The sequence below is a fragment of the Streptomyces sp. NPDC007808 genome (assembly GCF_042868655.1).
GTDB lineage: Bacteria > Actinomycetota > Actinomycetes > Streptomycetales > Streptomycetaceae > Streptomyces.
The window spans coordinates 1-57,671 of the sequence record NZ_JBIAEQ010000003.1; the positions used below are offsets into that span (position 1 = coordinate 1).

Sequence of the window (57,671 nt, forward strand, 5' to 3'; positions counted from 1 at the left end):
GCGATCACCGGGATCTGGGACTTGCGGGCGATGGTCGACAGGGCGTCGGCGTCGTCCTGCGTGGGGCAGGCGACGCGGACGATCTGGCAGCCGGAAGCCGTGAGCTCGGCGATCTGCTGGAGGGTGGCACCGATGTCCGACGTACGGGTCGTCGTCATCGACTGGACCGAGACCGGGGCGTCACCGCCCACCGCCACCGTGCCGACCTGGATCTGCCGGCTCTTCCGGCGCTCGGCGAGCTTGGTCGGAACGGACGGCATGCCGAGAGAAATCGCAGTCATCTGCTGTGCAACCCCAAGTCGTGGATCAAGGTCCGGTCCCGTCAGCAGCGGGCTCCAGGCTTCGAGATTACGGCACAGGGCCTGTCCTCAGCACATCCCGGGCCCCTAAACCCACTCGTTGGAAGGGGCCCGGGCCAGAAGGTCCCGGGCCGCCTCCCACTCCGTGCGACTAGGAGATTCTGACCGGGTTGACGACGTCCGCGACGAGGACGAGGAGCGTGAAGCAGATGAAGATCCCGGCCACCACGTAGGCCACCGGCATCAGCTTCGCCACGTCGAAGGGACCGGGGTCGGGGCGGCGCAGCACCTTCGCCGTGTTGCGGCGCAGCGACTCCCACAGGGCGCCCGCGATGTGGCCGCCGTCGAGCGGCAGCAGCGGGAGCATGTTGAACAGGAACAGGGAGAGGTTGAAGCCGGCCAGGAGGAAGACGAAGGTGGCCAGCTGTTGCGAGGCGGGGATGTCGAGGGTGGCGATCTCGCCGCTGACCCTCGCCGCGCCGACGATGCCCATCGGGGAGTCCGGCTCGCGCGGGCCGTCGCCGAAGGCCGCGTCCCACAGGGCGGGGATCTTGGAGGGCAGGGCGACGAGGGAGTCGACGGCCTCGCCGACCCGGTCGCCCATCCAGGTCACCGAGTCGCCGAAGTCCTGTTTGACGACGCCGGTGGCCGAGCTGAAGCCGAGGAATCCGGCCTTGACGTACTCGCCCTCGACGTAGGCTCCGCTCGCGTCCTTCTTCACGACCCGGTTGGTGGCGATCTTCGCCTCCAGGGTCACTTCCTGTCCCTTGCGGTCGACGACGATCGGCACCTGCTTGCCGGCGCTGTCGCGGATGAGGTCGGAGAGGGTGTTCCAGTCCTCGGTGCGCACACCGTCGAAGGCGACGATCTTGTCGCCGGCCTTCATGCCCGCCGCCTCGGCGGGGGACTTCGGGTCGGACGCCTTGCACTCGTCGCGGTTCTCGGTCTGGGCGATCACGCACGGGGAGACCGAGCTGACGGTGGTGGTCTGCTGCTGGATGCCGAAGCCCATCAGCACGGTGAGGAACAGGGCCACCGCGAGGACGAGGTTCATGAAGGGGCCCGCGAACATCACGATGACCCGCTTCCACGGCTTGCGCGTGTAGAAGAGGCGGGTCTCGTCGCCCGGCTTGAGCTCTTCGAAGGCGGCCGAGCGGGCGTCCTCGATCATGCCGCGCCACGGCGAGGTCGAGCGGGCCTCCAGCTTGCCGTCGGGGCCGGGCGGGAACATGCCGATCATGCGGATGTAACCGCCGAACGGGATCGCCTTGATGCCGTACTCGGTCTCGCCCTTGTTCCGCGACCAGATGGTCGGGCCGAAGCCGACCATGTACTGCGGCACGCGGATGCCGAACAGCTTGGCCGTGGACAGGTGACCCAGCTCGTGCCAGGCGATCGAGAAGAGCAGCCCGATCGCGAACAGCACTATGCCGAGGATGAACATCAGGGTCGTCATGCACGGGCCTCCGCCGTGTGTGCCGCCAGTTCCCGGGCCCGTCGGCGGGCCCAGGTCTCCGCTTCGAGGACGTCCGCGACGGTCAGCGAAGTTCCCGCACTCGGGGTGCCGTGCTCCTCCACCACCCGCGTCACGGTCTCCATGATCCCGTTGAACGGCAGCGCGCCGGCCAGGAAGGCCTCGACGCACTCCTCGTTGGCCGCATTGAACACCGCGGGTGCCGTGCCCGCGAGCTCTCCGACGTGGCGCGCCAGGTTGACCGACGGGAACGCGTCGTTGTCGAGCGGGAAGAACTCCCAGGTCGACGCCTTGCTCCAGTCGAAGGTGGGGCTTGCGTCGGGGACGCGCTCCGGCCAGCCGAGGCCGATGGCGATCGGCCCTCGCATGTCGGGGGGCGTCGCCTGGGCGATCGTGGATCCGTCCGTGAACTCAACCATCGAGTGGACATACGACTGGGGATGCACGACCACCTCAATGCGGTCGAAGGAAATGTCGTAGAGCAGGTGCGCCTCGATGACCTCCAGGCCCTTGTTGACCAGGGTCGCGGAGTTGATGGTGATGACCGGGCCCATGGCCCAGGTGGGGTGGGCGAGAGCGTCCTCGACCGTGACGTCGGCCAGCTCCTCCTTGGTGCGGCCGCGGAAGGGGCCGCCGGACGCCGTGACGACGAGCTTGCGCACGTCCGCGCGGTTGCCGGCGGCCAGGGCCTGGAACAGTGCGGCGTGCTCGGAGTCGACCGGGATGATCTGCCCGGGCTTGGCCAGGGCCTTGACCAGGGGGCCGCCGACGATGAGCGACTCCTTGTTGGCGAGCGCGAGGGTGCGGCCCGCCTCCAGGGCGGCGAGGGTGGGGGCGAGTCCGATGGAGCCGGTGATGCCGTTCAGGACGGTGTGGCAGTCGGAGGCCGCGACCTGGGTGGCCGCGTCGGGGCCGGCCAGGATCTCGGGGAGCGGCTCCCCCGTGCCGTACTGGGCCGTCAGGGCTTCCCGCAGTGCCGGCACGACGTCCTCGCGAGCGACCGCGACGGTCCGCGCCTTGAGCCGGTACGCCTGCTCTGCGAGGAGGGCGACCCGGCCGCCGTTGGCGGAGAGTGCGGTGACCCGGAAGCGGTCGGGGTTGCGCAGCACGAGATCGATGGCCTGGGTGCCGATCGAGCCGGTGGAGCCGAGGATCACCACGTCCTTGGGGCCGTCGCCCGCCACGGGGTCGTAGACGAGGTGCGGATCGGCGAGGGCGCGGAGGGCTGGACTGTCGCTCATCCCCCCATTGTGGCCGTAACGGCTGCCGGGGAGGACAGGGTGTCCCCTTCGGTGGGTTACCGGAGGGTGAGAGGTCACTGCGGGCAGTGACCTCTCCGCCGTCCTCTCACCGCTTCGTCACCGGACGGGGCGGTGCACGTTCTCCTTCTGCGAAGGCCCGGGCGTCGCGTCCGCGATCCATACGCCGCCGTCGTCCGAGGGGTCGACGATGCCCTGCTCCAGCCACTCGTAGGTGCCCGACATCACGCCCTTGACGACCGTGCGGTCGAGGTCGTCGGTGTTGGACCACAGGCGGCCGAAGAGTTCCTCGACGCGCAGCCGGGCCTGGCGGCAGAAGATGTCGGCGAGCTGGTAGGCCTCTCGTCCGTGCTCGCCCCGGCCGCGCAGGTGCTCGGCGCGGACGCAGGCCGCGCTCATCGCGAACAGCTCGGCGCCGATGTCGACGACGCGGCCCAGGAAGCCCTGCTTGGTCTCCATGCGGCCCTGCCAGCGGGACATGCCGTAGAAGGTGGAGCGGGCGAGCTTGCGGGAGGTGCGCTCGACGTAGCGCAGGTGCGCGGAAAGGTCCACCTCGCGCTTGAACTCGCCGTACGTGTAGGGCAGCTGCCCCTGTCCCGCGACCAGTTTCGGCAGCCATTTGGCGTAGAAGACGCCGGCGTTGGCGCCCGCCTTCGCCTTGTCCTGGAGGGACTTGTCGGGGTCGATGAGGTCGCCGGCGACGGACAGGTGGGCGTCGACGGCCTCGCGGGCGATAAGGAGGTGCATGATCTCCGTCGAGCCCTCGAAGATGCGGTTGATGCGCAGGTCGCGCAGGACCTGCTCGGCGGGGACGCCCCGCTCGCCGCGCGCCCGGAGCGAGTCGGCCGTCTCGAAGCCGCGGCCGCCGCGGATCTGGACGAGTTCGTCGGCGATCTTCCAGGCCATCTCGGAGGCGTAGAGCTTGGCCAGGGCGCCTTCGATGCGGATGTCGTTGCGGTCCTCGTCGGCCATCTGGGAGGCCAGGTCGGTGACGGCCTCCAGGGCGAAGGTGGTGGCGGCGATGAAGGAGATCTTCGAGCCGACGGCCTCGTGGTGGGCGATCGGCTTGCCCCACTGCTCGCGCGCCGCCGACCACTCGCGGGCGATCTTCAGGCACCACTTGCCGGCCGCGACACAGGACGCGGGCAGGGACAGCCGCCCGGTGTTGAGGGTGGTCAGGGCGATCTTCAGGCCGGCGCCCTCGGGGCCGATGCGGTTGGCGGCGGGGACGCGGACCTGGTGGAAGCGGGTGACGCCGTTCTCGATGCCGCGCAGCCCCATGAAGGCGTTGCGGTTCTCGACCGTGATGCCGGGCGAGTTGGTCTCCACGACGAAGGCGGTGATGCCGCCCTTGTGTCCCTCGGACTTCGGCACGCGCGCCATGACGACGAGGAGGTCGGCGACCACGCCGTTGGTCGTCCACAGTTTGACGCCGTCGAGGACGTAGTCGTCGCCGTCCGGTACGGCGGTGGTGGCCAGGCGGGCCGGGTCGGAGCCCACGTCGGGCTCGGTGAGCAGGAAGGCGCTGATGTCGGTGCGGGCGCAGCGCGGCAGGAACCGCTCCTTCTGCTCGGGGGTGCCGAACAACTTGAGCGGCTGCGGTACGCCGATCGACTGATGGGCGGAGAGCAGTACGCCGATCGCGGGGGACGCCGAGCCGGCCAGGGCGAGGGCCTTGTTGTAGTAGACCTGGCCGAGGCCGAGTCCGCCGTACTTGGTGTCGATCTTCATGCCGAAGGCGCCGAGCTCCTTCAGCCCGTCGATCACCTCGTCGGGGATCCTGGCCTCGCGTTCGATCAGGGCGCCGTCGACCTTCGTCTCGACGAAGTCGCGCAGTTTGGCGAGGAACTCCTCGCCGCGCTGGGCGGCCTCGTCGGTGGGCATCGGGTGGGGGTGGATGAGGTCGAGGCGGAAGCGGCCGAGGAACAGTTCCTTGGCGAAGCTGGGCTTGCGCCACTCCTGTAGTCGGGCCTCTTCCGCCACCTGGCGTGCCTCACGTTCGGTGACGGTCGGGCGTCCGGAAGAGGATGTGGGTGCTGCGGACATGAGGCTCACCTCGCCGCGAATCGGGATCTTGGGCCGTTTGGTTACCGACGGGTGCTACCCGATCGTATGTACCCGATTACGGGCGCGCCCACCACCCCGGGCGCGGCCGTTCAGCCGGAAGGTTGCCACGGGGTGGGCCGCAGCGGTAGGCATGAGCCCGGTCGGGCGGCCCTCGGGCGCGCCCGGCTTCGACACGACGGAGAAGTCGGAGTCGAAGCGCTTCGACAGCCTATGGACACCCACTCCCTGTGGAGCTACTGTCGAACCACCCCACAACCACCCTGACACACAGCGCACACTGTCGAAGCGCTTCACAAAGCTTGGAGAGCTGGATGGTCACCCTCGCCGAGGTCGCCCAGCACGCCGGAGTCTCGGCGAGCACGGTGAGCTATGTCCTCAGCGGCAAGCGGTCCATCTCCGCGACCACCCGGCACCGGGTCGAGCAGAGTATCCGCGAACTCGGCTACCACCCGAACGCGGGTGCCCGTGCCCTGGCCAGCAGCAGGTCGAACATCATCGCCCTGATGGTCCCCCTGCGCACCGACATGTACGTGCCGGTGATGATGGAGATCGCCATCGCGGTGGCCACCACCGCACGCACCCACGGGTACGACGTCCTGCTGCTGACCGGCGAGGAAGGTCCCGACGCCGTGCGCCGTGTCACCGGCAGCGGGCTCGCCGACGCGATGATCCTGATGGACGTCCAGCTGGACGACGAGCGGCTGCCGCTGCTGCGCGGCACCGACCAGCCGTCCGTGCTGATCGGTCTGCCCGCCGACACCTCCGGGCTGACCTGCGTGGACCTCGACTTCAAGGCGACGGGCACGCTGTGCGTGGAGCATCTGGCGATGCTCGGGCATCGCGACATCGCTGTCATAGGTGAGGCCCCGGCCGTCTACGAGCGGCACACCGGTTTCGCCGAGCGCACGCTGGACGGACTCCGGCGGCGCGCCCAGGAGTTGGGCATGCGGCTGCTGCACCGGCCCTGCGAGGGCGGGTACGACGCGATGGCCGTCACCCTGGCCCGGATCTTCGACGAGCGCCCGAGCACCACCGGGTTCGTCGTGCAGAACGAGTCGGCCGTCGAGCCGTTGCTCGCCCTGCTGCGCCAGCAGGGCCGCGCGGTGCCCGAGGACGTGTCGGTGGTCGCCATCTGCCCCGACCAGGTCGCCACGCAGGCCTCGGTGCGGCTGACGTCGGTGTCCATCCCCGCGCAGGAGATGGGCCGGCATGCCGTGGAGCTGCTGGTGGCCAAGCTCCACGGGCGTGGGAGCGACGAAGTCATGCTGATCGCACCCGAGTTGACGGTCCGGGCGAGCACGGGCCCGGCGCCGTCCGCCACCCGCTGACCTTGCCGCGGCTTCGCGTCACCCCCACGCGTTGACCGGTGTGACGCACCAGGGCGGTACGACCGCGACGGTCGACGCCCCACTCGACCGCGTCCCGCGCTTCCTGCGGAACGGGGCGCGGCTGCCTGTAGCCGAGCGGCCGCGTCGCGGGGGGGGGGGCGGACGGTGGAGGTCTTCCGGCCACCCCTCGCGCGGTTCGGCCAACTTGCGTACTGCGGACGTCAGTTCGGCGGGGTAGGTTCCCGTCGTGACCTCGTCCCGGTTCGCCCTCGCCCTCGCCGACCTGCTGCTGCGTCCGGGGTTCAGCTCCCGCCGCGACCCGGACCGGGTGTTCGACCGGATCGCCGTGGCGGCCGGGCAGGCGCCCGGTGACCGGCAGTTCGTCGAGGACTTCCGTGCCCTGCTGGGCTGGTGGGCCAGGGCCGACCGGCTCACCCCGGTCGGCTGGCGGTCGGCGCAGGTGCATGTGCGCCGGCATCTGGGCAACCGGGCCCGCGTCCGGCGGCTGATCGCCGAGCATCCGGAGATCGAGCGGGAGCCGATCGAGAAGCCGGTGTTCGTCGTGGGGCTGCCACGCACCGCGACCACCGTCACCCACGCCGTCCTGTCGCTGTCGGCCGAGCACCGCTGCCCGCTGCTGTGGGAACTGCTCACGCCGGACCTGGTACTGCCGCCCCGGCAACGGCGCAGGGCGGTCACGGCCGGGCGCCGGCTGGTCCAGGGCACCAACCTCTTCACGCCGCGCTTCCGCGACATCCACGCGCTGGTGGCCGAGGGCCCGGAGGAGTGCACGTTCGCGCTCCCGCACGCCCTGATGCCGTTCTCCCAGGCCCATCTTCCCGAGTACCGGGAATGGCACTGCCGGCGCGACTTCGTCGCCGACTACCGGTATCTGAAGCAGGTCTACCAGGTCCTCCAGTACGGCCGTCCGCGCCGCCGCTGGATGCTGAAGTCCCCGATGCACCTGGAGAACCTGGACGCCCTGCGCACGGTCTTTCCCGACGCCACGATCGTGTGGTGCCACCGCGATCCGGTCACCGCCGTGGCGTCCTTCTGCTCACTGATCGAGCACGGCATGGCCGTCAGCACCCGCCCGCTGGACCTGGCCGGCATCGGCACCACGTGGTTGGGCCTGCTGAGCCGTGCCATGACACGGGGACTCGCGGCACGGGCCGCCATCCCGCCGGAGCACCTGGTGGACGCCCCGTACTCCTGGCTCGGCTCCGATCCCGTCGCCGGAGCCCCCAAGCTCTACGCGGCCGTCGGCGCCCGCTGGACGGAGGCGGACGCGGCCCGGCTCCCCGCTGCCGTGGCCCGACCCCGGGGGACCCGCAAGCACACCTACGATCTGTCCCGCTACGGCCTCAGCCGCGCCGAGGTCGAGGCCGCCTTCGCGGACTACAACGCGCTGCGGGCCGAGGTCGACCGCCCTTGAGGAGGAGCGGAGCGACCTCGGCCCTGATGGGTGATCAGCCGCCGCTGATGGTCAGATTGTTGGTGTTGAAGTTGAGTCCGCCGGACGACGAGGTGATCTCGTAGCCGAACTGGACGTCACCGATGATCTCGTTGCCGGGCATCCAGCGCTTGGTGTAGGCGATCCACTGGAGGACCGGCTTGATGTCCACGGTGCCGGAGTTGGAGTCGGAGGTCCGCAGGAACGAGAACACCTGGTTGACCCCGTTGGTGCCCTTGTACACGTTCCAGTTGTGGCCGCCGAGGCTGACGTTGCCCTCGTAGTTGCCGAGCGGGCCGACGGCTCCGTTGTAGTTGACCCAGAGCATGATCTCGTACTGGTGGTCGTTGTCCCAGATGTCGTACGCCGTGTTGTACGCGCCGGACGACGGGACGCTGACGTTGTAGGTGCTGGTGAGCCAGCCGAGGGAGTCGATGGTCTTGTTGATCGTCTTCGTGGAGTTGGGGTAGGACTTGATGCCGCCGGTGTTGGGGTGGTTGGCCCACACGCCCCAGTTGGTCCCGGAGTTGGCCCAGGTGCACTGGCTGCCCGCGCCGGAGCCCCAGATGTTGTTGTAGAGCTTGTAGCCGTTCAGACTGGTGTTGCCCCACTGGTCGCAGGAGTTCCAGACGGCTGCCGAAGCGGGGGCGGAGGCGAGTCCGACGGTGGCACCGAGAGCCATCGCCGGCGCGAGCACCGCCATGGTGATCTTGCGCATCTTGCTTTTAACCATGGTGTCCCTTCCACGGGTGGGGGGAGTTGTGGGGGTTGCTACCACGCCCCCTTGCTGAGGACGTGGTCCTCTCCGGCGACGAGGTCGAGCGGCTCCGCGTCTCCGGAAGAAGTTCTGACTTCGATACGGACGGTGCGCGTCGGCTTGAGGACCGCGCGCGCCCCGTCGGGCGCCCAGGTCAGATCGATCTCGGCGCCGAACCGTGTGCGGACGCCCGTGAGCCGGCCCGCCGGGAGGGCGGGCGGCGGCGCGGGCAGCAGGACCAGTCGATGCGGGGTCGACTGGACGAGCGTCTCGATCAGCACGGCGGGCAGCGTGTGCGCGGCGTCGGCGTTGTAGACGGCGCGGTTGGGGTAGTGGGCGCTCATCAGGGAGGCGTGGAAGAAGTCGCCGTCCAGGACCTGGCCGAGGGCGTGGGCGACGCGGTCGCCGTCCCCTAGCCGGGCCGCGATCAGCGCATGGTGGAGGTGCCCGTGCGCGGAGTCGTTCTCGGCGCCGCGCAGTTGCAGCGCACGGTGGGCGGCCGTCGCGAGATCCGGGGTGTCGTACGGGGTGATCTCGTCGAGCGGCCAGACGCCGTAGAGGTGGCTGAGGTGACGGTGGTCGTAGGAGTCCGTCAGACCCGGCCAGGCCCATTCGGCCAGCGCACCGTCGTCGTTGATCCGGTGCGGCGGGATCCGGTCGGCGAGGGCGCGCCAGCGCTCGGCGTCCTGGCCCGGGTGGTAGTCGGCGGCGGTCAGCAGGGCGTGGCGGGCCGCGGAGAGGTCCATGGCCGCGTTGAGGGTGCCCCAGCTCGCGTTCGCCGGGCGGTTCTCGGGCGAGTAGGAGGGGACGACGACGAGGTGGCCGGCGTCGTCGGTGCGGCTGAGGAAGTCCTCATAGAACAGGGCGACTTCGGCGAGTGCGGCCGCGGTGCGCGGATCGCGGGTGCCGTGGGTCTCGTCGTGGTCGACGAGCGGCTTGAGCAGCCAGTCGGCGCCCGCCGTCCACAGGTGCAGGGGGTACTCGCGGCTGAAGTGGTACGCGTGCCCGGACTCACCGTCGGAGTGCGCGGGCGCGACCACGCCCCGGGTGCCGAAGAGAGCGCGGGCGTTCTCGCGCCAGTCGGGCAGTTGACGGTGGATCAGTGCGGCGTGGGCCTCGGTGACCTCGGGGAGCGCGGCGGCCGCGGCGCAGGCGGTCTGGAGGTTGAGGTTGGCGTCGTTGGTGAACGCCCCCGACCAGGCGGTGTCCCAGTCGCCGGTCCACAGGCCGGTCAGGCGGGGCGGGAACATGCCCGAGGCGGACAGCAGGTGGTAGCGGCCGGCGGCGAACAGGCGCTCCAGCAGAGCGGTGGAACCGGGCCGCTTCAGCAGCTCCGAGCCGGGCAGGGCGCGTTCGGCCGGGGCGGCGGCGAGGTCGAGGGTGACGCGCCGGTAGGCGGTGCGGTGCAGGGCGGTATGGCGTTCGAGGAGCTCTTCGTACCGCGTGGGCAGGTCGCGCAGGGCGCGGCCCTCGGCGATGACGTCGAGTTCGCCGGTGTGCCGCCGGACCCGGGTCAGGAGCAGCACGGACCGGGCTCCCTCGACGTGCGCGCGCGGCGGGGCGAGGGTGGTCGTGCCCGCGGTGACGGCGACCAGGGTGACTCCGGTGAAGGCGCGGTCGCTGTCGGGGTAGCGGGCCCGCAGACTCAGCAGGGCGCCCTCGGCGGTGACCACGGCTCCGTGGCCGACGGCCAGTGCCTCGGGGGCGCCGGGGAGACGGTGGTCCAGGCAGACGTCGAGGGTGAGGCCGGGGCCCATGAGGTGCTGGACGATCACGTCGTCGGCGCGCGACACGAAGACCCTGCTGGTCCAGCCGGCGCAGGTCGTGCGTACGACGCCCGTCGTGAAGTCGACGTCGCGGCGGTAGTCGCCGCGGTCGTCGTCCGGGGGCCGTACGAGGCTGACCTGGAACGCGGGGTGGAAGGGCTGGACCCGCTGGTGCGGACGGCCGTTGGTGAAGTGCTCCGCGGCACTCACGTCGCCCGCCAGGAGGCGGTCCTGCAGTGCCGGGAGCCGGGCGGCGAGCCACGGCGGCCGGCGGTGCTCGCCGTCGCCGCTCGGCCGTACCAGGGTGTGGTGCGTGACGATGACCCGCTCGGCGTTCGGATCACCGAACACCAGGGCGCCGTGGTGGCCGTTGCCGCTCAGGAAGCCGTCCTCCCAGCGGACGGCCGGGTGCGGCTCCCACGTGCCGTGGACGGGTCCGGTGAGCGCCGTCATGGCCGGAGGACCGCGGCGCCATGCCGTACGAGGGTGACCCGGTCGGTGACGACCGTCCCGGTCAGCAGGTCGCGGTGGGTGCCGGGCACCTCGACGGTCACCGGCTCGCGGCCGTGGTTGAGCACGAACAGCACCTCGCCCCGGCGTACCACCTCGACCTGCTGCGGGAGCCCGTCGAGCACCGGACGGACGCCCGCGCCGGCCGCGACTCGGGCCAGCAGGTCGCGCAGCGCGTCCGGCTCCGGGAGCGTGGAGACGTACCAGGCCCGGCCCTTGCGCAGGACGGCGGGCAGTCCGTCGAGTTCACCGCCCTCGTACGGGACGGTCTCGTCGGCGGTGCCGTCGGCTTCCAGTTCCTCGGACCACAGGGAGCCGCCGAAGCCCTCGCAGGCGACGGTCTCCCCCGCGTCCAGCGGCCACCACTCGTGCAGGGTGCGGATGCCGAACAGCTCGCGCAGCCGGGTGTCCATGCCGCCGGGGCGGACCCGGTCGTCCTCGTCGGCGACCGCGGTCTGGAACCCGCAGACGAGGGTGCCGCCCTGGCGGACGTAGCCGAGGAGGTTCTCGACGGCCGCGTCCCTGAGCAGGTAGAGCTGCGGGACGACCACGAGCCGGTACCCGGACAGGTCGTGTTCGGGGTGGGCGAAGTCGGTCGTGAGGTGGGCCTGCCACAGGGCGCGGTGCCAGGCCTTGAGGACGTCGGCGTGGTCGACCTCGTGGGAGAGGCGGCCGTCCTGGGCGCCAGCCCACCAGGCGTGCCAGTCGTGCAGGACGGCGATCTCGGCGGTGCTGTGCGTGCCGGCCACGGCCGGGGCGATCCGGGCGAGGTCCGCGCCGAGTTGCTTGACCTCCTGGTACGTACGGCCCTCCTCCCCCGCGTGACTGACCATGCCGGAGTGGAACTTCTCCGCGCCCTGCCGGGACTGCCGCCACTGGAAGTAGCAGACGGCGTCGGCGCCCCGGGCGACGGCCTGGAGGGACCAGAGCCGGTTGAGGCCGCGCGGCTTGGGGTGGTTGACGCCCCGCCAGTTCACCGGCCCGGCCGCCTGCTCCATGAGCAGCCACGGTCCGCGTGCCTGGGAGCGGGTCATGTCCTGGACGAGGGCACCGCTCTGGGCGCCGAAGGGGTCGCGCGGGTCCGGATAGATGTCGACGGAGACGACGTCCTCCTCCTCGGCCCAGCGCCATGCGTCCTGCCCGAACCACAGCGGCATGAAGTTGCTGGTGACGGGGATGTGCGGGGTGTGGCGGCGGACGATGTCGCGCTCGGCGACGTAGCACTCCAGGAGCATGTCGGAGGTGAAGCGCCTGAAGTCCAGGACCTGCGTGGGGTTGCGCATGTAGTGCGGCAGACGGGGCGGCAGGATGCCGTCCCAGGTGTCGTAGCCCTGGCTCCAGAAGGCGGTGCCCCAGGCGGTGTTGAGGGCGTCGAGGGTGCCGTACTTCTCGCGCAGCCAGCGTCGGAAGGCCGCCGCGGCCTCGTCGCCGTGGTCGACGGTGCAGTACTCGTTGTTGATGTGCCACATCGTCAGGGCCGGGTGGCCGCCGTAGCGGGCGGCCAGGTCCTCGGTGACGGCGGCGGCGTAGCGCCGGTAGGTGGCGCTGGAGTGCGAGAAGTGCTGACGGCCGCCCCACCATTCGGTGCGGCCGTCCTCGGTGACGGGCAGGGTGTCGGGGTGCAGCCGGCCCATCCAGGGCGGCGGCGAGGAGGTGGGGGTGGCGAGGACGACACCGATGCCGTTGTCGTGCATCAGGTCCATCAGCGTGTCCAGCCACCCGAACTCCCGCGCCCCGGGCTCCGGTTCGATCGTCGACCAGGAGAAGACGCCGAGCGTGACCGAGTTGACGCCGGCCTGCTTCATCAGCCGGACGTCCTCGTGCCAGGTCTCCTCCGGCCACTGCTCGGGGTTGTAGTCGCCGCCGAAGAGGAGGCGGCCTCGGGTGGCGTCGCTCAGGTCGGGCATCAGGCGGGGTCCCCGTACTGCACGCCGCGTCCGTTGGTGCCGAGGTAGACCCGGCCGTACACGCGTGGGTCGCCGGCGATGGCGGCGCCGGTCCAGCCCCACTGGTGCCGGTCGTCGTTGATCCGCGTCCAGGTCTCCGCCTCGTCGTCGGAGCGGAGGACGGCGTTGAAGGTCTCGGTGGCGCCGACCATGTAGATCGCCGGGTAGGAAGCGCCCTCGGCGGCCTTGCCGAAGCCCAGGGTGTGGGAGGCCTGGCAGCTGCTGACCTTGGTGAAGGTCGCGCCGCCGTCGGTCGAGCGGAACAGCCCGTTCCCCTTGAGGCTGAGCCAGAGGTCGCCGGTACGGTCCGGGGCGGCCCGCAGCTGGAACTCGGCGTCGCCCGTGGCCAGGCCGGTGGCCCCCGCGGTGAAGGTCAGGCCGCCGTCGGTGCTGGCGAACACCGTGCCGGTCGTGGTGTCGAAGGCGTAGAAGCGGGCCGGGTCGACGGGGTCCGCGACCGGGGCGGCGCCCTTGGGGAAGGAGGCGACCTCGGACCAGGTGGCCCCGTTGTCGGTCGAGCGGTATCCCGGGTTCGCCGTGCCGAAGGACCACAACAGCACGCTGCCGTCGGCGCTGGTGGCGATCGGCCCGGGCGCGTCCTTGGCGACGGCGGGCTGTGCTGCGAAGGGGGTCCAGGTCTTGCCGCCGTCGTTCGAGTAGGCGCCGTTCGCGTCGTTGCTCCAGCCCGCCCGGACCACGTACGACGGCTTGGCCTGGGCCAGCGAGATGCCCGTCGACGTGCCGAACACCGGGTTCGACGCCATGCCGCGCGACGGCGACGCGGTGAGCCGTTCGTGGTACATCACGCCGATGTCCCCGTTGCCGCTGATCAGGTGCGCCTCGCCGGTCGGCGGCGAGATCAGCTGGCGTACGGATGCCTCCTCCACGCCGCGGATCTGCGGGGCCCAGCGCCTGAGGTCGCGGGTGCCGTAGAGGGTTGCTCCGGTGCCGTAGACGACGTGCTCCGAGTCGAACGGGTCGAGGGCCAGGGCCTGGATCCACCAGCCGAACTTGGGCTTGTCGCCGCCCCACTTGAGGTAAGGGGTCTCCGAGACGTCGAGGACGGCCGTGTCCTTCAGGGAGGTCCAGGTCCGGCCGCCGTTCGTGGAGCGGAAGACGGTGTCGATCTCGGCCCACCGGTTGTTCGTGGAGACGACGAGCGTGCCGGGGCGGCGGGCGTCGACGGCGACACCGCCGTAGCCGAAGGTGTCGGCCGACCCGTCCGTCGCGGTCCCACCCGGCTTCACGGGCGTGACCTCGGTCCACCTGCCGGTGGCGGTGCGCAGCTTGTGCACACTGCCGTCGGACTGGCCGTTGGGGCCGGGGGCGTTGGCGTACGTCACGTACAGCTCGCGCGTGTGGCGGTCGTACGCGGCGCGGATCGGCACCTTGGCGGCGGTGCCGGTGGGCTGTCCGGGGACGGGCTTCCAGGTCTTGCCGTCGGAGGTGCGGTACAGGTTCGGCCGGTCGGCCGTGCCGTCGGAGTCGCCCCAGCCGGCGTAGACCGTGCGTCCCACGGCGACCAGGAGGGTGATGCCCTGGCCGGTGGCGCTCGGGGTGGCCGGGAAGTCGACGGACTGCCATGTGGCGCCGCGGTCGGTGGACTTGAGCAGCCCGTCGTGCCGGGTGCCGAGCCACAGGGTGTCGCTGTCGCGCGGGTCGACGAGCAGGCGCTCCCCCGCACCCCGCCCGTCCTCGTTGGCGCCCAGCTTGACGGTGAGGTCGGTGCGCTTCCAGGTGGCCCCGCGGTCGTCGGACCGCAGCACGGCCCCGTTGCCGGCCCAGGACTGGGTGTACGCGCCGAGGGCCAGGTACAGCCGGTTCGGGTGGGCCGGGTCGACGGCCATGGCCTCGACGCCGAGCAGGTTCCAGTCGTCCCAGCCGAGGTGGTCGGTCAGCGGGATCCAGCGGTCGGTCCGGTCGTCCCAGCGGTAGGCGCCGCCGATGTCGGTACGGAGGTAGGCGAGGCCGCGGCAGGAAGGGTGGAAGAGGACGCCGCTGATGAATCCTGTACCGCCCTGCATGACGTTGCGCCAGCGGTAGGCGGGGGCGGCGGTCGCGGTGCCGATGTGGGCTGCCTGCGCCTGCCCCTGGAGGACCGGCAGGGTGGCGACCGCGGCGGTGGCGGCGGTCCCGGCGAGCACAGCTCTTCTGCTGAGGTAATGCTTGTGCATGACGAACCTCTTCACGTGCAGGAACAGGGGAAAGGTGACGCTCTCAGGGGTGCGGGGCGCTGACGCTGTGCGGCTTTGCGGCGTGGGCGCGCGGCGTACAGCGGAGGTGCGGTCCCGGACGGCGGCTGTCTGGCGCGGGGTGGGTCGGGGCGTCAGCCCTTGATCGCGCCGGTGAGCATGCCCTTCTTGAAGTGGCGCTGGACGAAGGGGGAGGCGACCGCGACCGGGATCAGGGCGAGGACCATGACGGCCATCTGCAGCCCCAGCGCGGAGAGTTCGCCGGTGCGGACCGCCTGCTGGAGCCCGGTCGGTGCCTCGGTGTTCTTCTGGACCAGCTGGATGAGCACGTTCTGCAGCGGCATCATCTGCTGGTCGCTGAGGTAGATGGAGGCGTTGAACCAGGCGCTCCAGTAGCCGACCGCGTAGAACAGGGAGATGACGGCCAGCACGGCCCGCGACAGCGGCATGATGATGGTCAGCAGGATGCGCAGGTCACTGGCCCCGTCGATACGGGCGGACTCGGTGAGTTCGGGGGAGATCCCCATGAAGAAGGCCCGTAGGACAAGGATGTTGAAGACGCTGACCGCGCTCGGCAGGACCAGCGACAGATAGGTGTCGGTGAGACCAAGCGACTGCACCAGCAGGTACGTCGGGATGAGGCCGGCCCCGAAGAACATGGTCGCCATCATGACCATCAGGAAGAACCGGTGCCCCAGACTGCCCGGCCGGGACAGGCCGTAGGCCGCGAGTACCGACACCGTCATCGAGAACAGCGTGCCGAAGAGCGTCACACCGACGGAGACCATGATCGCGCGGCTGACCTGTCCGCCGCTGAGCAGTTCGGTGTAGTTGATGAAGGTGATGCCCTCGGGGATCACGACGAGACCGCCGACTCGGTCGATCACGGGCTTCGGGGAGAGGCTGGTGACGATCACGATCCACAGCGGACCGAGCACCCCCAGACAGCACAGCGCCAGGAACGCACTCTTGGCGGTGAGCCCGGCCTTGCTCGGCGGCTCCTCCCACACGGGGCGGGGGGGAGCCTTCAGGCTGCGGATGAGCTGCGTGTTGAGGCTCACTTCTTGTACACCCCCTGCTCGCCGAGCAGATGCGCGACCTTGTTCGCGCCCAGGACGAGACACACTCCGATGACTCCCTTGACGAGGCCGACCGCGGCCGCGTAGCTGAAGTCGCCGTTCTGGATGCCCATGTTCCACACGTAGGTGTCGAGGACCTCACTGGCCCCCGCGCCGACGGCGTACCGCTGCAGCAGGAACTGCTCGAATCCGACGCTCAGCGCGTCACCGACCCTGAGGACCAGCAGCAGCGCGATCACCGGGCGCAGCGCGGGCAGCGTGACGTGCCACATGCGCCGCCAGCGCCCCGCGCCGTCCATGGCGGCGGCCTCGTACAGGTCGGTGCTGACCGCGGACAGCGCCGCGAGGAAGACGATGATGCCCCAGCCGGCGTCCTTCCACACGGCCTGCGCGATCACCAGATACTTGAACAGGCCCGCGTCGGTCATCAGGTCGAAGCCGCTCCACCCGTGCTGCTCCAGGGTCTGGGCGATGATGCCCGCGCCGCCCAGGATCTGCTGGAACACGGTGACGACCAGGACCCACGAGAAGAAGTGCGGCAGGTACATGATCGCCTGCGCCACCGCCCGAACCCTCGGCCGGATCACGCTGTTGATGACCAGCGCCAGGGCGACCGGGACCGGGAAGAACAGCACCAGCTGGAGCAGGAACAGCACGATGGTGTTCTCCGTGGCGTCCCAGAACAGCGGGTCGTCGAGCAACCGGGAGAACTGCTCCACGCCGACCCAGGGACTGTGGAAGATCGCCGTGATGCCGTTGCCGGCGGCGTACGGGTCGTAGTCCTGGAAGGCGACGACGTTGCCGAGCAGGGGGACGTAGTTGAAGATCAGGAGCAGGACGATGACGGGCAGCGTCATCAGGATGAGCGCGCGGTCGCGGCGCAGCCGGACCCGGAAGGGGACCTTGCCCGCCTTGCCCGCCTTGCCGGCCCTGTTCCTCCCGCGCGATGCCCGGTCCTTCACCGCCACCGCGGCGACCGCTGCCGTCGGCTCCTCCACGGCCGCGGGGGGACGTGTCCCGTCCGGCCTGCTCCCGGCCGTCAGAGACATCAGTTGGCACTGCCGTTCTTGTCGAGGAGCTCCTTGTACCAGTCACGCAGCTTGTCGCCGCCGGAGGACTTCCAGGTGGAGATGGCCTGCTGGATGTCGGACAGCTTCTTGTTGCCCCGTACGAAGTCGATCTCCAGCTGCTCGAACTGGCTGGAGAGGGTGGCGTAGCGGCTCGGCTCGATGATCTTCATGCCGTACGTGGACGTCTTCTTCACGAAGGCACCCTGCCGCTGCTGCCACTCGACCTGCTTGCGGGCGACCTCGGGGAGGTCGGGGTGGGCCAGGTAGGGAGCCGGGGCCGCGAGCAGCACCCAGGCGTTGTTGACCTCCTGGTTGCCCCGGTCGTTCTTGACCGGGACGCCGTTCTCGACCGTGTAGTGGGTGCCCTCGACGCCGTAGTCGACGAGCATCCGCTCCTTGGTGCCGTAGGGCGCGGCCGCGAAGTTGGCGGCGGCCAGCGCGTTCTCGACCGTCTCCTTCGAGGCGCCCTTGCGGATCATCGACCAGATGGTGGCGGGCTGGCCGGCGTACAGCGTCGGGTCGCCGCCGTCGGCACCGAAGTAGTCCATGCCCTCGATCTGGAACTCGGGGTTGGACCGGGCCTGTTCGGTGGTCTTGCCGTACCAGTCGGACATGTTCTGGTTGTAGACCAGGGTCTGCCCGGCGGTGAACCGCTGGCCCGGGTCGCCCGTGTTTGCTTTGTCGTCGGGGTGTACCACACCGGCGGCGAACAGCTTGCGGACCCACTCCAGATGTTCGAGGTACTCAGGATGCTCGATGCGGTACGTCAGCTTGCCGTCGTCCCCGATGTTCCAGCCGAGCGGCCCGGCGGGGCGGACACCGAAGATGGCCGCCGCCGACCACCTCATGTCGGCGCAGGCCCACACCTTGGCCTTGGCGCTGGTGGCCTCCTTGGCCCAACTGAGGAACTCGTCGGCCGACTTGGGGACGGTGTAGCCCTTCTCGTCGAAGATGTCCTTGCGGTAGAAGGGCACGATGTTGGGCACGGATGCGGCGGGCATCGGGATGCCGCGCAGCGCGCCGCCGAAGATGCTCATGCGCCAGGCGTCGGACGGGATCGCGGCCAGGTTCGGGTACTTCTTGACCTTGTCGCCCGCCAGGTAGGGGCCGAGGTCCATGAACTTGGCGGTGACCGCGTTCGGGATCTTGCCGACCAGTTCCCAGTCGGGCACGACCACCATGTCGGGTATGGAGCTGGAGGCGAGGACGGCGCCGAGCTTCTCGCCGTAGGTGTTGCCGTCCTGGTTCTGCCAGGTGATCTTGGTGCCCGCGGCCGCGTCGCCCGCCTTGTAGTAGGGGTTTCCGGGCTTCGGCGGGCTGCCCCAGAGCGGGGCCATGATCTTCAAGGGGGCGCCGGTGCCGAGCTTCTCCGGGACGGAGGCCTTCAGCGCCGCGAGGTCGACCTTGCCGGTGTACCCGGCCGCCGAACCGTTCTTCGACGGCAGGTCCGGATCGGCGAACGTGCTGGCGACGTACGTCGGGAGCAGTTTGTCGGCGGCCTTGCCCGACGTGGCCCCCTCGCGCGAGCCTCCCTCAGAACCGCCACAGGCGGCGAGCAGCGGCATCCCCCCGGCCACCGCTGCTGTGGCGACCGCCGTGGAGGCGAGGAAGCTTCTCCTGCTGGGTCCGGAGGGGGCGGAGGAGGCGTTCGGCGTCATTGCGTCAACCCTTCGTGGCGCACCTGGACACCCGGCGGTAGGCCGTCGGCTGCGGTGTCGTAAGTGGAACTGGCCGAGCTGAAGCGGCCCTTCGACCACTGGCGAGAACGCTCACCCTGAAGCGGACCGGTTCTCATAGTCGAAGCGCTTCGATGTTGCTGCGAGGTTAAGTGAAGGCATGAGGGCGCACAAGAGTCGATTCCAAGATTCCTCGGAGCCGCACAGGATCCGTTGCACGCTTACACCGCTTGCCATACCGGTGAGGAGTCGGACTTGTTGCGGCTGGGTGTCTTGACACCCCACCCCGAGTCGACTGAGCATCGAAGCGCTTCGAAAGCGCCTCGTCGCTCCATCGCAAGGGGAACTCCAAGTGACCGCACACACGCCGCACACGCCGCCGTTCCGCGACCGGCGCCTGCCGTTCGCGAAGCGCATCGACGACCTTCTGTCGCGGCTCACCCTCGACGAGAAGATCGGCTTCCTGCACCAGTTCACGCCGGCGGTCGAACGGCTCGGCGTCGACGCGTTCCGCACCGGTCAGGAGGCCCTGCACGGCGTGGCGTGGATGGGCCCGGCCACCGTCTTCCCGCAGGCGGTGGGCCTCGGCGCGACCTGGAACACCGATCTCGTACGACGCGTCGGCGAGGCCGTCTCCAAGGAGACCCGCGCGATGCGCGCCCGTGACGAGCGCGTCGGACTGAACGTCTGGTCCCCCACCGTGAACCTCCTGCGCCATCCCCTGTGGGGCCGCAACGAGGAGGGCTACTCCGAGGACCCGGGGCTCACCTCGGCCATCGCCGTCGCCTACACCCGCGGCCTGCGCGGCGACCACCCGACGTACTGGCGCACCGCACCCGTCCTCAAACACTGGCTGGCCCACAACAACGAGACGGGCCGCGACGTCACGTCCTCCTCCGTCCGCCCGCGCGTGCTGCACGAGTACGACCTGCGTGCCTTCCGCGAGACGGTCGAGGCGGGCGCGACGGCCGGGGTGATGCCGGCGTACAACCTGGTCAACGGCCGGCCGAACCATGTCTCGCCGTATCTGCGTGAGCATCTGCGCGCCTGGACCGACCAGGACCTGATGGTCTGCTCGGACGCGGGCGCGCCGTCCAACCTGGTCGACTCCGAGCACTACTTCGACACCCACGAGGAGGCGACGGCGGCCGCGCTGCTGGCCGGTGTGGACAGCTTCACCGACCACGGCACCGACAGCTCGCAGATCACGGCACGTGTGCGGGGCGCCCTGGACCGCGGCCTGTTGACCGAGTCGGACGTCGACGCGGCGGTGCGCCGCCAGCTGTCGGTCCGCTTCCGGCTCGGCGAGTTCGACCCGGAGTACGACCCGCACGCACTCACCAAGGACTTCGACACCCCCGCCCACCGCGCCCTCGCCCAGGAGGCCGCCGAGCAGGCGGTCGTCCTGCTCAAGAACAGCGGCGATGTGCTGCCGCTCGCCCCGGACACCCGGATGGCGGTGGTGGGCCTGCTCGCCGACGAGTGCAAGCGCGACTGGTACAGCGGCACGCTCATCCACCGCTCCACCCCGCTGGCGGGTCTGTACGAGCGGTTCGGCGCGGAGCGCGTGGAGTTCGCCGAGGGCGTGGACCGCGTCCTGCTGAAGACCTCGGCCGGAACCTTCCTGCACGTCCCCGAGGCGGATGCCGACGACGAGGTGCGCGGCGCGGAGGGCGCCCTCGACCCGGCCCTGCTCGCCGGGCGGACGGACCTGCCCCCGCTCACCTCCGGCCCGGACGGCACCGAACTCGCCCTCGTCGACTGGGGCGAGGGCGTGCTGACGCTGCGCGCCCCCGGCGGACGCTATCTCTCCGTCGCCGAGGACGGATGGATCCGCGCCTCCGCCGACCAGCCCGGAGGCTGGGTCGTCCAGGAGACGTTCCGCCTGGAACCGCACGGGAACGGACACCTCCTTCGGCACATCGGTACGGGTCGCCACGTCTGTGTCGCCGCGGACGGCGTCAGGGTTGCCGAAGGCCCGGGGGAGGTCTTCGAGATCGTCGTGGTCGAGACCGGCGAGGACGCCGTGGCCAGGGTCGCCGGGCGGGCGGACGTGGTGCTGGTGGTGGCCGGCAACGACCCGCACATCAACGGACGCGAGACCGAGGACCGTACGACCCTCGCCCTTCCCGCGCACCAGGAGCGCCTGCTGCGGGCCGCCCGCGCGGCCAACCCGAAGACCGTGCTGGCGCTGGTGTCGGCGTATCCGTACGCGGTCGACCACACCGAGGTCCCGGCGATGCTGTGGACGGCCCACGGCGGCCAGGCGGCCGGCACCGCGCTGGCCCGGATCCTGGCCGGCGACGTCTCCCCCGCGGGCCGCCTGCCGCAGACCTGGTACGCCGACGACGCCGACCTGCCCGACCTCCTCGACTACGACGTGATCGGCGGCCGTCAGACGTATCTGTACTTCGAGGGGACTCCGCTGTTCCCGTTCGGGCACGGCCTGTCGTACACGACGTTCGCCTACGGCGACCTTCAGACCCGGGTGGCGGACGACGCGCTGCACGTCTCCTTCACGGTCACCAACACCGGTGAGGTGACGGCCGACGAGGTCGCCCAGCTCTACACCCGCGCGGTGGAGCCGTCCGTGCCGCGTCCGCGCCGCGAGCTGGTGGCGCACGACAGGGTGCGGCTGGAGCCCGGCGAGCGGACCGTACTCACCTTCGAACTCCCGCTGTCCGCCTTCGACTTCTGGGACGTCGCGCGGGGCGGATGGCGCCGCGAGCCCGGCCCGTACGAGCTGCTGGCCGGCGCGTCCAGCGAGGACGTCCGGCTGCGGACGACGCTGGTCCTGGACGGCGAGGCGGGCGCACCGCGTCCGGTGACGCACCGGGGCCTGGACGCGGCCGACTTCGACACACAGCGCGGCGTCGCGATCGTCGACCGGACGAAGGCCGCGGGCGACGCGGTGACGCCGGTCCGGGGCGCGACGGCCGAACTGGTCTACCGGGACTGCGACTTCGGGGACGGCGTCACGGAGGTGACCGCGGCCGTGTCCGGCGAGGGCGTGATCGAGGTGTCGCTGGACGGCGGCCCGGTGCTCGCCGTCCTGACGTCCGACGCGTCGGATACGAAAGGCCCGTACGACTACACGACCCTGAGCGCCGGGATCGTCGCCGAGGGCGTCCACGACGTCCACCTCGGACTGCGCGGCTCGTTGCGGCTCGCGCACGTCGGCTTCTCCGGTTGAGGGTCCGGAGCAGGCCGGCGCGAAGAAGGGGCCCGGCACCGGAAGGCATCGGTGCCGGGCCCCTTCGGGACGGCGAAACTCGCGTCACATCCGACTGTACCTGAAAATGGTTCCCATTAGCCAGGGTTTTCGCGGAGCCCTGCCGACCGGGTCGCCGACCGGGCGGGTGACGCCGACGGCCGGAGCCCCCGCACAGCGGGCTCCGGCCGTCCGTTCAGGAGGCGCTCACAGGGCGAGCCCGGTGAGGACCAGCACCCGCTCGTAGGTGTAGTCGTCCATCGCGAACCTCACGCCCTCGCGCCCCACGCCGGACTGCTTGGCCCCGCCGTACGGCATCTGGTCGGCACGGTAGGAGGGGACGTCGCCGACGACCACGCCGCCGACCTCCAGCGCCCGGTGGGCCCGGAAGGCGGTCTGCAGGTCGTGGGTGAACACGCCTGCCTGGAGGCCGTACTTGGAGTCGTTGACGGCGGCGAACGCGGCGTCCTCCCCGTCGACCTTCTGCACGGTGAGGACAGGTCCGAAGACCTCCTCGCAGGCGAGGGTGGCGTCGGCCGGCACGTCGGTGAGGACGGTCGGCGCGTAGGAGGCGCCGTCGCGCTTGCCACCGGTGAGCAGCTTCGCCCCGGCGGCGACGGCCTCGTCCACCCACGCCTCGACGCGCTTGGCGGCGTCCTCGCTGACGAGCGGCCCGACGTCCGTCGTGTCGTCGCTCGGGTCACCGGTGACCTGGGCCTCGACGGCGGCGACGACACGCGGCAGCAGACGGTCGTACACCGAGGCGTCCGCGATCACCCGCTGCACGGAGATGCAGGACTGGCCGCCCTGGTAGTTGGAGAAGGTGGCGATGCGGCCGGCGGCCCAGTCGAGGTCCGCGTCGGAGGCGTAGTCGGCGAGCACGACCGCCGCGCCGTTGCCGCCCAGCTCCAGGGTGCAGTGCTTGCGGGGCACCGAGTCCATGATCGCGTAGCCGACCTTCTCGGAGCCGGTGAAGGAGATCACGGGCAGGCGCGGGTCCTGGACGAGCGCGGGCATCCGGTCGTTGGGGACCGGCAGGATGCTCCAGGCGCCGGCCGGCAGGTCGGTCTCGGCCAGCAGCTCGCCGATGACCAGCCCGGACAGCGGGGTGGCCGGGGCCGGCTTGAGGATGATCGGCGCGCCGGCGGCGATGGCCGGGGCGACCTTGTGGGCGCAGAGGTTGAGCGGGAAGTTGAAGGGCGCGATACCGAGGACGACGCCCTTGGGGAAGCGCCGGGTCAGCGCGAGCCGGCCCTGGCCGCCGAGGTCGGTGTCGAGGCGCTGGGCCTCGCCGCCGTTGAAGCGCCGGGCCTCCTCGGCGGCGAACCGGAACACGGACACGGCACGGCCGACCTCGCCGCGGGCCCACTTCATGGGCTTGCCGTTCTCGGCGGAGATGAGCTGCGCGATCTCCTCGGTGCGCTCGGCGAGCCGCTTGCTGACGTGGTCGAGCGCGGCGGCACGCACATGGGCCGGGGTCGCGGCGAACTCGTCCCGCACGGCGTACGCGGCGGCCACGGCCTCCTCGATCTGCGCGTCCGTCGGCACGCTCACCTTGCCGACGGTCCGCCCGTCCCAAGGGGAGGTCACGTCGAAGCTGTCCTCGCCGCCGACCTGGCGGCCGGCGAGCCAGAAGGCGTAAGTGGAAGTCATGTCGATTTCCCGGCCCTTCCGCGTTGGGTGTCCTGTGTGTCGGGGTCCACCGTAGGGGGGAGGGGGTGCGGGAGCGCTTGGCCGCGGTGTAGTGGTGCGGGACGGGGCATGCGCCGATTTGGCGTACGCGGCCCTCCGGCACTCCGGCCCGCGGGGTGCGCCTCGGCTTGAGGACCGCCCGCGCCCCGTCGGGCGCTCACTCGGCCGATGTGGCCTTCAGCGCCAGCCAGAGCTCCATCCGCACGTCCGCGTCGTCCAGCGAGCGCCCGAGGATCTCCTCCACGCGCCGCATCCGGTACCGCAGCGTGTGCCGGTGCACTCCGAGGTCGGCGGCCGCCGCGTCCCACTGCCCGTGCCGCGACAGCCAGGCCCGCAGTGAGGCGACCAGGTCCCCGCGGCCCGTGGCGTCGTGCTCGTGCAGCGCCCGCAGCAACCCGTCCGCGAACGCCTTCACGGCGTCGTCGGCGAGCAGCGGCAACACCGACCCCGCGGCCAGTTGCTCGTGCTCCACGCACACCCGCCCCCGGCGCCGAGCCACCGACACGGCCTGTTCGGCCTGCTTGTAGGCGGCCGCCGCGGCGATGGGCCCCGACGGCGCCGAGAGCCCCACGACCAGCTCGTCCTCGTCGGCCCCCGCGGGCCCCTCCGGTACGGTCCCGGCGCGCGCCGCCTCCAGGGCCGCCGCGTACTGCGCGCACGCCTCCACCGCGGCGCCCCCGTCCGCGGCGAGCACCACCACCCTCGCGGTATCGCCCTCCCCTTCCGGCACCACCAGCACCGACTCCCCGGCCCGGGCCGCCGCCGACTCCACGACCTCGGTGAGCGCCCCCAGCGGATCACCGTTCGCCCCGCCGGAGACCACGGCCAGAGCCGCGGCCGACGGCTTGGTGAGCGTCACCCGCGCCCCGGAGTCCACCACGCGTGCCGCCGACACCGATCCGGACTCGGCGACGATCACGCGGAAGGGCGCGTCCAGGAGGCCGCCGTACAGATCCCCCGCGACCGCCCGGGCGTGATCCGGCTCCCCGGCGAGCAGCATGCGCAGCACCGCGGCCCCGACCCGCTGTTCGGCCGCGTGCAGCGACCGGGACCGTTCGGTCGTCAGGGTCAGCAGCGCGATCGCCGAGTGGACGGCGTAGCGCTCCGCCGTGCCCGGTGCCGCCGCCGTTCCCACCGCGAGCGCCGCGCGTGGCCGGCGCCCCGTGCCGAGGGTGTGCAGCTCGACCCGGTCCTCGTGCTCGGGCCCGCCGACCACGGACGACGCGGGCGCGGGCCGCTCGCGCAGCCGCTCCACGTCCGCGGTGAGCCGCGCCGCCCGCCGCCCCGCCCAGTCGGGTGCCGTCGCGACCACGGCACCGGAGGCGTCGTACAGCGCCGCCCAGCCGTTCACCTGCGACGCGAGCACGGCCAGCAGCCCTTCGGGGCCGGCGTTCAGTGCCTGCTTCGTCAGTTCCCGCTGCGCCGCGAACCCTGCCGTCACCGCCCGGTACTGGTCGGCCGCGATCGCCGCCGACACCGCCTTGCTGATGGCGAGGAAGGGCGTACGGCGAGGCACTTCCAGCAGCGGGAGGCCCTCCTGCTTCGCCGCCTCGACCAGCGCCTCGGGGACCTCCTCGTAGTTGACGCCGACCGCGAAACCGAGGCCGACCACGCCCGCGCCGACCAGCCGCCGTACGTAGCGCCGCATCGCCTCGGGGTTCTCCGCGTCCAGCTTGAGCGCGGTGACCAGCAGCAGTTCCCCGCCCTCCATGTAGGGGACGGGGTCGGCGAGCTCGCTGACGTGCGCCCAGCGCACGGGCACGTCCAGGCGGTCCTCGCCCGCCCGCACGGTCAGCTTGAGCGCGGAGTGGTGGACGAGCGAGGCGAGCGTCGGGGGCATGAGGCCTTCACATCCGTGTGATCCGGGTGATCACGGTGATCACCCACGTGATCTCTGTGATCTTTTGGCCGCAATGTATGAACGGCCTGTGCCGATTCTGCCTCACCGTACGGTCGCGTGTGACCCGACGCCCGGATACCGGGTCACCCCCGCAGGTCCACCAGCAACGGTGGCGCGTGCTCCCCCTGGACGCTGGTCAGCGACAGCACCGCGTGCCCCGGAGGGACCGCGTGTGCCAGTTCGGAGGCGGACCAGCGCTCCCGCTCGACCTGCCGGACGGTCACCGCCCGCGCGGTCGGCGCCTTGCCGGTGATCACCCGCCGCAAGGCGTGCACCGCCTTCCCGGCCGGCGTCTCGGCGATGATCTGCCGGTCGGTGACGTCCCGCGCCTCGGTCCACTCCTTGCCCCAGACCTCGGCGAAGTCCTGCCCGTCCCACGGCGTGACCCCGGCCAGCGCCATCCGGCACCCGGTGGCACCGAGCAGCGGCCCGCGCAGCGGCCTCGGTACGTCGTCCAGGGAGCGCAGCGTGAGCACGGCGCCCGCGTTGCCCGACCGCAGCCGCTGGATGCCGCGGACCGCTTCGGGCGTGACCACCCCGGTCGCGTCGTCGAGGATCAGGCAGGCGAACAGCGACCGGTCCTCCCGCACCGCGACACTCGCCGTGAACTGGGCGAGGACCAGCCGTGCCAGCATCCGCGAGGCCTCGGCGTGCCCGCGCGCGGGCAGGTCGATGCGGACCCGGACGGGGTGGTCGAGCGCCTTCAGCGAGAACGGCCGCGACTGCCCCGAGGTGTCGAAGAACCCCGCGAACGCCGGCCGGTCGAGCAACGCCACCCGGTCCGCGAGCACCGCCGCCACATCGCCGGGGTGCGCCAGCTGCCGCTCCCGTGCGTCCAGCTCGCGCATGAGCGACTCCTGCCCGGAGCCCTCCAGCGCCGTGCGCAGCGCGCCGAGCGCACCGGGCGAGCCGTCCAGCAGCTGCCGCAGCTCCGGCACGGACGGGAAGCGGTCGTGGACGGCCCGGAACGGCCCGAGGAGCTGGGCCAGCACGGTCGTGGAGCGCCGGCTGTCGCTGCCGGGGTGCGGATCGGCGAGATCCCCGACGAGTGCCTCGGCGAGCACGGCCGCGGCCTCGTCGGGGTCGCTGGTGCCGCCGTACAGGTCCAGGTCGTACACCGAGTCCGGATCGCCGATCCGTACGACGACGTCGTACGCGTCCGCCGGTCCGAGCCCCGCGCCCGCCGCGCCGACCACGACGACCGCGGCCCGCCCGGCCAGCGCGTGCAGGCACAGCGACTCGGCGAGCGGCCGCACCACGGTCCCGGTCTTGCCGGACCCGGCCGGCCCGACCGCGAGCAGGGAGGTGCCGAGCAGGTCGGGGCCGAGGCCGAGGCCGGTTCCCCGGTAGGCGTAGGGGTTGCGCGGGTCGTCGGCGGTCGTGCCGAGCCGGACCTGGCCGCTGACGAGGTCGTGCCGGGCGGCCCGGGAGGGCAGGTCGCGCTCGCCCGAGGGGTGCAGACAGGCCGCGGCGCCGTCCTTGAGCACGGCGCCCGTGAACGTGGCGAGGTCATGGCGTCCGCTGCTCACGCCCTGCCAGGCACGGGCGATCCGGGCGTAGTCGACGTCGCGCATCAGCCCCGCCCGTGCGTCGGCGGCGAGCCGCTCGGCGGCGGCGTCGGCCCCCGCGGCCCGCAGGGCCGGCCAGGACGCGAGGTCCTGCCCGGGGGCGGGCGGACGCTCGGCCGCGGGTGCTCCCGGGCGCCAGGCGGGCGGGCCGAAGCGGCGCCAGACCTCGCCCCAGCGGCCCAGACGACCGACGGCCAGCATGATGGCGAGGGCGATGAGCGTGTAGTAGCTGTACCAGAGGACGGCGTTGCCGACGCGGTCGTTGTTCTCGCGCCAGGAGTCCGGGGTGAACAGCTCCAGGGGCAGCACCCACCAGCCGCCGAGATAGCCGTTCCACAGCAGCGACCAGATCAGCCAGCCGACCAGGAAGGCGATCAGCGCACCGCTCAGCAGCTGGCGCGTGGGAATCCGCTCGGGTTCCTCGTCCGGCCGGGGCACGTGCCCGAACCGCCACACACCCGGCGGGGTCTCCGGTCGTGGCGCCCGCAGCCAGGCCAGGAACGGCCCGTCCGGCCCCGGCACCCCGGGTGCCCGCGTCGGCCGCGGCGGCACCGCGGGGGCCTCCGGCGGTACGGCCGGACGCGGCACAGGCGTCGCATGCGTGCCCCGCGCGTCCTGCGTCCCGTCGCTGTCCATCGCCCTTGCCCCCTGACCAGCCGCTCCGTCCACCATCAGCGAGCCAATCTAACGCCCTCGCATGGGGACTTCACCGCTTACGCGGCCGGGCGTCGCCACGAGCGCCATGTCCACCGCGGACAACACGCCGTGCCGACAACGCCCACATGGAGCATGCCCACCCCCCACTCCCCGCCCTAGCCTGCGAGAAAAGACAAGACAAGCGTCAGCAAGACCCCCAGGAGCCCCTCATGAGCGCACTTCCGCAGGAGCGCCGCGTCGTCACCGCCATCCCCGGCCCGAAGTCGCAGGAGCTGCAGGCCCGCCGTACCGCCGCGGTCGCGCAGGGCGTGGGCTCCGTGCTGCCCGTGTTCACCGCGCGTGCGGGCGGCGGCATCATCGAGGACGTCGACGGCAACCGCCTGATCGACTTCGGCTCCGGCATCGCCGTGACGTCCGTCGGCGCCTCCGCCGAGGCCGTCGTACGCCGGGCCTCCGCCCAGCTCGCCGACTTCACCCACACCTGTTTCATGGTCACGCCGTACGAGGGCTATGTGGAGGTCGCCGAGGCCCTCGCCGAGCTGACCCCGGGTGACCACGCCAAGAAGTCGGCGCTGTTCAACTCCGGCGCCGAGGCCGTCGAGAACGCCGTCAAGATCGCGCGTGCGTACACCAAGCGTCAGGCTGTCGTCGTCTTCGACCACGGCTACCACGGCCGCACCAACCTCACGATGGCGCTGACCGCGAAGAACATGCCGTACAAGCACGGCTTCGGCCCGTTCGCGCCCGAGGTCTACCGGGTGCCGGTGGCGTACGGCTACCGCTGGCCGACCGGCCCGGAGAACGCGGGCCCCGAGGCCGCCGCGCAGGCCATCGACCAGATCTCCAAGCAGGTGGGCCCGGAGAACGTCGCCGCGATCATCATCGAGCCGGTCCTCGGCGAGGGCGGCTTCATCGAGCCGGCGAAGGGCTTCCTGCCCGCGATCCGCCAGTTCGCCGCCGACAACGGCATCGTCTTCGTGGCGGACGAGATCCAGTCCGGCTTCTGCCGCACCGGCCAGTGGTTCGCGTGTGAGGACGAGGGCATCGTCCCCGACCTGATCACCACCGCGAAGGGCATCGCGGGCGGTCTGCCGCTCGCCGCCGTGACCGGCCGCGCCGAGATCATGGACGCCGCGCACGCCGGTGGCCTGGGCGGCACCTACGGCGGCAACCCGGTCGCGTGCGCCGGCGCGCTCGGCTCGATCGAGACGATGAAGGAACTCGACCTCAACGCCAAGGCGAAGAGCATCGAGGCGATCATGAAGGCCCGCCTCGGCGCCATGGCCGAGAAGTTCGACATCATCGGCGACATCCGCGGCCGCGGCGCGATGATCGCCATCGAGCTGGTCAAGGACCGGGCCACCAAGGAGCCGAACCCGGAGGCGACCGGCGCCCTCGCCAAGGCCTGCCACGCCGAGGGCCTGCTGGTCCTGACCTGTGGCACCTACGGCAACGTGCTGCGCTTCCTGCCTCCGCTGGTCATCGGCGAGGACCTGCTGAACGAGGGCCTCGACATCATCGAACAGGCCTTCGCCCGTATCTGAGATCCCGGCGAAACCACTGGTGAGCGCCAGGGTCGCGGCCCGGTGGTCTCCTGCGCCCCAGCCCTGACACCGCCCGCGGTTCCGGGGCTGGGGCGGCCGTCGTCAGAGCGTGTGAAGAAGGTGTGCGAGGTGGATGTCAGGACGCGATTCCACCTGTCGAACCCCCTTCCCCTGTCGTAGGTTCTAAGCAGATGAGAGATACACCCCGCCCAGAGGGGACTCTGGGCGACATCGGGCCGAGGCCTCCCCAGCTTCGACCTGGTCGTGCCCTCGCGCACACAACCGGAGCCTCCGGCTCTGGATCTCCTCACCGATCGGACAGTCGCCCGCCCCAAACCCCCCGGGGCGCGCGACCACCCGGTCCGGACGGCCGCCTCGGAACCACCCCCCCTGTTCCGGGGCGGCCGACCTCCCTCTTCCTCCTTCTCGGGCTTCCCGCCCTCCTCTTCGCGCTCATCACCTGGCAGGTGATGGCCGACGGCCCCCTGCTGAACGCCGACGCGGCGGTCAGCCGGGCCCTGGTCCACCCGGACGGCCTCTCCGAGTTCCTCGCCGATCTGGGCAACGTGCAGGTCGCGGTGCCGGTGCTCGCCGCCGCCCTGGCGTACGCGACCTGGCGCCACCGGCGCACCGGTGGACACCACTGGTGGGCGCCCGCCGCCTGCGCCGCCCTGCTCATGGCCCTGGTCCCGGCGCTGGTGGTACCGCTGAAGGTGCTGACCGACCGCCCGGGCACCCCGGTCGTACCACCCGCGACCGGCTACTACCCGTCCGGCCACACGGCCACGGCCGCCGTCGCCTACGGGGCCGCGACCCTGCTGCTCCTTCCCTGGCTGAGATCCGCCTCCGCCCGCCGGGCCCTGCTCGCGCTGTGCGCCGCCCTCAACCTCGGCGTCGCCTTCGGTCTGGTCCGGCGCGGCTACCACTGGCCACTGGACGTCGTGGCCAGTTGGTGCCTGGGCGCGGTGCTGCTCTCGCTGCTGTGGCTGTTCCTCAGCCGAAGTAGCCGTCGAACGTCCGCTGGAACTCCCAGCCGCCGTACCGGTCCCAGTTGATCGACCAGGTCATCAGGCCGCGCAGCGCCGGCCAGGTGCCGTGCGGGGCGTACGAGCCGCAGTTCGTCCGCTTCGTCAGGCAGTCGAGGGTCTTGGTGACCTCGGCGGGCGGGACATGGCCGTTGCCCGCGTGGGCCGACGCCGGCATGCCGATCGCCACCTGGTCGGGGCGCAGGGGCGGGAAGACGCTGTTCGCGTCGCCCGCCACCGGGAAGCCGGTGAGCAGCATGTCGGTCATGGCGATGTGGAAGTCGGCGCCGCCCATCGAGTGGTACTGGTTGTCCAGGCCCATGACCGGCCCCGAGTTGTAGTCCTGGACGTGCAGCAGCGTCAGGTGGTCGCGCAGGGCGTGGATGACCGGGAGGTAGGCCCCTGCCCTCGGGTCCTGGCCGCCCCATCTGCCGGGGCCGTAGTACTGGTGGCCGAGCTGGACGAAGAAGGTCTCCGGGGCCATGGTCAGCACGAAGTCGTCGCCGTATTTCGCCTTCAGGGTCTTCAGTGCCGAGATGAGATGGACGATGACCGGCGTCTTCGGGTTCCTGAAGTCGGTGTCGTCGGCGTTCAGGGAGAGCGAGTGGCCCTCGAAGTCGATGTCGAGGCCGTCGAGGCCGTACTCGTCGATGATCTTCGAGACGGAGGACACGAAGGTGTCCCGCGCCGCGGTGGTCGTCAGCCGCACCTGGCCGTTCTGGCCGCCGATGGAGATGAGTACCTTCTTGCCGGCCGCCTGCTTGGCACGGATCGCCGCCTTGAACTCGGCGTCGCTCTCGACGTTCGGGCACTCGGTGGCGGGGCAGCGCTCGAAGCGGATGTCGCCCGAGGTTACCGAGGTCGGCTCACCGAAGGCGAGATCGATGACGTCCCAGCTGTCGGGGACGTCGGCCAGGCGCGTGTAGCCGGAGCCGTTGGCGAAGCTCGCGTGGAGGTAGCCGACCAGGGCATGGGCCGGCAGGTCCGGACCCTCGCCGCCCGGGCGGGCGGTGGTCGTGGCGGTCACCGTGGCCGACCGCGGGGACTCGCCCGCCTCGTTCACCGCCGTGACCTGGAAGCCGTACGCGGTCGAGGGCGAGAGCCCTCCGATCGTCGCCGAAGTGCCCGTCACCGTCTGGACCTTGGCGCCGTCGCGGTGGACGGCGTAGCTCGTCGCGCCCGGCACCGGCGTCCAGGACAGGGCGACGCTGGAGGAGGTGACCGCGTCGGTCTTCAGGCCGGTCGGGGCCGCGGGCGGCTGCCCGGTCTCCCCTCCCGGTCCCACGAGCGAGATGTCGTCGGCGTGGTAGGTGCCCGTGCCGTACCAGCCGTGGGTGTAGAGGGTGACGCGGGTGGTGGCGGGGCCGGTCCGGAAGGAGGTCGTGAGCTGCTGCCAGGCGGGGGCCGACTGGGTCCAGGTGGAGACGTCGGTGGTGCCTGTACCGCTCGCGCCGAGGTGGACGTAGGAGCCGCGGACGTGTCCGGACAGCGTGTACCAGGAGTCCGGCTTCACGGTCACCGTCTGGGCGCACCGGGCGTTGTCGGCGCCGGCCGGGGTCGCCTGGAGCGCGGAACTGCCACTGTGCACCGGTGAGTTCACGGCCGTACCGGCCGGGCAGGTCCAGCCGTCGAGGCCGGACTCGAAACCCCCGTTGCGTACGAGGTCCGCGTCGGCCGCACGGGCGGCCGACGAGAGCGCGGTGACACCGGGCAGGGTCAGTACCACGGCGGCGAGCAGGGCGAGAGGTCTGAAGCGATCCACAAGTACCTCCGAGCATGGGGGAATTGGAGGGTGGAGCGCCCACAACTTGGTCCAGACCAATCGGCCTTGTCAAGGCTTTCCGCGCGTCACCCCTCCCCTTCCGCCGCCAGACCCGCCGCCGCCTCGTGCATGGCCAGTTCGAGCAGTGCCGGGTCGATGAGGGTGCCGGTGCCGTCCGGCGGGACCAGCCAGCGCACCCCGCCACTGGCCCGCCCCGGGTACGGGACGACGATCCAGGTGCCGGATCCGGCCGTGCGGATGCCGGTGCCGAGCCAGCGCGCGGCCGTGCCGGGCGGCACGAAGAAGCCCATGCGCGCGTCACCGAAGTCGACCAGGACCGGGCCGAGCTGGTCGAGGATGCGGGTGAGGACGTCGAGCGTGGGATAGCCGAGTTCGGCGGGCAGGATGAGCACGTCCCAGGCCCTGCCGGCCGGCAGCAGGGCGACCCCCAGGGGGTTGCGCTCCCACTCCCAGCGGCAGGCCTCGGGATTCGGAGCGACGGATGCCAGCCACTCCACCGCCGTCTTCGCCCCTGTCATGACGGTGACCTCCCTTTCTGTCGTGGACGCCGATCGCGTCACGAGGGAGAGGGAGGTCACCCGGCGGGCATTACGCGGGTTCCCGCGAGCAATTCAGAGTGATCTGGATCACATCAACTGTCGAAGCCGAGGCCCAGTCGGTCCATCGTCCTCAGCCACAGGTTCCGGCGGCCGCCGTGCGCGTCGGCGCGCGCCAGCGACCACTTGGTGAGCGCGATACCGGTCCAGGCGAAGGGCTCGGGCGGGAAGGGGAGCGGCTTCCTGCGGACCATTTCCAGCTGCGTGCGCTCCGTGCGCTCCCCCGCCAGCAGGTCCAGCATCACGTCCGCGCCGAACCGGGTCGCACCGACACCGAGACCCGTGAAGCCGGCCGCGTACGCCACCTTGCCCTGATGGGCGGTCCCGAAGAACGCCGAGAAGCGCGAGCAGGTGTCGATGGCGCCGCCCCACGCGTGCGTGAAGCGGATGCCCTCCAGCTGCGGGAAGCAGGTGAAGAAGTGCCCGGCGAGCTTGGCGTACGTCTCCGGGCGGTCGTCGTACTCGGCACGGACCCGGCCGCCGTACGGGTAGATCGCGTCGTAGCCGCCCCACAGGACGCGGTTGTCGGCGGAGAGGCGGAAGTAGTGGAACTGGTTCGCCGAGTCGCCGAGGCCCTGCCTGTTCTGCCAGCCGATCGAGGCGAGCTGGTCGGCGGTGAGCGGCTCGGTCATCAGGGCGTAGTCGTAGACCGGCACGGTGTAGGCGCGCACGCGCTTGACGAGGCTCGGGAAGATGTTCGTGCCGAGGGCGATCTGGCGTGCGCGCACCTGGCCGTAGGGCGTGCGTACGGCCATGCCGGCGCCGTACGGCTTCAGGGTGAGGGCGGGAGTGTGCTCGTACACGCGGACGCCGAGGTCCACGCAGGCCCGCTTCAGGCCCCATACCAGCTTGGCCGGGTTGAGCATGGCGACGCCGCGGCGGTCGTGGAGGCCGGCCTGGAAGGTCGGTGAGTCGACCTGCGCCCGCACCGCCTCTCGGTCCAGAAACTCGATGCCGTCGGCCAGGCCCTTGTCCCGCAGTTCCTCGTACCAGTCGCGCAGTTCCCACGCCTGGTACGTCTCGGTGGCGACGTCGATCTCGCCGGTGCGTTCGAAGTCGCAGTCCAGGGAGTAACGGGCGACCGCCTTCTCGATCTCGTCGAGGTTGCGCGCGCCCAGCTCCTCCAGGGTGTGGATCTCGTCGGGCCAGCGGGCCAGCCCGTTGGGCAGACCGTGGGTGAGAGAGGCGGCGCAGAAGCCGCCGTTGCGGCCGGAGGCGGCCCAGCCCACCTCACGGCCTTCGAGGAGGACCACGTCCCGCCGCGGGTCGCGCTCCTTGGCGAGGAGCGCGGTCCACAGTCCGCTGTAGCCTCCGCCGACGACCAGCAGGTCGCAGGTCTCGGCGGTGGTGAGGGCGGGTTCGGGGTGGGGCCTGCCGGGGTCGTCCAGCCAGTACGGGACCGGCTGGGCGTCGGAGAGCGACTTCGTCCAGTGATTCATGGCGCTTGGGGCCATGATTTCAACTCCCTACAGCGATGCCTTTTGCCTGTTGCGGCGATTACCGATGACCATGGAAGTCAGCACGAACAGTACGGCGACGACGAACATGGCCGTACCGATGACATTGATCTGAACGGGCGTTCCACGCTGGGCCGAGCCCCAGACGAACATCGGGAAGGTGACGGTGGAACCCGCGTTGAAATTGGTGATGATGAAATCGTCGAAGGAGAGCGCGAAGGCGAGCAGCGCGCCCGCCGCGATGCCGGGGGCGGCGATCGGCAGGGTGACGCGGAGGAACGTCTGGACGGGTCCGGCGTACAGGTCCTGCGCGGCCTGCTCCAGACGCGGGTCCATCGACATCACGCGCGCCTTCACCGCCGTCACGACGAAGCTCAGGCAGAACATGATGTGGGCGATGAGGATCGTCCAGAACCCCAGCTGGGCGCCCATGTTGAGGAACAGGGTGAGCAGCGAGGCCGCCATGACGACCTCGGGCATCGCCATCGGCAGGAAGATCAGCGAGTTCACGGCGCCCCGCGCCCGGAAGCGGTAGCGGACCAGCGCGAAGGCGATCATCGTGCCGAGCAGCGTGGCGCCGAGCGTCGCCCAGAACGCGATCTGGAGGCTGACCGACAGTGAGCCGCACAGGTCGGAGACTCCGCACGGGTCCTGCCAGGCGGCGGTGGAGAATTCCTGCCACTCGTAATTGAAGCGGCCCTTCGGCTGGTTGAAGGAGAACACCGTCACGACGATGTTCGGCAGCAGCAGATATGCGAGCGTCAGCAGTCCCGCGATGACGACGAGATTGCGCTTGAGCCATTTGACGAAGGTCATTTAAACCAGATCCTCCGTGCCGGACCTGCGGATGTAGACGGTCACCATGACGAGGATGGCGGCCATCAGGATGAAGGAGAGGGCCGCGGCCGTCGGGTAGTCCAGGATGCGCAGGAACTGCGTCTGGATGACGTTTCCGACCATGCGGGTGTCGGTGGAGCCGAGGAGATCCGCGTTGACGTAGTCGCCGGCCGCCGGGATGAAGGTCAGCAGCGTGCCGGAGACGACGCCCGGCATCGACAGCGGGAAGGTGACCTTGCGGAAGACGGTGCTGGGCTTGGCGTACAGGTCGCCCGCCGCCTCGTGCAGCCGTGGGTCGATGCGCTCCAGCGAGGTGTACAGCGGGAGGATCATGAACGGCAGGAAGTTGTAGGTCAGACCGCACACCACCGCCAGCGGCGTGGCCAGGACGCGGTCGCCCTCGGTCATCCCGAGCCAGCTGGTGACGTCCAGGACGTGCAGCGCGTTGAGGGCTTCGACGACCGGGCCGCCGTCCGCGAGGATCGTCTTCCAGGCCAGGGTGCGGATCAGGAAGCTGGTGAAGAACGGCGCGATCACCAGGATCATGATCAGGTTCCGCCAGCGGCCCGCCCGGAAGGCGATGAGGTACGCGAGGGGGTAGCCGAGGACCAGGCACAGGACCGTCGCCGAGCCCGCGTAGAGCACCGAGCGCAGGAACTGCGGGTAGTACTCGGACAGGGCGTCCCAGTAGGTCGCGAAGTGCCAGGTGACCTTGTAGCCCTCCTCCAGGGAGCCCGTCTGCACGGACGTGGAGGCCTGGTAGATCATCGGCAGCGCGAAGAAGACGACCAGCCACAGGATGCCGGGCAGCAGCAGCCAGTACGGCACCAGGCGGCCGCGTCTGCGGGGCGGCCTCTTCTTCGGGGCGGTCGGGGTGAGAGGCGGGGGCGCCTCGGTGAGCGTCGACATCAGGCGGCCGCCCCCTCGTCGACGCCCGCGTCGATGTCCTGGGCGGCGTCGAGACCGAAGGTGTGGGCGGGGCTCCAGTGCAGGACGACCTCGGCGCCCGGGACCAGGCGGGTGTCGCGGTCGACGTTCTGGACGTAGACCTCGAAGTCCGGGCAGACGGCGCTGTCGACGACGTACTGCGTGGAGACGCCGATGAAGGACGTGGCGGCGATCCTGCCGGTGATGCGGTTGCGGCCCTCCGGTATCCCGCCCGCGTCGTCGGCGTGGCTGAGGGAGATCTTCTCCGGGCGTACGCCGACCAGCACCTTGCCGCCGGTCGTCGTGGGCGCGCTGCACCGCGCCTCGGGGAGGACCAGCTTGCCGCCGCCCGCCTTCAGCACGATGTCGTCGCCGCTCCTGGAGTCGACCTCGGCCTCGATGAAGTTCGAGGTGCCGAGGAAGTTGGCGACGAACGTCGTCCGCGGGTTCTCGTACAGATCGCTCGGTGAGCCGAGCTGCTCGACGCGGCCCGCGTTCATCACGGCGACCGTGTCGGCCATCGTCATGGCCTCCTCCTGGTCGTGCGTGACGTGGACGAAGGTGATGCCGACCTCGGTCTGGATGCGCTTGAGCTCCAGCTGCATCTGACGGCGCAGCTTGAGGTCGAGGGCGCCGAGCGGCTCGTCGAGGAGCAGCACCTTGGGGTGGTTGATCAGCGCGCGGGCCACGGCGACGCGCTGCTGCTGGCCACCGGAGAGCTGGTGCGGCTTCTTGCGGGCCTGCTCGCCGAGCTGGACGAGGTCGAGCATCTCCTCGACCTGCTTCTTCACCGACTTGATGCCGCGCCGGCGCAGACCGAAGGCGACGTTCTCGAAGATGTCGAGGTGCGGGAAGAGGGCGTAGGACTGGAAGACCGTGTTCACCGGCCGCTTGTACGGCGGGAGCGCCGTCACGTCCTGCTCGCCGAGGTGCACCGTGCCGGAGGTGGGCTCCTCCAGACCCGCGATCATGCGCAGGGTGGTGGTCTTGCCGCAGCCGGAGGCGCCGAGCAGGGCGAAGAAGGAGCCCTGCGGCACGGTCAGGTCGAGCGGGTGTACGGCGGTGAAGGAGCCGTAGGTCTTGGCTATGCCGGAGAGGCGGACGTCGCCGCTGGTGTCGTTCGTCATGGTGGTCACGCCCCTGTGAGCTTCGCGAACTTCTCTTCGTAGACCGTCTCTTCCTTCGAGCTCAGGGAGCGGAAGGCGACGGACTTGGCCTGCATGGCCTTGTCGGGGAGGATCAGCGGGTTGTTCGCCGCGTCCTCGTCGATCTTCGCAAGCTCTTCCTTCACGCCGTCCACGGGACAGACGTAGTTGATGTAGGCGGCGAGCTCGGCGGCGGCCTTCGGCTCGTAGTAGAAGTCGATGAGCCGCTCGGCGTTCGTCTTGTGACGGGCCTTGTTCGGGATCAGCATGTTGTCGCTGGACGTCATGTAGCCGCTGTCCGGGATGAGGAAGTCGATGTCCGGGCTGTCGGCCTTGAGCTGGACGACGTCACCGGCCCAGGCGAGGCAGGCGGCGAAGTCTCCGCTGGTGAGGTCGGAGGTGTAGTCGTTGCCGGTGAAACGGCGGATCTGCTTCTTGTCGACGGCCTTCTGGAGGCGGGCGATCGCCGCGTCGTAGTCGTCGTCGCTGAACTTCGCCGGGTCCTTGCCCATGTCGAGCAGGGTCATCCCGATGGTGTCCCGCATCTCGGTGAGGAAGCCGACACGGCCCTTGAGCTTCGGGTTGTCGAGCAGGTCGGAGACCGTCTTCACCTCGACGCCGTCGAGGGCCTTCTTGTTGTAGGCGATGACCGTCGAGATGCCCTGCCAGGGGTAGGAGTACGCCCGTCCCGGATCCCAGTCGGGGTCGCGGAACTGCTGGGAGAGGTTGGCGAAGGCGTGCGGCAGGTTGGAGGCGTCCAGCTTCTGGGCCCAGCCGAGGCGGATCAGCCGCGCCGCGAGCCAGTCGGTCAGGACGACGATGTCGCGGCCGGTGTCCTGGCCCGCCGCCAGTTGCGGTTTGATCTTGCCGAAGAACTCGTTGTTGTCGTTGATGTCCTCGGTGTACTTGACCTTGATCCCGGTCCGCTTCGTGAACTGCTCCAGCGTCGGATGGCGCTTGCCGCTGTCGTCGACGTCCATGTACTCGGTCCAGTTGGAGAAGCTGACGGTCTTCTCCTTCGCCGAGTGGTCCTCGGCGGACGTGCCGCCCTCGGTCTTGCCGGCCGCGGGAATCCCGCAGGCACTGAGCGTGCCCAGGCCGCCCACCGTGAGCGCGCCGCCCGCGGAGGCGCGCAGCAGGGAACGGCGGGTCATCGCGGCCCGGCCGTTGCGGAGGCTGCGCCGCATGGCGGCCACTTGGGCCGGGGACAGGCGGTCGGGCTCGAACTGCTCCATGCGCGTGGTGCCCTTTCGGGAGAGATCGGAAAGGTCGGGGGAGGCCGGTCGCGGGTCGGGCGGCCGGCTGCTCCCGCCTGATCTGGCTATCGGTCCCCGAAGACGGTGCGGTGCCAGTCCTTCCTGGCCACCGCGGTGTTGTCGAACATGACGTGCTTGATCTGGGTGTACTCGTCGAAGGAGTACGTGGACATGTCCTTGCCGAAGCCGGACGCCTTGTAGCCGCCGTGCGGCATCTCGCTGATGATCGGGATGTGGTCGTTGATCCAGACGCAGCCCGCCTTGATCTCACGGGTGGCCCGGTTCGCCCGGTAGACGTCCCGGCTCCAGGCGGAGGCGGCGAGACCGTAGGGGGTGTCGTTGGCGAGCGCGATCCCCTCGTCGTCACTGTCGAACGGCAGGACGACCAGAACCGGCCCGAAGATCTCGCACTGGACGATCTCGCTGTCCTGGGGCGCGTCGGCCACGAGGGTGGGCCGATAGTACGCGCCGTTCCCGAGCTCGCCCTGGGGCGCCTCACCGCCGGTGACCACGCGCGCGTAGGCACGCGCCCGGTCGACGAACCCGGCGACGCGGTCCCGCTGGACGTGTGAGATCAGCGGCCCGAGGTCGGTACCCGGCGCGAACGGGTCGCCGAGCCGGACGCCGCGCATGAGGTCGGCCGTCCGCTCGACGAACTCCTCGTACAGCGGTCGCTGCACGTACGCGCGCGTGGCGGCCGTGCAGTCCTGCCCGCTGTTGATGAGCGAGCCGGCGACGGCGCCCTGGGCGGCGGCCTCGACGTCGGCGTCGTCGAAGACGACGAAGGGAGCCTTTCCGCCCAGCTCCAGGTGGATCCGCTTCACGGTGGCGGTCGCGATCTCGGCGACGCGCTTGCCGACGGCGGTCGAGCCGGTGAAGGAGGTCATGGCCACCCCGGGGTGCCCGACCAGGTGCTCACCGGCCTCTTTCCCGGTCCCGGTGACGATGTTGACGACACCGTCCGGGATCCCGGCGTCGGTGGCGGCCTGGGCGAAGAGCAGCGAGGTGAGCGGGGTGAGCTCGGCGGGCTTGAGCACGATGGTGTTGCCCGCGGCGATCGCCGGGAGGATCTTCCAGGCGGCCATCTGGAGGGGGTAGTTCCAGGGCGCGATGGAGCCGACGACGCCGATGGGCTCGCGGCGGACGTAGGAGGTGTGGTCGCCGGAGTACTCGCCCGCGGACTGCCCCTGAAGGTGCCGGGCGGCTCCCGCGAAGAACGCGGTGTTGTCGATGGTGCCCGGCACGTCGAACTCACGGGTCAGCTTCAGCGGCTTCCCGCACTGCAGGGACTCGGCGCGGGCGAAGTCCTCGGCGCGCTCGGCCAGGACGGCGGCGAAGCGGTGCAGCGCGTCGGAGCGTTCCCCCGGAGTGGCTCCGGCCCAGCCGGGGAAGGCCTCGCGCGCGGCGGCGACGGCGGCGTCCACGTCATCCGCGCCGGCCAGGTCGTACCGGTACACCTCCTCGCCCGTGGCAGGGTCGACGACGGCGTGGGTACGTCCCGAGGTCCCCTTCGCCGGGCGGCCCGCGATGTACTGCGCGCCGTCCGCGAAGCGGTCCTGGGCCGGGAATCGTTCCGGGGTGGCGGTGCCCGGGTTCTGCATGTCGCTCTCCTCCGTGTCCCCGAGGTGGGGCCGGCGTGGCTCAGGCTCGATTTGAGTGCCGATCCTGACAGAGAGGGGCGGCACCAACAAGTGATTCCGTTGTTGCCTTTTGGTTACGCGACGGAATCTGTCGACCAGGTGTCGAGTGGGTCGCGAAAACGCAGGACGGAATGTCGGTGGTGCGTGCCATGCTCGGAGGCATGGCGAAGATCGATTCTTGGGACGTCCTGATCCGGGAGGTCCGCGCGGGGGCGAGGGTCAGGTATCTGCACTTCTGGGGGCACCGGCCGCTGCCCGACAGCCGGGTGGGCGCGAGCTGCCTGAGCCAGTGGTGGCCCTCGCCGTTCACGGTGGACGGGCTCACGTACGCGACGGCCGAGCACTGGATGATGGCCGAGAAGGCCCGGCTGTTCGGGGACACGGAGGCGGAGCGCCGGGTGCTGGACGCCGACCATCCGTCGGTGGCGAAGAAGGCCGGGCGGCTGGTGCGCGGGTTCGACGACGCGGTGTGGGAGCGCGAGCGGTTCCGGATCGTCGTCGAGGGGTCGGTCCACAAGTTCGCCGCGCACCCGGATCTGCGGGAGTTCCTGCTGCGCACGGGGGACCGGGTGCTGGTGGAGGCGTCGCCGGTGGACCGGGTGTGGGGGATCGGGCTGGCGGCTCGGGACGACGGGGCGGAAAATCCCGAGCGGTGGCGGGGTCCGAACCTGCTCGGGTTCGCGTTGATGGAGGCGCGGGAGCGGTTGCGGGCGTAGGGGCCGGGTACGGGGTGAGGCCCCGGGGACTCGGTGGGAAGTGAGGGGTCAGGGGCTCGGCGGCAGGCGGGACGTCAACGGCTCGGTGGCCAGTGGGGCCTCGGGCACCCGGCGGCGGGCGTGGCCTTACGGGCTCGGCGGCAGGCGCGGCCTCAGACACCCGGCGGCACGCGCGGCCCCAGACACCCGGTGGGACGCGGGGTCCTCAGACACCCGGCGGCACGCGCGGCCTCAAGAAACCGGTGGGACGCGGGGCCCCAGACACCGGGCGGCACGCGCGGCCTCAGGCACACCCGGTGCCGGTATGGCTACAACGCCGTCGAGAACACCAGCGCCAGCATCCCCAGTCCGAGGACCACACCGGCCGCGCCGCAGATGATGCCGGCCAGGGCCTGGCCGGGGTTGGTCGCCTCGCCCCGGCTCGCCTTGACCCGTCCGATCGTCCCGAAGATCAGGGCGAGGATGCCCACGACGATCGCCACCGGCCACAGACAGAAGATCACCGCCGAGATGATCCCGAGCACGAGCCCGGCCGTGCCCATCCCGTTGTTCGGCGGGGGCTGCAGACCGGGCCAGCCGTAGTAGCCTCCGGCGTTCGCCGGCCCCGGCGGGTAGCCGTGCCCGCCGGGATAGCCGTGCCCGCCGGGATAGCCGTACGGCACCTGGCCGGGACCGTCCGGTCCGATCGGCGGCGGAGGGACGGGCTCCCCATGAACCACGTAGGGGCCCGGCGCCAACGGGGGCGCGAAGGGGTTGGCCGGTGAGCCGTGGGCGGTCGCCGACGAGGGCCCCGGAGGCGCGAACGGGTTGCTCGGTGAGCCGTGCGGAGTCACCGACACCGACCCCGGAGGCGCGAACGGGTTCGACGCCGAGCCGTCCGCCGTCGCCGACGTCGGCCCCGGAGGCGCGAACGGGTTGCTCGGTGAGCCGTGCGGAGCCGCCGACACCGACCCCGGAGGCGCGAACGGGTTCGACGCCGAGCCGTGCGGCGGTGCGGTCATGTCCGCTCCCGCCGACGGATGCGTCCAGGGCGAGGCCGGCGGTACGGCGTCCCGCGGTGTGGGCGGCACGTCGGTGGACGGCATGGACGTGACCGTCGGCTGGTCGTGCACGGAAGGCGCGGACCAGGACGGTGGCTGCTGCGAGGCCATCGTGTGCCCGGCGTCGGAGGGGGCGGCGGGTTCGGGGGCCGTGCCGGAAGGTGCCGGCCCGCTCGTCGGTGGGAGCGACCGAGGATCCGCCTGCGGACGCGGCTCCGGTTCACCCGGCACCGCTGCGCCCCGCGAGCCCGCTGGCTTCTTGTCCAACGACGTCTTCGGCCCCTCCCCCGCACCACCCCGCGGTGAAGCCGGCCCCGCCGCGGCCGTCTCCTCCGACGACCCCGAATCCCCCGTCACCCCAGAACCCCCCGATCCCCCGGTACATCCGGCGCTTTCGGCGTCCGTTCGTCGTCGGACATGCGCAGGACCCCCTCAGTCGTACGTGCCGTCATGCTAAGGCCCCGGCTCGGGCGTCACCGTCCCGGCCTACGATGATCCCGAGTCACCGATCAGCCGATCACCCGCGTCCCGCCGCCGGTACACCCGGCCCAGGACGCCGTTCCCGGGGAGGAACCTTGACCGACCGTCTCGTCGACCCGCACACCCCGCGCGATCTGAAGGCGTTCATCGCCGGACTGCCCAAGGCCGAACTGCACGTCCACCACGTCGGCTCCGCCTCCCCCCGCATCGTCGCGGAACTGGCCGCCCGCCACCCCGACTCCAAGGTTCCCACCGACCCCGAGGCCCTGGTCGACTACTTCACGTTCACGGACTTCGCCCACTTCATCGACGTGTACCTGTCCGTCGTGGACCTGATCCGCACCCCGGAGGACGTACGGCTGCTGACCTACGAGGTGGCCCGCGACCTCGCCCGCCAGCAGGTGCGCTACGCCGAGCTGACCATCACACCGTTCTCCTCCACGCGCCGCGGCATCGAGGCGGGTGCCTTCATGGCGGCCATCGAGGACGCCCGCAAGGCGGCCGAGGCCGATTTCGGAACCGTCCTGCGGTGGTGCTTCGACATTCCCGGCGAGGCCGGCCTGGAGGCCGCCGAGGAGACCGCGCGGCTCGCCACCGACGACCGGCTGCGCCCGGAGGGCCTGGTCTCCTTCGGGCTCGGCGGGCCCGAGATCGGCGTGCCGAGGCCCCAGTTCAAGCCGTACTTCGACCGCGCGATCGCCGCCGGCCTGCACTCCGTGCCGCACGCCGGTGAGACCACCGGCCCGGAGACGGTCTGGGACGCCCTCACCCATCTGCGGGCCGAGCGCATCGGGCACGGCACCAGCTCGGCGCAGGACCCGAAGCTGCTCGCGCACCTGGCCGAGCACCGGATCCCGCTGGAGGTGTGCCCCACCTCCAACATCGCCACGCGCGCGGTCAGCACGATCGACGAGCACCCGGTGAAGGAGTTCGTCGAGGCAGGAGTCGTCGTCACCATCAACTCCGACGACCCGCCCATGTTCGGCACCGACCTCGACAACGAGTACGCGGTCGCCGCCCGCCTCCTCGACCTGGACGAGCGTGGCCTGGCCGACCTCGCCAGGAACGCCGTGGACGCGTCCTTCCTCGACGAGCCGGGAAAGGCCCGGATCGCGGCCGAGATCGAGGCCTACACCACCGACTGGCTCGCCGGCTGAGGCCACCGGGTCACCCGGGCCACCACAATGTCCCCATGCAGAACGTGACCGCCGTCGCCCACCGAGGCGACCCCTACCGCGTCCGCGAGAACACGCTGGACTCACTGCGCTCCGCGCTCGAACTCGGCGCGGACGCGGTGGAGATCGACGTACGGCTCACCCGGGACGGCGTGCCGGTGCTGTTGCACGACCAGACGCTGAAGCGGCTGTGGGAGCTGGACCGGCCGCTGCCGGCGCTGTCGGCGGCCGAGGTGCGGGGGCTGACGGCGGGCGGGGTGCCGACGCTGCGGGAGGCGCTGGCGGCGTGCGGCGGGAGCCGGGTGATGCTCGACCTGCCGGGTACGCCCGATGTGCGGGCCGCCCGGCGGGTGGTGGACGTCGTGCGCGAGTGCGGTGCACAGGACCGCGTGTACTACTGTGCGGGCGCTCCCGCCATGCTCGCGGTGCGGGCCGCCGACCCGGCCGCCGAGATCGCCCTGACCTGGACGACCTCGGCCCCGCCGCGCCCGGTGCTGCTGGACGCGGTACGCCCGCGCTGGCTCAACTACCGCTTCGGGCTGGTCGGCAGGGCGCTCGCCGAGCGCGTCCACCGCAGCGGCCACCTGCTGTCCGTCTGGACCCCGGACACCCGCCGCTCCATGCGCCGGCTGCTGGCCCTCGGGGTCGACTCGATCACGACGAACCGTGTCGACGTCCTGCTCGGCCTGCGCACCGCCTGGTCGGGGCCGCGGGACCGCTACACGCGCGAGCGCTGAGGCACCGTGGCCGGGTCGGCCGGTGTCCCCCGGGTCACGTACTGCGGGACCGGGGCGGTGTCCTCGCCGTCGTCGCGGACCAGGCCGTAGCGGACGGCGCCCTGCGCGGGGCCGTACCGCACGTCCTCGTTCGCCTCGGCCCAGGTCGAGGGGAAGACGGTCAGGCCGTAGTCGCAGCCGCGCTCGTTCTGGGTGAGGACGACCGTGCCGTCCAGATAGAAGTACTCGTTCTGCCACATCTGCTGGGTGCCGTCCGGCAGGACCGCGTAGCCGATGCCGGGGCCGCCCATGCCGGTGACGTAGCCGCGGTCGGAGCCGTCCCCGACGACGTCGTCCATGCGGCGGCCGCCGCCGGAGGCGACATGGAAGAGCTTGCCCCGCAGACCGGTCCACGTCGGCATGACCAGCGCGCCGGGGCGGGAATGCGGCGAGATCTGCCAGCGCACCAGGACGTAGCCCTCTCCGCTGAGCGTCACGCTGTCGCCGCGGTGCTGCATCACGGCCTGTCGGCCGCCGGTGCTGGTGATGCCGGACTCGGGACGGCGTGGGAGGGCCCTGGGCGGGGTGCCGGGTGCGGGGGCGCGGTCGGCGGTGTCGACGACCGTGCCGTACGGCTCGACCTTCCGGGTCACCGACGGCGACGGTGAGGGCAGGGCCGGCGGCGACAGACGGGGTGTCGGCGACGGCGAGGGAGCCGCGCCCGGTGTCGTGGGGGCGGTCGCACGCGGTGGGGTGTGCGGGGTCTGCGTGACGACGTACGCGCCGCCCGCGACCATCGTCGCGCCGGCCGTCACCGCCACGGCGGGCTGGGTGAGCGCGGCCATCACCTTGGCCGACCAGCCCACGGACTTCGCCGTGGCGACGGCCGCGGCGGCCGTCTTGCCGCCGAGGGCGAGCGACAGGGTGAAGCCGACCGGGACGGGGACGAGCGCGATGCCGACGAGGAGCCGTTCCGCCGGTACGACCAACTCGCGGGTGCCGCCGCAGTAGCCGCAGCCCCGGATGTGCCGGGCCAGTCGCTTGCGCCAGACCGAGTCGGGGCGCCCGGTCCAGCGGGCGGTCAGCTCGCGCAGGTCGGGGCAGGCGCCGTCCAGCGCGCGGACGATTCCGCGGGCGGTCTCCAGCCGTTCCTTCACGCGCTGGACGCGCACCGCCGCGTGCTGCCTGCTGATCCCGGCCGCCGCGGCCAGTTCGCGCCGGGTCAGCTCGCCCGCCACCTCCAGCCACCACAGCGACAACAGCTGGCGGTCCTCGTCGTCCAGCCAGCGCACGGCCTGCGCGACCTCGCGCCGCTGCCCCTCCAACTGGAGTCGCAGCACGGTGAGTTCGGCGGAGTCGGTGGCCTCCTGCGCGGCCGACTCGTCGAGGCGGGCGGGCTGTCTGCGCCGCGCCCGGTCCCGTATCTGCCGCATCGCGATGGCGACGAGCCAGGAGCGGAAGCTGTCCGGGTCGCGCAACGAGCCGAGGTTGTCGACGGCGCGCAGCATGGTCTCCTGGACGACGTCGTCGACGTCGGCGTGGCCGTTCAGGGCGCGTCCGACGACGTTGTAGACCAGCGGCAGCCAGCCCTCGACCAGTTCGTCCAGCGCCTGCCGGTCACCGGCCTGCGCCGCCGCGATGGTGGAGCGCCACTGCCGGACGGCCCCCTCGTCCACGTACGTCCTCTCCCCGGTCATCCGCTACCCGTACGCACCTTCTCAGCCCGACCGGCACCACCGGCCATATCGGAGATCACATTCCGTTTCCGGAGTGGAGACGCGGTGGAGAAGGCGGCGATAACACTTTTCTGCGACGGCCCCGCTCCACCGCCGGCCCCTGGGGCGGCGTCCCTCCGCGGCGCGGGCCGTGTCCCTCCGTGGCCCGTACGGGCGATCCCTGACAACACCCTTGCCCGGTGGAGCACTTGCTCCGGGACACCCCAGGGGCGCGGCCCCTCCCTACCGACGATTCGGCCGGCCCGGGGACGACGCGACGATGATCACGCACCGTCCACCGGACGCTCGCACCGCGCATCCCGTCGATTTCAGGAGCAGTTGATGCCCGTACGCCCCCTGCCCGCCCTCCTCACCTCCGCGCTGATCCTGACCCTGACGGCGCTGCCGCTGGCCGGGACGGCCTCCGCGCGGCCCGCGTCCTCGTCGTGCAGCACGCAGGCGATCGAGGCGGCCCCGAAGGAAGGACCCGACGTCAAGGCCCTGTGTGCCGCGCTCGCCGGACTGCCCGACAAGGACGCGACGGCCGCGCTGGTCCGCGTCGGCGGCAAGGGGAGCTGGCACGGGGTGGCCGGGGTGCGGGATGTGAGAACCGGGGCCCCGGCGCTGGAGAACGCCCGGTTCCGTGCCGGTTCGACGACGAAGGTCGTGACCGCGGCGATCGCGCTGCAGCTCGCCGCCGAGAAGCGGATCTCCCTGGACGGCACGGTGCAGGAGTACCTGCCCGGACTGCTGACCGAGGAGTTCGAGCCGATCACCGTACGGCAGTTGCTGAACTTCACCAGCGGTCTCCAGCCCGGGGCGTCGCTCGGTGACACCACCGAGGACATGTACCCGCACCGCTTCGAGACGCTGACGCCCGAGGAGGTCGTCGCCGCGTCGGTCGCCAAGGGCCCGGACCCCGACCACGGCCCCGGTGAGCACCAGAGCTACGGCAACATCCACTACACGGTGCTCGCCATGCTGATAGAGAAGGTCACCGGCGACTCGTACGCCCATCAGGCGTCCGTACGGATCTTCCGGCCGCTCGGCATGCGGCACACCTCGTTCCCCGACGGCCCCGACCCCCGTGTCCACGGTCCGCACAACCGGGGGTACGACTGGATCGACGGCGAGTTGCGGGACGTGACCGACTGGAACATGTCCGACCGATGGGCCGCGGGGGACATGATCTCGACGACCGCGGACCTCGAAAGGCTGCTGGTGGGGGTGTTCCGCGGGCGGGTGGTGCCCGAACCGCAGTTGAAGGAGATGTTCGCGGTGCCGGACGTACCGGGCGCCACGATGGCCGCTCCCTTCCGGCCGTACGAGGTGAACGGCCGGAAGGTCTGGGCCAAGACGGGATCCCGGCCCGGGTACCACACGGTCGTGGCGGCCACCAGCGACCTGTCCCGCACGGTGGTCTACTCGGTCAACTCCACCGACGCCCGCGGCGACGGCGAGGCCATCGCCATGCGCTTCGCCTTCCCCGCGTTCAACCGCTGACGGCGACGGCGGCCGGGGTCGCGGGCGACCGGGTCAGCGCCTCCAGCCGCTTGATCTTCTTGCGTACGACGTACAGCGGGATCACCCCGAAGACGCCGAACGCCATGTCGATCACCGTCCACCAGAAGGGGATGCCGCGGACGGGGCCGCAGATCAGGGCGAGCGGGACGATGCCCGCGCAGGCGATCATCCCGAACTCGACGACCCAGATGTTGCGGACCGGGTCGCGGTAGGGGCCGTAGAAGGCCACCGCGATCACGAGGTGGGCGAAGGCCAGCCAGTCGGTGCCGTAGAGGAGGAAGGGGTAGTCGGCGTCGGCGGTGTCGAGGCCGCGCCGGACCCGCTCGATCCAGTCCATGAGGCCGGGGAGGTGCTCCGGTGCGGACAGGCCGCGCAACAGGTCCTCGGTCCAGCGCAGTTCGTGGACGAGGGGGAAGGCCGTGGCGCCGCTGAGCACCAGGCAGACGACGAAGAAGACCAGCCAGACGCGGATGCCCTTGAGCAGGGCGGCTCTGTCGCTCATGCGGGGTAGCGTACGCCCACTGTTGAACATGTTCAAAAGCGGTTCCGGGGTCGTCCGGTCGCTCCCCGGCCCTTCCCGCCTCGCCCTTTGCCGCCTCGGCACCTCCCGCCTCCGCCGTCCCGCCCGTTCATGGGCCGGCCCTACGATGTCCGCGGCGGACGGAGGAGTCATGGGCTTGGACCTGAGCGATCGGGCCTACCGCGAACAGCGGTGGGCGGCGCGGACGGCGTTGGCCGCGGCGGCGCTCGCGCTGCTCGTGCCGCTCGCCTACGGCGGGATCGGCGGCGTCCTGCTGCTGGTGGCCGGCGCCGCCGGACTGGGCGTCAGCGCGGTGGCCGCATGGTGGACCCTCACCCTTCGCGGCCCGGTCCGCTGGGTGGCGGCCGCTTGGGCCGTGGCGCTGCCGGCCGCCCTGGTCGCCCTGTTCGCGGCCACCCTGTCCTGGACGCTGCCGACATCGGTGGCGTTGTGGGCGGTGGCCGTCTGGAGCGGCCGGCACGCGCTGCAGGGCACCGGCAGTCCCCGGGTGCGCGTGATGCGGGAGCGGAAGGCCGCACGGGCTCTGCGCCCGTACCTGATCATGAATCCGCGCTCGGGCGGCGGGAAGGTGGGCCGTTTCGCTCTCAAGGAGAAGGCCGAACGACTCGGCGCGCACGTCGTCCTGCTCGACCCGGACCAGCACCAGGACGTCACCGCCCTCGCCCGCAAGGCCGTGGCCGACGGGGCCGACCTGCTGGGCGTCGCGGGCGGTGACGGCACCCAGGCGCTGGTCGCGGCGGTCGCCGCCGAGCACGGCCTACCGTTCCTGGTGATCAGCGCGGGCACCCGCAACCACTTCGCCATGGACCTGGGCCTCGACCGCGACGACCCGTCACGTTGCCTGGACGCGCTGACCGACGGTGTGGAACTCCGCGTCGACCTCGGCTTCGCCGGGGACCAGCCCTTCGTCAACAACGCCTCGTTCGGGGCGTACGCGGCCATCGTGCAGAGCCCCGGCTACCGCGACGACAAGATCGGTACCAGTCTGGAGCTGCTGCCCGACCTGCTCACCCGACAGCAAGGGCCGCTGCTGACCGCCCACGCGGGCGGCAAGACGCTCACCCACCCGCACGCCGTGCTGGTCAGCAACAACCCCTACCGCACCGACGACCCCTTCGGGCTCGGCCGCCGTGACCGTCTCGACGCCGCCGTCCTCGGTGTGCTCGGCATCAGGGTGGACAACGCCGCCGAGGCCGCCGCACTCCTGCTGGACTCCGCGCCGGGCGGCCTCACCATCCTCACCGCGACCGAGGTGGTCATCGAGGCCGACCGGCCGCAGATCGAGGCCGGCGTCGACGGCGAGGCCCTCGTCCTGCCCGCCCCCGTCCGCTGCCGCGTCGTACCCGGCGCCCTGCGCGTCCGCGTCCCCCGCCACCGCCCCGGCGTCCCGGAGCGCGGCCCCCGTCTGGACTGGCGCCGACTGCGCAAACTGGCGGCCACGGTGGGCCGCACGGCCGTGCATCGCCGGTCCTACCTCTGACTCGCCGTTTCCCAACGCTCGGGCAACGGGAAACCCCGGGGAAACCCCTGGTCGCCGTACGTCCCCGACGACAACGTGAGCCGCGTCGAACCATCGGTACTCACGTAAGGGTCTGGGCCAGTGATCAGTAGGAAACGCAAGGGCTTCTCCGCGACGACCGCCGCGGTGCTGCTCGCGGGCGGAATGACGCTTCTCGGGCCGGCGAGCGGCGCGCAGGCCGCCGCGTCCGACTGCGAGGGCGGCAGCAAGGGCTTCATCGACATCTCCGACAACGCCTACGACACCATGGCCCGCCAGGTGACGCTGTACTCCGAGGGCATCAACATCAGCCTGCAGTACGGCAACATCCGCGGTGTCCAGCGCGGCTGGGCCCTCATCGCCGGTGACGTACAGCCGGGCAACCAGGTGTGGATGGACTGGTCCCAGGACGGCGGCCATAACTGGCTCCAGTGCGGCCCGTTCACCTCGCGGAACGGCGAGAACAAGACGAGCGCGGCCCAGCGCACCAGCAACGACCCCAACTGGAAGTTCCGCGCCTGCGGTTCGACCCGCTCCGGCATCCACTGCACGTCGTGGTGGTAGGCCGACACCCGGCCACGCCCGCGTCCGCGCTCTCGTCCACATCCCTGTCCCCGTCCCCGTCCGACGTCCGTGACGCACCCCTGGAGAACCGCGTGAACATGCGCGTGAACATGTCCCGTACCGCTCTCGCCCTCGCGTCGGCCGCCTGTGTGCTGGCCGTGGGCAGCCCCGCGCTCGCGGCCGGCACCGCACCCACCGCCACGACGACCCACTGTGTGCTCGTCCTCGACGAGGTGAAGGCCGGCGAGAGAGTCTCCGACGTCAGCTCGTACAAGTGCTTCAAGGGCGCCGATGCCTCCGCCCGGGCCGCGGCGGCCGCGCCGCGCGCGCAGACGGAGCTGATGACCTGGGCCGAGCACGCCGACTACGGCGGCACGTACACCAAGGTCTACGGCAGCGCCGGGCCCTGCGACTCCGCGGGCTACAGCTTCAGCCCGAACAGTTACTGGTCGACGCATCTGTCGTCGTTCCTCCTCGACGGCGGCTGCAACCGGTCGTTCCTGAGCGGCCCGCGGGGCAACGGCTCCTTCAGCAGCCGTTCCGTGTCCTACGTCGGCGACACGCTCAACGACGCGGTGAGTTACATCAAGATCTGGCGCGGCTGAGCCGACCGGAGCGGGGGAAGGAACAGGGGTTTCCCGGTGATCGCCACAAGAGGCAACAGGAAACCCCTGGTCCTCGCCCGTTCGCCGAGGCCACGGTGAGGCCTGTCCTGCTTGCTTCCCCTGAGCCACACGGGGGTCTGATCGACGCGGTCCGGACTGTCGGCGCCACGAGACCGTGGCCCGGCCGCGAGAGGAGAACCGGATGAGAACACTGCGCCGGGGAGCGGGGCTGGTCACCATATTGGTGACGACCCTCCTCCTGGCCCTCCTCCCGACGACCGCCGCCCAGGCGGCCGGCAGGGGGGAGCAGAACTGGTGCGCCGTGCAGGGCATCGCCTCGCCCGAGGCGCGCCGTGCCATCGACGCGGCCTGCGCGGAATGGCGTGCGCGCACGCTGTACACATGGGGCGGCGGTCACGGACCGGCGCCGGGCCAGAGTTACGGCACGCTGGACTGGAAGACCCTGGAAGGCATCAGGGAGACCCAGCTCGACCCCCAGACCCGTGGCTTCGACTGCTCGGGCCTCGCCCGCTGGGCCTGGTACAAGGCGACCGGGCGCGACATCCTCGGCGGGGGTACGGCCTATGACATGTACGTCGGCGCGGGACGGACGTACCAGCAGGTCAAGGGCGCCGGCGGAGGCAAGCCGGCCGTGTCCGACATGGAGCCCGGCGACCTGGTGTTCACCGCGGTCGGCGGCAGGGTGGAAAAGATCAGCCACGTGATGCTCTACCTCGGGGACGGCTATGTCGTCGAGGCCTACCAGTCGCAGAAGCCGATCCGCGTGATCGACATCGAGTCCCGCATCGACGACAACCGTCTGGTCGGGGTCACGCGGATGCCCCAGGGCAGCCCGTTCACGGAGCCCACGGGCTACGACGGCACGCTCCAGGCGACCTGGGGCACGGACGTCGCCGTGCGCCGGCACCCCAACCTCTCGTCGGCCCTGGTGACCCGGCTGTCCGGACCGGACATCGTGTACGCCAAGTGCCAGCAGCGTGGGGAGCGCGTCACCGCCGAGGGCTACACCAACGACGCCTGGACGTATCTGTCCAACCGCGGCGGCTGGATCAGCAACATCTTCCTCAAGGGACCGGCCTGGCTGCCGGAGGTGCCCACCTGCTCCGGCGCCGACCACGACTCGGAGATCGGCCCCGGCGGAGGAGGCAACGCGACCCAGGGCGGCACGTACGGCACCTGGGGCACGGGCGTGGCGATCCGTTCCCAGCCGTCCACCACCAACGGGACCACGGTGGCCCGGCTGGCCGGTCCGACCTCGGTCGCCGTCAGCTGCCAGATGCGCGCCCAGACCGTGACGTCCGAGGGGTACACCAACGACGCCTGGTCCTATCTTCCGCAGTACGGCGGCTGGATCACCAACATCTACATGCAGGGTGACGCCTGGCTCGCGGGTGTCCCGGCCTGCGACGGCAGGGGCACCGCGACGCCGGTCGGCGCGCACGCCCACAGCACCTGGGGCACCGGGGTGACGATCCGGAGCACTCCCTCCACCAGCGCGGGTGTCGTGACCCGGCTCTCCGGTCCGACCGGGGTGGCGGTCTCCTGCCAGAAGCACGCGGAGTCGGTCACGGCCGAGGGGTACACCAACGACGTCTGGTCGTATCTCCCCGAGTACCAGGGCTGGATCAGCAACATCTACATGCGGGGGGACGCGTGGCTGGACGGAGTCCGCAACTGCGTGCCCCCGGGGGCTTCCTGACCGGCCGCGCCGGCCGACGCCCCAAGCCCGTGTGACACACGTCACTTCACGTCACGCCGAAGAACCGCCGTCCCTGTCCCCTGCGTAACATCCCCCAGACCACGCCCGCCGACCTGACCACTCGGCGGCACAGAACGGCGTTCCACCGCGCCGTCGGCCTCGGGGGCACACCACTCATGGACCACAGGGACGGCGGGTCCGCGCACTCGCCGGCCGCCGTCACCCGACGGCGGCCTCCGCATGCGTCCTTCGGCACGGCGCTGCGCGAACTGCGCGTGGAGCGCGGCCTCTCGCTGACGGACCTGGCCCGGATCACGCACTACAGCAAGGGATATCTGAGCAAGATCGAGACGGGCCGAAAGCCCGTCAACCGCGACGTCGCGCGGTTGTGCGACGAGGCGTTGGAGGCCGACGGCGCGCTGCTCGCCCTGCTGCCACCCGCCCCGGGCGAGGGGGACCGGGGGCAGGCGGGGGGCGACGAAGAGGACAGCCCCTACCCGGGGCTGTCCTCGTTCGGTCCGTCCGACGCGGGCCGGTTCTTCGGCCGGGAGCGGGCCGTCGCGATGCTCGTCGAGCGTCTCGGCCAGCGGTTCGGCAAGGGACCGGTGGCCGTCGTGGCGCTCTCCGGGGCCGGCAAGTCCTCGCTGTTGGGGGCAGGGCTCGTACCCGCTCTCGCCGAACAGCCCGAGGACGTCGGCGGCGCCTTCTCCAGTGTCATGTGCACTCCCACCGCGCACCCGCTGTCCGCACTCCGGCAGGCATTCCGCACCGCCCTGCCCGCCGGCATGCTGGACCATCTGCACGACGAGGGCCCGCCCGACGAGCGGGCGGACCGGCTGGTGACGGCCCTGCGCTCCTGGGCCGCCACGACCGCCACGCCCGCCCGAGCCCGCCACGGCGGCGGCGTCATCATCGTCGACCAGTTCGAGGAGGTCTTCACCCTCTGCGACGACGAGGCGGAACGCCGGTCCTACATCGAGGCGCTCACCACACTGGCGACCACGGGCGGCGGCGAACCGGGAGCGGACGGGGGCACGTTCGCCGTCGTCCTCGGGGTGCGCGCCGATGTCACCGGGCGCTGTCTGGAGTACCCGACCCTCGTTCCGGTCGTCAGCGACGGGCTGTTCGCGCTGGGCGCGATGACCGCGGACGAACTGCGGGAGTGCATCGTACGTCCGGCCAGGGCGACCGGGACGGGCCTGGAACCGGGGCTGGTCGAGCTGCTGTTGCGTGACCTGGGGGCGGTCGACACCCCCGCCGCGTCCGCCGGCAGCGGCCCGGACACGGCCGTACCCGGCGGGCGGCCCGGGGTGCTTCCGCTGCTCGGGCACGCCCTGCGGGAGACCTGGCAGCGGCGCACCGACTCCACCATGACCGTAGCGGGATATTTGGAGACGGGCGGGATCCACGGCTCCGTCGCCACCGCCGCCGAGAACCTGTTCGCCGCGCTGTCACCGGCCAGGCAGGACGCCGCCCGCAGGCTGCTGTTGCGGCTGGTGCGCGTCGGGGAGGACAACGAGGCATCCCGGAGACCGCGCACCACCTCCGACCTGCTCGACGGGCTGCCCGATCCCGCAGCCGCGCGTGCCACCCTCGACACCCTGGTGACGGCCCGGCTGCTGACCGTGGACGCCGACCGCGTCGAGCTGGTGCACGAGGCGCTGCTGCGAGCGTGGCCGAGGCTGCGCACCTGGATCCACACGACGCGCGCCGATCTGCTCGTGCACCAGCAACTGGGCGCCGCCGCCCGGGAATGGGACCGCGAGAACCGCGACCCGGGACTCCTCTACCGCGGGGCGCGGCTGACGGCGGCCCGGGAATGGGCGGCCGGTCCCAGCGGCCGGGACAGCGTGCCGGCTCCCGTGGAGACCGACTTCCTGCGCGCCTCCGAGCGCGAGGAGGACCTGCGCCGGCGTCTGGCGCGGCGCCGGGTCCGTCAGCAGCGGACCGGACTCGTCGTCCTCGCCGTGCTGCTCGCCCTGGCCCTCCTGGCCGGCGGAACGGTTCTCCAGCAGCGCATCTCCGCCGACGAGCAGCGCAGGACGGCCATGTCCCAGGCCATGGCGGCCCGCTCCGCCCAACTGGCGTTCGGGCACCCGGAGGCCTCGATGCTGCTGGCCGAGTCCGCCTACCGCACCGCGCCCACCACGGAGGCGCGCAGCGCGCTGCTCAGCACCCAGGCCAACGCCTTCGCCGGCCGTCTCACCGGTCACCGGGGACCGGTGAACGGCGTGGTCTTCGGCCTGGGCCGACGGCTGCTGGCGTCGGCCAGTTCCGACGGCACCGTACGACTGTGGGACACCCGGACCCGGCGCGTCGCGGGGACGCTGACCGGCCACCGGGCACCCGTGCGCTCCGTGGCGTTCTCGCCGGACGGACGCACCCTCGCCTCGGCCGGTTCGGACGCGACGATCAGGCTCTGGTCGGTGTCCGACCGGCGCCAGACCGCCGTGCTGACAGCCCACCGGGGCCCGGTCCGCGCCGTGGCCTTCGCACCCGACGGACGTTCCCTGGCCTCCGCCGGCAAGGACGGCACGGTACGGCTGTGGGACACCCGGACCCGGCGGCAGACAGCCCTGCTGAAGGGCCACACCGACGACGTTCTCGCGCTGGCGTACGCCCCCGACGGATCCCGGCTTGCCAGCGCGGGCGCCGACCGCACCGTACGGCTGTGGAATCCGCGCACCCACCGCGGAAACGGCGTCCTGCGGGGGCACAGCGGGGACGCCCTCGCCGTGGCGTTCAGCGCCGACGGCCGGGTCCTCGCCTCCGGCGGCGCGGACCGCACCGTACGGCTGTGGGACCCGGCGGCACTCAGCCGGAGCGCCGTCCTGTCGGGCCACGACGACGATGTGAACGGGCTCGCCTTCGGGCCCGGCGGCCACACGGTGGTCTCCGCCGGGGGCGACGGCACGATCGTCCGCTGGGACGTCCACACCCACCGCGCGATCGACACGCTCTCCGGGCACACCGACTACGTGATCGCCGTCGCGGCGGACGGCGACCTGCTGGCGACGGCGGGATTCGACGGCACCGTCGCCCTGTGGGACCTCACCGGCCACACACTCGGCAGCTACCCGGTCGACGAGCTGTGGACGGCCGACTTCAGCCCCGACGGACGCCTGCTCGCCTCGGCGGCGACGGACGGCTCCGTCCAACTCTGGGACGTGGCACGCCGTACCGGCATCCGCACCCTGACCGGCCACAGCGGCGCCGCCTACTCGGTGGCGTTCAGCCCGGACGGCCGGTGGCTCGCCTCGGCCGGCGCGGACCACACCGTACGGCTGTGGCCCGTCGCGGCAAGAGAGGGCGCCGCCCCCGTCGTACTCACCGGGCACACCCGTGCCGTCTTCGACGTGGCGTTCAGCCCGGACGGCCGTTGGCTGGCCTCGGCGAGCGCCGACCGCACGGTGCGGCTGTGGCGGATGTCGGGCACCGGCATCCCGGCGCGGACGCCCGCCGCCCACGTACTCACCGGGCACACCGACTTCGTGAACTGCCTGGCCTTCAGCGCCGACAGCGCCACGCTCGTCAGCGGCGGCGACGACCTCACCCTGCGCCTGTGGACGGTGTCGGGTGCCCGCCCGGCCACCGTCCTGACCGCCCACGGCGGCTCGGTACGCGCCGTCGCCTTCGCCCCCGACGGACGCACCCTCGCCAGCAGCGGCAACGACGGTGTCGTCCGCGTATGGGACGTGGCCCGGGCCCGGGTTACGGCACTGCTCGCCCGGCACACCGGATCGGTACGGGGCCTGGCCTTCAGCCCCGACGGCAACTCCCTCGTCAGCAGCGGCAACGACCGCACGGTACGGCTGTGGGACCCCCGGGGGCACCGGCTCGTCGCCACGCTGACCGGGCACACCCGGGCGGTGTGGAGCGTCGCGTACAGCCCGGACGGCAGGACGGTCGCCAGCGCGGGCAACGACGGCACGGTCAGGCTGTGGGACCCGGACATCGCCGACCGGGTGGCGGACCTGTGCGGCGTGGTGGGGCCGGTGGACCGACAGCGGTGGCGACGGCTGCTGCCGGGGTACGGCTACCGCGGGACGTGCGGGGGGTGAGACATGGCGGCGCCACCTGAGCGCGCCTGCTCGCCCGTCCTGACGAGGAGACACCGGCCTTCCCGGTCACGGCAGCTAGGCGATGCGGCTACAGCCCCGCGATCGCGTTCCACCGGTCGGCGAGGACCGCCCGCTCCCCAGGGGTGATGTCCCGCGCGACGGCGAGGCGCTCACGCATCGCCGCGTCCGGGAAGATCAGCGGGTCCTCGGCGAGGGCGGCCCTCTCCTGGTCCTTGGCGGAGGCCAGTACCTCCCGGGCGGCCGGGACCGGGCAGACGTAGTTGACCCACGCGGCCAGCTCCGCGGCGACCTCGGGCTCGTAGTAGTGGTCGACCAGCCGCTCGGCGTTGGTCTTGTGGCGGGCCAGGTTGGGGATCATCAGGGACTCCGACCACAGCTCGGCGCCCTCCTCGGGGACCACGAAGCGGATGTCGGGGTCGTCCGCCTGGAGCTGGATGACGTCGCCGGAGTACGCCTGGCAGGCCAGCACATCGCCGCTGGACAGGTCCTTGATGTAGTCGTTGCCGGTGAAGCGGCGGATCTGGCCCCTGCGCACCTGCCGCTCGACCTGGTCGCAGACGGTGTGGAAGTCGTCCGTGGCCCACCGGGTGATGTCGACGCCGTTGCCCTGCATGAGCAGCGCGAAGGCTTCGTCCAGGCCGGACAGCAACGTCACCCGGCCCTTGAGGTCGCCCGCCCACAGCTCGGACACGCGGCGTATCTCGCGGCCCAGCCTGCGGCGGTTGTAGGCGATGCCGGTGATGCCGGACTGCCAGGGGACGGTGAATCTGCGGCCCGGGTCGAAGGCCGGTGAACGCAGCAGCGGATCCAGGTACTTCGTCACGTTCGGCTGCCTCGCCCGGTCCATCTCCTGCACCCAGCCCAGCCGTACGAACCGGGCGCACATCCAGTCGCTGACGACGACGAGGTCGCGACCGGTGCGCCGGCGGTTCATCAGGGCGGGGCTGAGCTTGCCGAAGAACTCGTCGTTGTCGTTGATCTCCTCGACGTACTCGACGGAGATACCCGTGCGTCGCCGGAACGCCTCCAGCGTCGGCCGCCGGCTTTCGTCCGCTTCGTCGGTGTCGATGTACAGGGGCCAGTTCGACCAGGTCAGCCGCTTGTCGGTGGCGGAGTGATCGGCGGCGGACCGCTCGGCGGGCGGCACGTAGGCGGCGGGCACCCCGCAGCCCGCGAGCCCG

General features: G+C 71.5%; 40 protein-coding genes (1 of these 40 running past the window's edge). 14 read left to right on the forward strand and 26 right to left on the reverse strand.

Annotated features, from left to right (window positions below; all coding sequences use genetic code 11):
- The 4 genes from ACFYNL_RS11815 to ACFYNL_RS11830 form a co-directional block, all read right to left on the reverse strand.
- The coding region (locus ACFYNL_RS11815) for a flavodoxin-dependent (E)-4-hydroxy-3-methylbut-2-enyl-diphosphate synthase (RefSeq protein ID WP_388800699.1) at positions 1-281 on the reverse strand (281 nt) is incomplete at its 3' end.
- Positions 282-450: 169 nt separating this feature from the next.
- Positions 451-1,743, reverse strand: coding sequence for a M50 family metallopeptidase (locus ACFYNL_RS11820; RefSeq protein ID WP_388802646.1), 1,293 nt, complete (start codon positions 1,741-1,743; stop codon positions 451-453).
- An 8-nt stretch (positions 1,744-1,751) separates the two neighbouring features.
- Positions 1,752-3,014, reverse strand: a complete 1,263-nt coding sequence (dxr, locus tag ACFYNL_RS11825; protein WP_388800702.1) for a 1-deoxy-D-xylulose-5-phosphate reductoisomerase — start codon at positions 3,012-3,014, stop codon at positions 1,752-1,754.
- 117 nt (positions 3,015-3,131) lie between these two features.
- Positions 3,132-5,078 carry an acyl-CoA dehydrogenase family protein gene (locus ACFYNL_RS11830; RefSeq protein WP_388800705.1) on the reverse strand — a complete coding sequence of 649 codons (1,947 nt, stop codon included), beginning with the start codon at positions 5,076-5,078 and terminating at the stop codon, positions 3,132-3,134.
- Positions 5,079-5,410: 332 nt separating this feature from the next.
- Between ACFYNL_RS11830 and ACFYNL_RS11835 the strand changes: the two genes are divergently transcribed.
- Positions 5,411-6,427 (forward strand): LacI family DNA-binding transcriptional regulator, encoded by a 1,017-nt coding sequence (locus tag ACFYNL_RS11835; protein ID WP_388800708.1) that lies wholly within the window; start codon positions 5,411-5,413, stop codon positions 6,425-6,427.
- A 247-nt stretch (positions 6,428-6,674) separates the two neighbouring features.
- A complete protein-coding gene (locus ACFYNL_RS11840) occupies positions 6,675-7,862 on the forward strand; it encodes a sulfotransferase family protein (protein ID WP_388800711.1) in 1,188 nt (395 codons plus the stop codon).
- 34 nt (positions 7,863-7,896) lie between these two features.
- Here ACFYNL_RS11840 and ACFYNL_RS11845 read toward each other — a convergent pair whose 3' ends face one another.
- The 7 genes from ACFYNL_RS11845 to ACFYNL_RS11875 all read right to left on the reverse strand — a co-directional run bounded on the left by ACFYNL_RS11845 (position 7,897) and on the right by ACFYNL_RS11875 (position 18,858).
- Positions 7,897-8,613, reverse strand: coding sequence for a hypothetical protein (locus ACFYNL_RS11845; RefSeq protein WP_388800714.1), 717 nt, complete (start codon positions 8,611-8,613; stop codon positions 7,897-7,899).
- 38 nt (positions 8,614-8,651) lie between these two features.
- Positions 8,652-10,856, reverse strand: coding sequence for a glycoside hydrolase N-terminal domain-containing protein (locus ACFYNL_RS11850; protein ID WP_388800717.1), 2,205 nt, complete (start codon positions 10,854-10,856; stop codon positions 8,652-8,654).
- Complete coding sequence (locus tag ACFYNL_RS11855; RefSeq protein ID WP_388800720.1) at positions 10,853-12,820, reverse strand: beta-galactosidase; 1,968 nt, start codon at positions 12,818-12,820, stop codon at positions 10,853-10,855. The genes ACFYNL_RS11850 and ACFYNL_RS11855 overlap by 4 nt, the downstream gene beginning before the upstream one ends.
- A complete protein-coding gene (locus tag ACFYNL_RS11860) occupies positions 12,820-15,033 on the reverse strand; it encodes a 1,4-beta-glucanase (protein ID WP_388800723.1) in 2,214 nt (737 codons plus the stop codon). The genes ACFYNL_RS11855 and ACFYNL_RS11860 overlap by 1 nt, the downstream gene beginning before the upstream one ends.
- Before the next feature lie 152 nt (positions 15,034-15,185).
- Positions 15,186-16,112 carry a carbohydrate ABC transporter permease gene (locus ACFYNL_RS11865; protein WP_388800726.1) on the reverse strand — a complete coding sequence of 309 codons (927 nt, stop codon included), beginning with the start codon at positions 16,110-16,112 and terminating at the stop codon, positions 15,186-15,188.
- Entirely contained in the window at positions 16,109-17,179 is a 1,071-nt protein-coding gene (locus tag ACFYNL_RS11870; protein ID WP_388800729.1) for an ABC transporter permease, read from the reverse strand. Before ACFYNL_RS11870 ends, ACFYNL_RS11865 begins: the two co-directional genes overlap by 4 nt.
- Entirely contained in the window at positions 17,179-18,858 is a 1,680-nt protein-coding gene (locus tag ACFYNL_RS11875) for an extracellular solute-binding protein (RefSeq protein WP_388800732.1), read from the reverse strand. The genes ACFYNL_RS11870 and ACFYNL_RS11875 overlap by 1 nt, the downstream gene beginning before the upstream one ends.
- Positions 18,859-19,228: 370 nt before the next feature.
- Here ACFYNL_RS11875 and ACFYNL_RS11880 point away from each other — a divergent pair, with 370 nt between their 5' ends.
- Entirely contained in the window at positions 19,229-22,069 is a 2,841-nt protein-coding gene (locus ACFYNL_RS11880; protein ID WP_388800735.1) for a glycoside hydrolase family 3 C-terminal domain-containing protein, read from the forward strand.
- A gap of 225 nt (positions 22,070-22,294) precedes the next feature.
- Here the strand turns inward: ACFYNL_RS11880 and ACFYNL_RS11885 are convergent, their stop codons facing one another.
- The 3 genes from ACFYNL_RS11885 to ACFYNL_RS11895 form a co-directional block, all read right to left on the reverse strand.
- Complete coding sequence (locus ACFYNL_RS11885) at positions 22,295-23,740, reverse strand: aldehyde dehydrogenase family protein (protein ID WP_388800738.1); 1,446 nt, start codon at positions 23,738-23,740, stop codon at positions 22,295-22,297.
- Between the two features lie 196 nt (positions 23,741-23,936).
- Positions 23,937-25,619 carry a PucR family transcriptional regulator gene (locus ACFYNL_RS11890; RefSeq protein ID WP_388800740.1) on the reverse strand — a complete coding sequence of 561 codons (1,683 nt, stop codon included), beginning with the start codon at positions 25,617-25,619 and terminating at the stop codon, positions 23,937-23,939.
- A 143-nt stretch (positions 25,620-25,762) separates the two neighbouring features.
- Positions 25,763-27,883 carry an ATP-binding protein gene (locus tag ACFYNL_RS11895; protein ID WP_388800743.1) on the reverse strand — a complete coding sequence of 707 codons (2,121 nt, stop codon included), beginning with the start codon at positions 27,881-27,883 and terminating at the stop codon, positions 25,763-25,765.
- Between the two features lie 230 nt (positions 27,884-28,113).
- Between ACFYNL_RS11895 and gabT the strand changes: the two genes are divergently transcribed.
- A complete protein-coding gene (gene gabT, locus ACFYNL_RS11900) occupies positions 28,114-29,448 on the forward strand; it encodes a 4-aminobutyrate--2-oxoglutarate transaminase (RefSeq protein WP_388800746.1) in 1,335 nt (444 codons plus the stop codon).
- A 191-nt stretch (positions 29,449-29,639) separates the two neighbouring features.
- Positions 29,640-30,503 carry a phosphatase PAP2 family protein gene (locus ACFYNL_RS11905; RefSeq protein ID WP_388800749.1) on the forward strand — a complete coding sequence of 288 codons (864 nt, stop codon included), beginning with the start codon at positions 29,640-29,642 and terminating at the stop codon, positions 30,501-30,503.
- On the opposite strand, the gene ACFYNL_RS11910 is transcribed toward ACFYNL_RS11905, so the two are convergent.
- From ACFYNL_RS11910 to ACFYNL_RS11945, 8 genes are all read right to left on the reverse strand, one after another.
- Positions 30,442-32,235, reverse strand: coding sequence for a chitinase (locus ACFYNL_RS11910; RefSeq protein ID WP_388800752.1), 1,794 nt, complete (start codon positions 32,233-32,235; stop codon positions 30,442-30,444). The genes ACFYNL_RS11905 and ACFYNL_RS11910 overlap by 62 nt on opposite strands.
- Before the next feature lie 86 nt (positions 32,236-32,321).
- Entirely contained in the window at positions 32,322-32,774 is a 453-nt protein-coding gene (locus ACFYNL_RS11915; protein ID WP_388800755.1) for a hypothetical protein, read from the reverse strand.
- A gap of 113 nt (positions 32,775-32,887) precedes the next feature.
- Positions 32,888-34,306 (reverse strand): NAD(P)/FAD-dependent oxidoreductase, encoded by a 1,419-nt coding sequence (locus ACFYNL_RS11920; RefSeq protein WP_388800758.1) that lies wholly within the window; start codon positions 34,304-34,306, stop codon positions 32,888-32,890.
- 12 nt (positions 34,307-34,318) lie between these two features.
- On the reverse strand, positions 34,319-35,125 hold the full coding sequence (locus ACFYNL_RS11925; RefSeq protein WP_388800760.1) for an ABC transporter permease: 807 nt from the start codon (positions 35,123-35,125) through the stop codon (positions 34,319-34,321).
- The gene (locus tag ACFYNL_RS11930; RefSeq protein WP_388800763.1) at positions 35,126-36,055 is read right to left on the reverse strand and encodes an ABC transporter permease; all 930 of its coding nucleotides are present in this window, start codon (positions 36,053-36,055) and stop codon (positions 35,126-35,128) included. It lies immediately after the preceding gene.
- Positions 36,055-37,200, reverse strand: coding sequence for an ABC transporter ATP-binding protein (locus tag ACFYNL_RS11935; RefSeq protein WP_388800766.1), 1,146 nt, complete (start codon positions 37,198-37,200; stop codon positions 36,055-36,057). Before ACFYNL_RS11935 ends, ACFYNL_RS11930 begins: the two co-directional genes overlap by 1 nt.
- Positions 37,201-37,205: 5 nt before the next feature.
- The gene (locus tag ACFYNL_RS11940; RefSeq protein WP_388800768.1) at positions 37,206-38,453 is read right to left on the reverse strand and encodes a PotD/PotF family extracellular solute-binding protein; all 1,248 of its coding nucleotides are present in this window, start codon (positions 38,451-38,453) and stop codon (positions 37,206-37,208) included.
- A gap of 86 nt (positions 38,454-38,539) precedes the next feature.
- Positions 38,540-40,075, reverse strand: a complete 1,536-nt coding sequence (locus ACFYNL_RS11945; protein WP_388800771.1) for a gamma-aminobutyraldehyde dehydrogenase — start codon at positions 40,073-40,075, stop codon at positions 38,540-38,542.
- A gap of 200 nt (positions 40,076-40,275) precedes the next feature.
- Here ACFYNL_RS11945 and ACFYNL_RS11950 point away from each other — a divergent pair, with 200 nt between their 5' ends.
- Positions 40,276-40,830, forward strand: a complete 555-nt coding sequence (locus ACFYNL_RS11950) for an NADAR family protein (protein WP_388800773.1) — start codon at positions 40,276-40,278, stop codon at positions 40,828-40,830.
- A 308-nt stretch (positions 40,831-41,138) separates the two neighbouring features.
- Here the strand turns inward: ACFYNL_RS11950 and ACFYNL_RS11955 are convergent, their stop codons facing one another.
- On the reverse strand, positions 41,139-41,915 hold the full coding sequence (locus tag ACFYNL_RS11955) for a DUF4190 domain-containing protein (RefSeq protein WP_388800776.1): 777 nt from the start codon (positions 41,913-41,915) through the stop codon (positions 41,139-41,141).
- Positions 41,916-42,445: 530 nt separating this feature from the next.
- On the opposite strand from ACFYNL_RS11955, the gene ACFYNL_RS11960 reads away from it, so the two are divergent.
- Together ACFYNL_RS11960 and ACFYNL_RS11965 are read left to right on the forward strand one after the other, a co-directional pair.
- Positions 42,446-43,507, forward strand: a complete 1,062-nt coding sequence (locus tag ACFYNL_RS11960) for an adenosine deaminase (protein ID WP_388800779.1) — start codon at positions 42,446-42,448, stop codon at positions 43,505-43,507.
- 35 nt (positions 43,508-43,542) lie between these two features.
- Positions 43,543-44,262, forward strand: coding sequence for a glycerophosphodiester phosphodiesterase (locus ACFYNL_RS11965; protein ID WP_388800782.1), 720 nt, complete (start codon positions 43,543-43,545; stop codon positions 44,260-44,262).
- Here the strand turns inward: ACFYNL_RS11965 and ACFYNL_RS11970 are convergent.
- Complete coding sequence (locus ACFYNL_RS11970; protein ID WP_388800785.1) at positions 44,244-45,938, reverse strand: sigma-70 family RNA polymerase sigma factor; 1,695 nt, start codon at positions 45,936-45,938, stop codon at positions 44,244-44,246. The two genes, ACFYNL_RS11965 and ACFYNL_RS11970, sit on opposite strands and share 19 nt — an antisense overlap.
- Positions 45,939-46,298: 360 nt before the next feature.
- On the opposite strand from ACFYNL_RS11970, the gene ACFYNL_RS11975 reads away from it, so the two are divergent.
- Positions 46,299-47,459 carry a serine hydrolase domain-containing protein gene (locus ACFYNL_RS11975; protein ID WP_388800788.1) on the forward strand — a complete coding sequence of 387 codons (1,161 nt, stop codon included), beginning with the start codon at positions 46,299-46,301 and terminating at the stop codon, positions 47,457-47,459.
- Here the strand turns inward: ACFYNL_RS11975 and ACFYNL_RS11980 are convergent.
- On the reverse strand, positions 47,449-47,982 hold the full coding sequence (locus ACFYNL_RS11980; protein WP_388800791.1) for a hypothetical protein: 534 nt from the start codon (positions 47,980-47,982) through the stop codon (positions 47,449-47,451). The two genes, ACFYNL_RS11975 and ACFYNL_RS11980, sit on opposite strands and share 11 nt — an antisense overlap.
- A 169-nt stretch (positions 47,983-48,151) precedes the next feature.
- Here ACFYNL_RS11980 and ACFYNL_RS11985 point away from each other — a divergent pair, with 169 nt between their 5' ends.
- The 5 genes from ACFYNL_RS11985 to ACFYNL_RS12005 all read left to right on the forward strand — a co-directional run bounded on the left by ACFYNL_RS11985 (position 48,152) and on the right by ACFYNL_RS12005 (position 56,469).
- A complete protein-coding gene (locus tag ACFYNL_RS11985) occupies positions 48,152-49,501 on the forward strand; it encodes a diacylglycerol/lipid kinase family protein (RefSeq protein WP_388800794.1) in 1,350 nt (449 codons plus the stop codon).
- A 120-nt stretch (positions 49,502-49,621) separates the two neighbouring features.
- Positions 49,622-50,083, forward strand: coding sequence for a hypothetical protein (locus ACFYNL_RS11990; RefSeq protein ID WP_388800796.1), 462 nt, complete (start codon positions 49,622-49,624; stop codon positions 50,081-50,083).
- A 92-nt stretch (positions 50,084-50,175) separates the two neighbouring features.
- Positions 50,176-50,688: a hypothetical protein gene (locus ACFYNL_RS11995; RefSeq protein WP_388800799.1), complete on the forward strand. Its 513-nt coding sequence runs from the start codon at positions 50,176-50,178 to the stop codon at positions 50,686-50,688.
- 202 nt (positions 50,689-50,890) lie between these two features.
- On the forward strand, positions 50,891-52,408 hold the full coding sequence (locus tag ACFYNL_RS12000) for an NlpC/P60 family protein (RefSeq protein WP_388800802.1): 1,518 nt from the start codon (positions 50,891-50,893) through the stop codon (positions 52,406-52,408).
- A gap of 176 nt (positions 52,409-52,584) precedes the next feature.
- Complete coding sequence (locus ACFYNL_RS12005) at positions 52,585-56,469, forward strand: helix-turn-helix domain-containing protein (protein WP_388800805.1); 3,885 nt, start codon at positions 52,585-52,587, stop codon at positions 56,467-56,469.
- An 88-nt stretch (positions 56,470-56,557) separates the two neighbouring features.
- On the opposite strand, the gene ACFYNL_RS12010 is transcribed toward ACFYNL_RS12005, so the two are convergent.
- Positions 56,558-57,671, reverse strand: partial view of a PotD/PotF family extracellular solute-binding protein gene (locus tag ACFYNL_RS12010; RefSeq protein ID WP_388800808.1) — the 3' portion only. It continues 77 nt past the right edge of the window; the window shows 1,114 of its 1,191 coding nt (coding positions 78-1,191); its start codon lies beyond the right edge, outside the window; it ends in the stop codon at positions 56,558-56,560.

Coding starts and splice junctions, on each gene's coding strand:
- ACFYNL_RS11820 (WP_388802646.1), bottom strand. CDS start 1,743: ATGTTCATCCTCGGCATAGTGCTGTTCGCGATCGGGCTGCTCTTCTCG.
- dxr (WP_388800702.1), bottom strand. CDS start 3,014: ATGAGCGACAGTCCAGCCCTCCGCGCCCTCGCCGATCCGCACCTCGTC.
- ACFYNL_RS11830 (WP_388800705.1), bottom strand. CDS start 5,078: ATGTCCGCAGCACCCACATCCTCTTCCGGACGCCCGACCGTCACCGAA.
- ACFYNL_RS11835 (WP_388800708.1), top strand. CDS start 5,411: ATGGTCACCCTCGCCGAGGTCGCCCAGCACGCCGGAGTCTCGGCGAGC.
- ACFYNL_RS11845 (WP_388800714.1), bottom strand. CDS start 8,613: ATGGTTAAAAGCAAGATGCGCAAGATCACCATGGCGGTGCTCGCGCCG.
- ACFYNL_RS11850 (WP_388800717.1), bottom strand. CDS start 10,856: ATGACGGCGCTCACCGGACCCGTCCACGGCACGTGGGAGCCGCACCCG.
- ACFYNL_RS11855 (WP_388800720.1), bottom strand. CDS start 12,820: ATGCCCGACCTGAGCGACGCCACCCGAGGCCGCCTCCTCTTCGGCGGC.
- ACFYNL_RS11860 (WP_388800723.1), bottom strand. CDS start 15,033: ATGCACAAGCATTACCTCAGCAGAAGAGCTGTGCTCGCCGGGACCGCC.
- ACFYNL_RS11870 (WP_388800729.1), bottom strand. CDS start 17,179: ATGTCTCTGACGGCCGGGAGCAGGCCGGACGGGACACGTCCCCCCGCG.
- ACFYNL_RS11875 (WP_388800732.1), bottom strand. CDS start 18,858: ATGACGCCGAACGCCTCCTCCGCCCCCTCCGGACCCAGCAGGAGAAGC.
- ACFYNL_RS11885 (WP_388800738.1), bottom strand. CDS start 23,740: ATGACTTCCACTTACGCCTTCTGGCTCGCCGGCCGCCAGGTCGGCGGC.
- ACFYNL_RS11890 (WP_388800740.1), bottom strand. CDS start 25,619: ATGCCCCCGACGCTCGCCTCGCTCGTCCACCACTCCGCGCTCAAGCTG.
- ACFYNL_RS11895 (WP_388800743.1), bottom strand. CDS start 27,883: ATGGACAGCGACGGGACGCAGGACGCGCGGGGCACGCATGCGACGCCT.
- gabT (WP_388800746.1), top strand. CDS start 28,114: ATGAGCGCACTTCCGCAGGAGCGCCGCGTCGTCACCGCCATCCCCGGC.
- ACFYNL_RS11905 (WP_388800749.1), top strand. CDS start 29,640: ATGAGAGATACACCCCGCCCAGAGGGGACTCTGGGCGACATCGGGCCG.
- ACFYNL_RS11915 (WP_388800755.1), bottom strand. CDS start 32,774: ATGACAGGGGCGAAGACGGCGGTGGAGTGGCTGGCATCCGTCGCTCCG.
- ACFYNL_RS11920 (WP_388800758.1), bottom strand. CDS start 34,306: ATGGCCCCAAGCGCCATGAATCACTGGACGAAGTCGCTCTCCGACGCC.
- ACFYNL_RS11925 (WP_388800760.1), bottom strand. CDS start 35,125: ATGACCTTCGTCAAATGGCTCAAGCGCAATCTCGTCGTCATCGCGGGA.
- ACFYNL_RS11930 (WP_388800763.1), bottom strand. CDS start 36,055: ATGTCGACGCTCACCGAGGCGCCCCCGCCTCTCACCCCGACCGCCCCG.
- ACFYNL_RS11935 (WP_388800766.1), bottom strand. CDS start 37,200: ATGACGAACGACACCAGCGGCGACGTCCGCCTCTCCGGCATAGCCAAG.
- ACFYNL_RS11940 (WP_388800768.1), bottom strand. CDS start 38,453: ATGGAGCAGTTCGAGCCCGACCGCCTGTCCCCGGCCCAAGTGGCCGCC.
- ACFYNL_RS11945 (WP_388800771.1), bottom strand. CDS start 40,075: ATGCAGAACCCGGGCACCGCCACCCCGGAACGATTCCCGGCCCAGGAC.
- ACFYNL_RS11950 (WP_388800773.1), top strand. CDS start 40,276: ATGGCGAAGATCGATTCTTGGGACGTCCTGATCCGGGAGGTCCGCGCG.
- ACFYNL_RS11955 (WP_388800776.1), bottom strand. CDS start 41,915: ATGCCGTCCACCGACGTGCCGCCCACACCGCGGGACGCCGTACCGCCG.
- ACFYNL_RS11965 (WP_388800782.1), top strand. CDS start 43,543: ATGCAGAACGTGACCGCCGTCGCCCACCGAGGCGACCCCTACCGCGTC.
- ACFYNL_RS11970 (WP_388800785.1), bottom strand. CDS start 45,938: ATGACCGGGGAGAGGACGTACGTGGACGAGGGGGCCGTCCGGCAGTGG.
- ACFYNL_RS11975 (WP_388800788.1), top strand. CDS start 46,299: ATGCCCGTACGCCCCCTGCCCGCCCTCCTCACCTCCGCGCTGATCCTG.
- ACFYNL_RS11980 (WP_388800791.1), bottom strand. CDS start 47,982: ATGAGCGACAGAGCCGCCCTGCTCAAGGGCATCCGCGTCTGGCTGGTC.
- ACFYNL_RS11985 (WP_388800794.1), top strand. CDS start 48,152: ATGGGCTTGGACCTGAGCGATCGGGCCTACCGCGAACAGCGGTGGGCG.
- ACFYNL_RS12000 (WP_388800802.1), top strand. CDS start 50,891: ATGAGAACACTGCGCCGGGGAGCGGGGCTGGTCACCATATTGGTGACG.
- ACFYNL_RS12005 (WP_388800805.1), top strand. CDS start 52,585: ATGGACCACAGGGACGGCGGGTCCGCGCACTCGCCGGCCGCCGTCACC.